This window comes from Micromonospora sp. ATLC16, from assembly GCF_057196645.1.
Genome location: NZ_JBXUOW010000028.1, coordinates 1 through 56,207, shown reverse-complemented (window position 1 = coordinate 56,207; position 56,207 = coordinate 1). Strand labels below are relative to the sequence as shown.

Below are 56,207 nucleotides of genomic sequence, written 5' to 3'. Positions count from 1 at the left end.
CTGTCGGCGCGACGCGACTTCGGCGCCGGCCTGGTGCCGCCCCGACCGGGTTCGCCACGGGCCGCGAGCTGGCTGGCCGGCCCGTTCGCGTTCGCGTTCCGGCTGCACCGGGCGAGCCTGATCGGCTGGAGCGTGGCGCTGTTGACCGCCGGCGTGGCCTACGGCTCCTTCACCCAGCCTCTGCTGGACGGCTTCGAGGACGCACCCGAGGACCTGGTGGAGGTCATGGGTGGTGGTTCTGGTGACCTGCTCGCCGGCTACCTCGGCATGATGGGCCTGACCATGGCACTCGTCGTCGGGGTCTACGCGGTGCTCGCCGTGCAGTCGCTGCGCGCCGAGGAGACCGAGGGACGGGCCGAGCCGGTGTTGGCGACATCGGTGAGCCGGACCGCCTGGCTCGGCAGTCACATCGCCGTCGTGGCGCTCGGCGTACCGTGGCTGCTGCTGGTCGCCGGCGGAGGCATGGGGGTCGGCGCGGCGGCTAGCACCGGCGACGCGGGTCTGCTCGGTGACCTGCTGGTCGGCCACCTCGCGCACACCCCGGCGGTCTGGCTGGTCCTCGCGTTAGCCGCCCTGCTCTACGCGGCTGCACCGAGGATGCTGCCGGTGATCTGGGTGGTGCTCGGCTACGGGTTGATCGCCGGCTACTTCGCGCCGACTCTGGAACTACCCGAGGGTGTGCTGCGGTTGTCGCCCTTCGAGCACGTGGGGGAGTACCCGCTGGAGGACGTCAACGTGGTCGCGGTGGTGGTGCTGACCGTGCTCGCGGCTGCCCTCGCTCAGGTTGCCATGGTCGCCTTCCGCAGGCGGGACCTGGCCGGCGGCGCCTGACCCGGTGCGAGCCTGCCGACGTGGCACGTGGCGCGTCGGCAGGCTCGGGCGCGGCGGGTGCGCGGTGCCGCAGGTGCGGACAGGTGACTGTCAGTCCCGGTGCGGCATCGGGAAGCCCGCCACCACGATGCCGTACAGCAGATGGTCGGCGACCAGAGCCAACTGTTCGTGCCAGTCGGCCAACCGTCGGTCGATGCCGAGGGCCGGCGCGATGGTGGTGTGGAAGCTGAGCAGCAGCGTCATGCCGTAGAGCGGGCCGACCCAGATCCGATGACGTAGGCGTTTGGGTAGCGCGCCGAAGGCCAGCCCGGCACCGAGCCCGTAGCTCCAGTGCGCCACCGCCAGAGCCGCCGGGTGCTGATCGCCGGACAACCGGTCGAGCAGTCCGGGCACCAGCTTCTCCATCACCGACTTCGGTGGCGAACTCTGCACGAGATTCAGGGAGGTGGTGGCCTGGCGTAGCCCGGACATCGCCATCGCGGCGATGACCCCTCGGATGCCACTCCGCATGATGATCGTCGCGCGTGCCGACAGCTCCATGCCCCGTTCCAATCCGTAGCCGCAGTAGCGCGGCTACCCGCGCCTCGCTGCGCCAAACGTCCCGCTCACCGCAGAACAGGCGCGGTGGACGCTCGGGGCACGACTGTCAGAGGTTGTCCCGCACCCAACCGGCGAGGACGCTGGCGCAGCCGTCCACCGACTCCTGCCAGCTGCGCTCAGCCCCGTCGCCGGCCTCGTCGCTCACCTGCTTCACCACGCGTACCGGTACCCCGAGGGCGTGCGCCGTCGACGCCACCGCGTACCCCTCCATGTCGACCAGGTGGGCGCGGCGGCTCAGGGCCGCGCGGGCCTCGTCGTCGGCGATGAACCGGTCGCCGGTGGCCAGCGTCGGGCCGTCGCCCAGGGCCAGCGGCGCGCCGACGGTCTGACCGGTGAGCCGGCGGATGAACTCGGTGTCCAGGTCGTGCTGGAGGACGCTGCCGACCTCGTGGGTGCCGGTCCAACCCGGGTGCAGGGCGCCGGCGGTACCGAGGTTGACAAGCACCGACGGCAGCGGGAAGCGGGCCAGCGTCGCCGCCACGGCGACCGCCGCGTTGATCTTTCCCATTCCGGTCAGCAGCACCGGAAACTTCGCGTCGAGGTACGCGGCCTCCTCGGCGATGGCCAGGACGAGCAGCGGACGGTCCGGGCTGATCGTGCCGCGAAGATCCATCGGGCGATGGTAGCCGTTGCCCGCGACGCTCCCGTTGCGGCGCGGTGCCACCGGCTGCCGGCCCGGTCCCGGCCGCACGACGTACGCTGCCCGGGTGGAGCATGAGGACCGGATCGCCCTGTTTCTGGACTACGAGAACCTGGCCCTGGGGGTGCGCGACCATCACGGCGGGGCAATGTTCGACTTCCGGCCGATCGCCGACGCGCTGGCCGAGCGCGGCCGGGTGGTGGTGCGTCGGGCGTACGCCGACTGGTCGTACTTCGACGAGGACCGGCGGATGTTGACCCGCTCGCACGTCGAGCTGATCGAGATTCCGCAGCGGATGGGTGCCACCCGCAAGAACGCCGCCGACATCAAGATGGCCGTCGACGCGATCGAGCTGGCCCTCGAACGCGGGTACATCTCGACCTTCGTCCTGTGCACCGGCGACAGCGACTTCACGCCGCTGGTGCACAAGCTCCGCGAACTCAACAAGCAGGTGATCGGTGTGGGGGTGGAGAAGTCCACCTCGGCCCTGCTGCCACCGGCCTGCGACGAGTTCCTCTACTACGACCGGTTGGAGGGTGTCGACATCCTGCCGACGCGGGGGCGACGGGGCCGTCCGGCCCGGCTGCCCGAGCCGGAGCCGCAGCCCGTCGAGCAGGTGGAGATCGAGGCGACACCGACCGAGGAGCCGGTACGCGACGCCAACGCGCTCGCCGTCCTCGTCGCGCAGACCGTCGCGGGTCTGCAGGGCAGCTCCGGCGGTGAGGTGACCGCCTCGCGGTTGAAGCGGACACTGTTGCGGAAGGATCCCACCTTCAGCGAGTCCGACCACGGGTTCCGCACCTTCGGCGAGCTGCTGCGCCACCTCGCCGAACTGCGGGTGATCGAGCTGGCGGAAGGCCCGGCCAAGGGCGACCCGGAGGTCTCCCTGCCGGAACACGGCGACCGGGAGACGGCGTTCGCGCTGCTCAGCTCCGTCGTCCGTGATCTCGGTGGGGAGACCGGGGAGGTGGCACTGTCCGGCCTGAAGAACCAGCTTCGGCGGGTGCGGCCGGACTTCAGCGAGAAGAAGCTGGGCTATCGGGGCTTTCTGCAGTTCTGCAAGGCCGCCGCCACGGAAGGGGCCGTGGACCTGCGGTGGAGCACCGAGGCGGACGACTACCTGCTCACCGCCGAGCCGTCCTGACCGACCGGCCCGGCATCCGGCTGTCCGATCCCGTCCGGCCGGTGTCGTGTTCCGAAGTCATCACCTGCCGGCATTACTTTCGGCACAGGTGGGCTCGCCACGGCCCGACCTAGAGTGGGGATCACGCGACGGGTCGGGACAGACGAGTGGTCCGGCCTCGCCATGCTCGTCTCGGCGGCCACCCGCGCATCCCGGCTGGCCAGGCCCGCGGCGTTCGCCGCGAGCGTCGTCGCCGTCGAGTGACCAGATCATCGCCCCTGCCCAGGCCGGCCCGGCGGATATAGAGCGTCTTCTGCAGCACCACCACCGGATCGTCGTACGTCCAGAAGGTCGTGCCGTCGAACAGCCAGGCGTGCCCGGCGCGCAGGTCGCGGTGGACGGTGAAGCCGTCCCGGGCCAGGTTCTTGAGCTGCTTGTAGTCCTCGAAGCCGGCGGCGTGGGTGGCCGGCGCGGGCCCGGTGGCCGGCTGGAACAACCTGTTGCCACCGCCGGTGACGCCGGTCCAACCCTGGCCGTAGTAGGGGATGCCGAGGACCAGCTTGTGCCGGGGTGCCCCTCGGGCGATCCAGCCGTCGATCGCCACCTCGACCGAGAAGTCCGGGTCGTCCGGCGCACCCTTGGGTACGCGCAGCGCCGACTGCTGATTGGTAACCGCTTCCCAGGTGCCGTGGAAGTCGTAGCCCTGCACGGTGGCGAAGTCGAGGTACTCGAAGATCTTGCGCCCCTGCCCGTCGGGTGCTGCTGCACATCATCGCGGAGACAGCCCAGCACGCCGGGCACGCCGACATCATCCGCGAGCCCATCGACGGCACCAAGTCGATGGGCTGACCTGCGGCGCGGGCGCAGACCTGATGCGACAAGCCGGGCTCGGGTGTCCGGACCCATCGCACGGCGGCGGTTGTATCGAGGGACGTCGACTGGGAGACTCGGGCTCATCGACCGCGTCCGGGGAGCCGATGCGGTCACGCGACGGGCGTGGGCGGGCCGTGGATGCCCCGCGTCCCCGGGCAGCCCTCTCGTGCGCGTACCGCCACCGTGACGTCTGCTGTCGACGCCTTCAGCGGTCCGTTGGCCGGTGCCCGACAACCTACCGGCCGTCGGCTGACTCAGCCGACCCGCCGGTCACCGTCTCCTGGAGGTAACGGATGCTTCGTACGTTCGGCGTGGTGCTGACCGCAGTGACCCTGGCCGCTGTCGCCGGGGTGACGGCGGCCGGCGCCGCCGACACTCCGGCCGCCCAGACCCCGGCTCCCCTGTGGACCCCGAGCCCGAGTCCGACACCGAGCCTGAGCCCGACCCCGACACCTACCCCGACGGTGACGTGCCCGCCGGCACTGCCGATCAGCGGCATGATCACCGGAGTCACCGCCACCACCGTCACGATCAGCTATTCCCTGCTGTTCAGTGGCCCACCCTGCGGCTATGACCTGCCGATGACAGTCCTGCTCTACACCAGCCGTGACGACGCGGCGAACTGGCGGAATCCGGTAGCCGAGGCGGTCACCGGGCTGGAGCGCAACGGGCAGGTGACGCTCGACGGGCTGACCCCCGACACCGAGTACTGGTTCCGGTTCAGCGACGTCGAGGCCCGGCGTGATCCGTATGTGATCGGTGGGCCGGCGCGAACGGAAGCGTTGTCCCGCTGCGGCGCGACGGCCACTATCGACGCCCGGTGGGGCAGTGGCTTCGTCGCCACGGTCACCGTACGCAACACCGGCAGCGAACCGCTGGACGGTTGGCTCGTCCGGTGGCGGTGGTCCGGTGACGAGCGGATCCAGTCGGTCTGGGGTGGCGTGCCCGACAGTTCGGCCGCTGACGTCACTGTCCGCAACGCCCCGTACAACGGCACCGTCGCGCCGGGCGGCACCACCACGTTCGGGCTGCTCGCCTCGGCCAGCACGGTGCCGCAGGGGATCACGTTGACCTGCGCAAGCTGACCGCAATCCCGTTGGTCTGCGGACCGCTCGCTCGGTCCGCAGACCAACGCGCGGGCGTACGGGCAAGTGACCGGGGAATCCGCCCGACGCGGCGGCTGGTACGGCTGGTCCGTACCCGGAGGCCATCCGGGCGCTGCTCGCATCCGCCGATGCCAAGGAGACATCATGATCCTCGCCCGGGCCGAGCAGGCCAGTTCACGCTGATGGGGCTGGCCATCGGGTACGCCCTGCCGAGCAAGGCATAGGGTCGGGGCATGCCGGAGATCGTCCAGCTGCTGGCCTCGCCCGTGCACCGGTTCGTCGGTCGGCCGGCGGACGGGCCGGGGCCGGCGGCTGCCGGCGAGCTGGTGGACGAGATCCAGGTCCGGGCCGAGCTGGGCATCGTGGGGGACCGGTACTTCGGCAAGGCCGCGCATCGGCAGGCGAGTGTCACCGTCATCGCGGCCGAGTCGCTGCCGGCCGGGACCGGCCTGGCTCAGGTCCGGCGCAACATCCTGACCCGGGGCATCGCCGTGGACGACCTGGTCGGTTCGGTGCTGGTGCTCGACTCGGGTCAGGGTCCGGTGCGGCTGCGGGCGAACCGGGCGGCGCACCCCTGCGCCTGGATGGACGTGACCATCGGCCCCGGCGCGTGGCGTGGCCTGCGCGGCAGGGGCGGCATCCGCTGCACCCCGTTTACCGACGGCATCCTTCGGGTCGGGCCGGTCGACGTGACCGTCGAGGACGACCCGGCGCGGCGAAGTTGAGCCCCTCAGCCGCGAGCGGACGCGTGGTGGACCCGGGCGCGGTCAGGGTCGCCAAGCGCGGCCGTGCACGTCGCCGTCGGTGGCCCGGTCGTACGCGGTAACCGGCTGCGGATGCCGGTTACCGTGCTCCAGCAGGACCGGAGTGCCGCTCTCGGGTATGACGCCGCCGGGTTGTGGCGCGGATGGGCACCGGACCTGGTGCACGAGACGGTCACCTGCGGCCATCTCATGGCCGAGGAGTCCCCGGCCGAAGTGGTCCGGGCGCTGCTGTCCCGGGAACCGGTCGACCCGCCGTGACGGCGTGGGCCCGGTCGGGGTCACCGGCCGGGCCCGCCACCGGCTACGGATACGTGGTCAGGTACGACACCTGGTTGCTGGCGTTGACCGTGCTGCCGACATTGTTGATCATCCGATTGATCGTGCCGACGCCGCCGAGAGACACGGTCACCATGTTGGTGAACCGCACGTTCGGATTGTTCGGCACCTCGAACGACCGCTCGGCGACCACCGACGGGTCGACGTTGAAGTAGGCGTAACTGCCCAGCCCCCACGCCTGGTGACTGGTCACCGAGTCGGCCACCTTGTACGCGGCGTAGCCCCGGGTCGAGCCGTTCATCCAGGCCGCCTGGTTGGGCGGGTCGTACGGCAGTTCGTTCTGGTAGAAGTACGTCCGCCCGCCGTTGCCGTTCCAGATGGTCTGGTACTTCTGGTAGTGCTCGACGAAGAGGCCGTACATGGTGACGTTGTCGCCGTTGACGATCAGCCCGGTGTCGGCGGTGTTGACCGTCCAGCCGACGCCGTCGCCGTGGTCGGCCCGCCACAGCCACATGTGGTCGCCGATGACGTTGTCGCTGTTGACGACCAGGCTGGTGGCGGCGCGGCCGACGCCCGGCCCGCCGATGCGGAAGAAGACGTCGTGCAGCGAGGTGGGATTGGCGGCGTGGCTGGCCGAGGAACCGGTCGGGCCCACCTCCATCAGCACCGGGGAGCTGACGGCACCGGCCTCGAACATGATGCCGGCGACCTTGACCCCGTCGACGTCGGCGACCCGCATCGCGACGGTGCCGTTGTCGGCCTGGATGGTGGCCAGCCCGAGGCCGAGGACGACGGTGTTGGCCCGGTTGACCTGGATCGGCTCGGTTACCCGGTGCACGCCCGGGGTGAACAGCAGGTGCCGACCCTGGGCCAGGGCGTTGTTGATGGTCGCTGCCGAGGTGCCCGGCCGGACGATGAAGAAGTCGGCCAGCGAGATGGACGAGCCGGCCGGGGTCTTGTTGTACCAGCTGGTGCCGGAGGAGTTGGCCCGCAGCGCCGGCACGAAGACCCGGTACGCGCCGGTGCCGTCGACGTAGAGGAACGGCTTCTCCCGGACCAGCGGGGTGGTGGGGATGACGGTGTGCGACGGGTTGGGGAAGTTCGGCGTCGGCGCACCGGCGACCCCCTGGAACACCATGTTCCACACCGAGCCGGTCCAGCCGTTGCCGAACTCGCTGTTGCGCGAGTACCACTGCTGCTGCGAGCCCGAGACCACCAGCCCGTCGATGCGGGTGTCGGCCATCAGCCCACCGCTGGCCCAACCGGTGTACCCGTCCCAGAGCTGGATCTGGTTCTGCGCGCCGCGCAGGTGCATCCGCCGGTACGGCGCGGCCTGGGACACCGCCCACCGCTCGACGGTCACCCCGGCGGGCAGGGTCACCGACAGGTTCTCGGCGGCCCGCCAGAAGTTCTGCGTGGCGTTGCCGTCGAACCAGGCCGCTTCGGCGCGGACGTGCCCGTTGAGGTTGACGTCGTCCGGGGACATGCCGAGCCCGGCGACCTGGGTGAAGAAGCCGAGGTTGACGTCGGCGGTGTAGTTGCCCGGCTTGAACAGCACGGCGTACCGCTGCGGGCCGAACTGGTTGGTCTCCTGCTGGCTGTAGATGGTGTTCAGCCGGCTCTGGATGGTGGCGGTGGGGGTGGCGGGATCGAAGACGTACGTGTTCGGGCCGAAGTTCGGGTTCCGTGGATCGGTCGGTTCGACCGGGTCGCCAGGTCCGCCACCGCCGAACTCGCCGAAGACCTGGAACTCCCACAGCGAGTAGCCGTAACCGGTGGCTCGTTGGGTGCCGTACATCCGGACGTAGCGACCACTGCCGGTGACGGTGAGCGTCTGGGTTCCGCCACCGCCGGTCGTGGTGCTGTGGATGGTCTTCCAGGCGGTGCCGTCGTCGGAGGTCTGGATCCGGAAGGCACGGGCGTACGCGGCCTCCCAGCTCAGGGTGACGCCGGTGATGGTGGCGCGGCTACCAAGGTCGACCTGGAGCCACTGCGGGTCGCTGAAGGCGCTGGACCAGCGGGTGCCGGTGGAGCCGTCAACGGCCGCCGATGCGGGGAAGGTGCCGCCTTCGGTGGAGGAGGCGGTGGCCGGCCGGCCCTGGGAGAGCAGAACCGGTGCGGCCTGGGCGGGGGCCGCGCCGACGGTCGGGACCAGCGCGGCCACCAGAGCCACCGCCAGGCCGGCGAGCAGGCTGCGGGTGCGTGGTCTGCGGCCGGGCGTGGTTGGTACGAGGGAAACGGGTGGTGTCATGACGTCGCCTGTCGGTCGAGGGCTGCTGACGACGGGCGCGACGGGGATTCGGGACGGGCTGACGCTTTCACACGATGCCGCCGGGTTGGCACCGCTGTGGAAAGCGCGCTTGCCGACGAGTGTTGCGGCGATGTTGCGCCGCCGTCAAGGCATCGATCCAAATTCACCCTATTGATGACCCTGGGTTAACCTCACTCAGCGGTGCGTGCCGCCGTTGGCGAGCAGGCGGGCGATCGGGAGGGTGGCGGCGCCGAGCGCGACGGCGTCGACGCCGAGCCGGCCCAGTTCGATGGTGGCCTGTGCGTACGGTGCGCGGAGCGCCTGGCGGCCGGCGGCCGCGCGGATGGCGGGTAGCAGGCCCCCCAGCGCCATCGCGGCCCAGCCGCCCAGCACCACCCGCTCCGGGTTGAACAGGTTGATCAGGTTGGCCACACCGGCGCCCAGGTAGTCGGCGGTCTCGTCGAGTACCCGCCGCGCGGTCTCCGACTTCTCCGCCGCCGCCACCAGCGCGCCGAGCTGGGACTCCTCGTCCTCGCCGGGCACCGGTCGGCCGCGCCGGGCCTCCCGGTAGCGGTCGATGACCGCCTCGGCGCCGACGTACGCCTCCAGACAGCCCCGAGCGCCGCAGCGGCACGACCGGCCGCCGTACACCAGGGTGGTGTGACCCCACTCGCCAGCGCTGCTGGACGTGCCCCGGTAGGTGACGCCGTTGGTCACCACGGCCGCGCCCACGCCGGAGCCGACCAGGGCGAACACGGCATGGCGGGCACCCCGTCCCGCACCGAACCACATCTCGGCCTGGCCGAGGGTCTTCGCCCCGTTGTCGAGGTGCAGGGGCAGATCGGTGCCCTCGGCGATCAGCCGTTCCAGCGGCACCCGGTGCCAGCCCAGGGTCTGCGCGTCCACGACCGCGTGGGTGCCCTGTTCGACCACCCCGGAGACGCCGATGCCGACGCCCAGCACCTCGGACCGGGCGACCCCGGAGTCGGCCAGCACCCGGTCGATGCCGGCCAGCACGTGCTCGGCCACCGTCGCCGGCTCGGTGCCGTTGTGCTCCAGCGGGTACTCGACGCTGCCCAGCACGGTCATCGTGAGGTCGAACAGTTCGACGCGTACCCGGGTCTCGCCCACGTCGACACCGACCACGACGGCGTGGCGCGGTGCCACCCGCAGCATCATGCTCGGCCGGCCACCGTCGGACTCGGCGGCGCCGGCCTCCATCACCAGGCCCTCGTCGATCAGGTCGCCGACCACGTTGCTGACCGCCGGCTGGCTGAGCCCGGTGCTCCGAACGAGATCCTGCCGGGTCAGCGGTCCGTCGAGGAAGATCCGAGACAGCAGGGCCGACCGGTTGCGCAACCGGACGCTGCGATTCGTCGCCCGCGCCAGCTCCACGTGTCACCTCATCCCGTCGGCCGCCCCGGGCGACTTTACGACCCCCGTGCTTGACGACCACCCGCCGAACCATTTTAATGACGACATTAATTAAGACGTGATGTAACTTCCTTCTCCACCACCACGACCCTGAGACCGAAGGGGCAGACCGTGTCGAGACGACACCTCGCGATGCTCACCGCGACCGTCCTGGCCGCCGCGTCGCTGACCGCCTGTGGCTCCGGCGACGAGCCGGGCGACGGCGGCAAGACCCTCACGTACTGGGCCAGCAACCAGGGCGCCAGTCTGGAGGCCGACAAGGAGATCCTCCAGCCCGAGCTGGACAAGTTCGAACAGCAGACCGGCATCAAGGTCAACGTCGAGGTCGTACCCTGGTCCGACCTGCTCAACCGACTGCTGGCCGCCGCCACCACCGGGCAGGGCCCGGACGTGGTGAACATCGGCAACACCTGGTCGGCCTCGCTGCAGGCCACCGGCGCGCTCGTCGAGTTCGACGACGCCACCCTCGACAAGGTCGGCGGTAAGGACCGCTTCGTCTCCGCCGCGCTCGCCGCCGCCGGAGCGCCCGACAAGCCGCCGGCCGCCGTACCGCTCTACAGCCTCGCCTACGCGCTCTACTACAACAAGCAGTCCTTCGCCGACGCCGGCATCACCGCCCCGCCGACGACCTGGGAGGAGGTGGCCGAGGTCGGCCGGAAGCTCACCGGCGACGGCAAATGGGGCCTCGCCGTGGAGGGTGCCAACCCTTCGGAGAACGCCCACCACGCCTTCACCTTCGCCCAGCAGCACGGCGGTGAGTGGTTCGACGCCGCCGGCACGCCGACCTTCGACACCCCGCAGAACGTCGCTGCCGTCAAGCGCTACGTCGACCTGATGGCCGTTGACAAGATCGTCAACCCGAGCAACGCCGAGTACGCGCAGAACCAGTCCGTCTCCGACCTCGCCAACGGCAAGGCCGCGATGCTGCTCTGGCAGGCCGCCGGCGCGAACCTCAAGTCACAGAACATGGCGGCCGACGCCTACGGAGTGGCTCCGGTGCCGTTCCTGGCCAGCCCGCCGGCCGGTGGCAAGCAGGTCAACAGCATGGTCGCCGGGATCAACATCGCGGTGTTCAAGCACACCAAGAACCTCGACGGGGCGTTGGAGTTCGTCAAGTTCATGACCAGCGACGCCGAGCAGGTCACGTTGAACAAGACGTACGGCTCACTGCCGGCGGTCGGCACCGTCGCGGCCGACCCGGCGTTCGCCGCCGACGAGCAGAAGGTCCTCGCGCAGACCCTGGCCACCACCGCGGCGCCGCTGCCGCAGGTGCCCGAGGAGAGCACCTTCGAGACGTTGGTCGGCACCGCCATCAAGGAACTCTTCGCTGACGCGGCCGGCGGCAGGCCGGTCACCGAGGACAGCGTCCGGGAGAAGCTGACCCGGGCCCAGCAGCAGATGCGCTGACCACGGACCGCTGGCCGTGGGAGGTGCCGCCGACCCTCCCACGGCCAGCCCGCGAAGGGACCTCGATGACCACCACCACCTCGCCACCCGCCGCCGATCGTGCCGTCGGCACCGGCCGGCCGGCCCGACCCGCAGCCCGCCGGCCCCGCCGGTCCCTGCTGCCGTACCTGCTGCTCGCCCCGGCCGTCGTGCTGGAGCTGGCGATCCACGTCGTCCCGATGCTCGTCGGTGCCTGGATGAGCCTGCTGGAACTGACCCAGTTCCACATTCGCGACTGGTCCGGCGCGCCCTTCGTCGGGCTGGACAACTACCGGGTGGTGTTCGACCTCAACTCCGCCGCCGGAGCCGAGCTGCTCCGCTCGTTCCGGGTCACCGTGCTCTACACGGTGCTGTCGGTGGGCCTGTCCTGGGTGCTCGGCACCACCGGTGCCGTGCTGCTGCAACGACCGTTCCGGGGCCGGGCCGTGCTGCGGGCGCTCTTCCTCACCCCGTACGCCCTGCCGGTCTACACCGCGGTGATCACCTGGACCTTCCTCTTCCAGCGCGACACCGGCCTGGTCAACCACGTTCTCGTCGACCAGCTGGGCCTGCTCGACGAGCCGCCGTTCTGGCTGATCGGCGACAACAGCTTCGTGGCTCTGCTGATCGTCTCGATCTGGCGGACCTGGCCGTTCGCCTTCCTCTGCGTGATGGCCGGTTTGCAGAACATTCCGGACGAGCTGTACGAGGCCGCCGCGATGGACGGCGCCGGGTTCTGGCGACGGCTGCGCTCGGTGACCCTGCCGATGCTGCGCCCGGTGAACCTGGTCCTGCTGCTGGTGCTCTTTCTCTGGACCTTCAACGACTTCAACACCCCGTACGTCCTCTTCGGTGGCTCCGCCCCGGCCGAGGCCGACCTCATCTCACTGCACATCTACCGCAGCTCGTTCCAGACCTGGGACTTCGGCACCGGCTCGGCCATGTCGGTGGTGCTGCTGCTGTTCCTGCTCCTGGTCACCGCCGGATACCTGCTGCTGACCAACCGACGGAGGAACGATGCGTGAGACCGCCGCGGAGCGCTGGTCGCGCCGGATCGTGCTGACCCTGCTCGCCGGCTTCGTCCTCGTCCCGCTCTACGTGATGATCAGCTCGGCGCTCAAACCGTTGCAGGACGTGCAGGGCGCCTTCACCTGGTGGCCCCGGCGTCCCACCGTGCAGGCGTTCGTGGACATGTGGTCGACGGTCCCGCTCGGCCGCTATCTGCTCAACAGCCTGCTGGTGGCCAGCGTCGCCGCCATCTTCTCGGTCAGCGTGGCGATCTTCGCCGCGTACGCGGTCAGCCGCTACCGGTTCCGGGGTCGGCAGGTCTTCTCGGTGACCGTGCTGTCGACCCAGATGTTCCCCGGCATCCTGTTCCTGTTGCCGCTGTTCCTGATCTACGTCAACCTCGGCAACGCCACCGGCATCGCGCTCTACGCCAGCCGTACCGGCCTGATCATCACGTACCTGACCTTCTCGCTGCCGTTCTCGATCTGGATGCTGGTCGGCTACTTCGACTCGATCCCGCGCGGCCTGGACGAGGCCGCCCAGGTCGACGGCGCCGGCCCGTTGCGCACCTTGTTCCAGGTGGTGCTGCCGGCCGCGGTGCCCGGCGTGGTCGCGGTGACCGTGTACGCCTTCATGACCGCCTGGGGTGAGGTGCTGTTCGCCTCGGTGCTGACGAACGAGGACAGCCGTACCCTCGCCGTCGGCCTGCAGGGCTACTCCACCCAGTTCAACGTCTACTGGAACCAGGTGATGGCCGCCTCGCTGGTGGTGAGCGTGCCGGTGGTCGCCGGGTTCCTGGCGTTGCAGCGGTACTTCGTCGCCGGTCTGACCGCAGGAGCGGTCAAGTGAGTCCGTCCACCACCAGAACCGAGGGGAAACCGCTCGTGCCGGATCTGTCCACGCTGCCGCCCGACTTTCACTGGGGTGTCGCCACCTCGGCCTACCAGATCGAGGGCGCCGTCACCGCCGACGGCCGTGAACCCTCCATCTGGGACACCTTCTGCACCCGGCCCGGCGCGATCGACAACGGCGACACCGGCGAGGTGGCCTGCGAGCACTACCACCGGTGGCCGCAGGACGTGGCGCTGATGCGGGGCCTCGGCGTCGGTGCGTACCGTTTCTCGGTGGCCTGGCCCCGGGTCCGACCCGACGGGGTCGGCCGGGTCAACGCCGCCGGCCTGGACTTCTACGACCGCCTGACCGACGGGCTGCTGGCCGCCGGCATCCGGCCGTACGTCACCCTCTACCACTGGGATCTGCCGCAGGCGTTGCAGGACCGGGGCGGCTGGCCGCGCCGGGAGACCGCCGAGGCGTTCGCCGACTACGCCGCCGTGGTCGCCGCCCGCCTCGGCGACCGGGTGACCGACTGGTGCACCGTCAACGAGCCGCTCTGCATCGCCTGGATCGGCCACCTGGAAGGCCGGATGGCTCCCGGCGAGCGGGACCTGGGCCGGGCCGTGTCCGCCGCCCACCACGTGCTGCTCGGGCACGGCCTGGCCACTGCCGCGATCCGTGCCCACGCGGACCGGCCGGCGTCGATCGGCCCGGTGCTGAACCTGAGCCCGATCGACGCGGCCAGCGACCGCCCCGCGGACGTGGCCGCCGCCCAACGGATGGATGGGCACGTCAACCGCTGGTGGCTGGACCCGCTGCACGGTCGCGGCTACCCGGCCGACATGGTCGACACCTACGGCGTCGAGCCGCCGGTACGCGGCGACGACCTCGCGGTTATCGCCGCACCGGCCGACTTCCTCGGCGTCAACTACTACTTCCGGCAGGTGGCAGCCGACGATCCGGACGGACCGGCGCCGTACGCCCGGCAGGTCCCGGTGCCCGGCGCGGCGCACACCGCGATGGACTGGGAGGTGCACCCCGAGAGCCTGGAACGGTTGCTTGTCGAGGTGAGCCAGGAGTACGGCCCGGCCCGGATCCTGGTCACCGAGAGCGGCTCGGCCTGGCCGGACGTGGTCACCGCCGGCGGCACGGTCGACGACACCGAGCGCACCGACCACCTGGAACGACACCTGGCCGCCTGCGCCGCGGCGGTCGGCCGGGGTGTGCCGCTGGCCGGCTACTTCGCCTGGTCGCTGCTGGACAACTTCGAATGGGCGTACGGCTACGACAAGCGGTTCGGTCTGGTGCACGTCGACTACGCCACCCAACGGCGGACGGTCAAGGCCAGCGGTCACCGCTACGCCGAGCTGATCCGCTCCCACCAGCGGCGCACCGCGACGGCCGACACCGTCGCGGTGCGCGGATAAGCGGGCCGACGGGGCCCGGGACGCCCCGGGTGCCGCGCCGGGCGGCACCCGGGGCACCCGTGCGTCGGCTGGGTGGTCAGGAGTCGGGCTCGTCGTGGCCCTTCGGCAGCGCCCAGGGGTCGGTCGGGACGGGCAGGACGATGATCTCGTCGGCTCGGGCGCGTAGCTTGCGGGCCAGGGCCTGACCGGCGAGGCTGAAGCCGATGGTGAAACTGTCGGTCATCCCGGCGTTCGGTGTCACCGAGTCGGCCTGCTGGCGCAACTCCCTGGCCAGCGCGTTGCGCCAGCGTATCTCGGGCTCGGTGAGCCCGCAGTTCGCCTGCTCCTCGGCAAGTCGCTGCCAGAGAGAGCGCAGCTCGTCCTCTCTGGCCCGCAGGCCGCCCAGGGCCTCCGGCAGGGTGTCGATCTCCGGTAGCGCGGCCAGCACGAGATCGGCGACGGTTGACGCCAGCTCGGTCGAGTCCACCCCGGTGTCGAGACCGTAGCGGACGAGTTCGTTGCCGACCAGGGTGCGCCGATGTCTCTCCCGCACCGCCGGATCGGCCGGCCACCCCGCGACGCGTAGCTCGACGGCGAGCCGCACACTGTTGGGGCGGTCGTCCGGCACCGAAGGTGCCGGACTGTTGCCGGCGGGGTCCGGGCGCGACTGCGAGGGCACGGTGGAGGCGCGTGCCTCCAGGGAGCGCACGAAGGCGTCACGTCCGGCGGCGAATCCGATGGCATTGGGGCCGGTCCTCGTCGCGGTGTCTCGCCGCAGCAGCCGGGCCTCGTCCCGCAACGCCTCGCTGAGATCGGTCCCCGGCGGCGGCAACTCGACCGTCCAGGGGCTGCGGTCCAGCTCCGCCTGTACTCGCTCGACCGTCTGCTCCAGCGTGGTCTGGGCAGCGCGGGCGTCGTCAAGCAGACGCAGGTCGGGCAGCACGTCGAGGATCTCGCGCGCCATCGCCAGCGGCACGTCCGCGGCGGTGTCGGGCAGCGCCCTGGCCAACACCGTCGCGATGGTGCTGCGGCGTTGCTGATCTACGTCGACCATTCCCGACCTCATCTCGGTGGCGGCCAGGCGGTTGACCCCCAGCGGTCACGACGCCCTTGGCGGATCCAAGGACTCTACAGAAGACGGTAGCCAACCACCGTCGGCGCTCAGTCGCTGAACTCGGCGCGGTCGACGGTGAAGAGGACGCCGCCGGCCTTCGGAGCCACGGTGACGTGCAGGCGCAGCTGGCCCTCCTGATCGGCGAAGTCCGCCGCCGAGCCGTCCGCGAAGTTGACGTTCGCCCAGCGCAGGTGGCTGCCGTCGGGTACGCCCGTGACGACGTTGCCGTGCTCGGGTGTCCTGATCACCCCGCAGCCCGGCGGACTGTCCGTCGTTCTGCTCGGCCAGGTAGGTGGAGAAGACGTCCGTGCGGATCAGTGACCGGACGGTGAGGTCCTACCTCCGGGCTACTGTCACCGCGATTCGTTCACGGGAGGAGTCCGGATGGTGCAGGAGTTCGTCGACCGGGACCTGGAGGGGGCACGGTTCACCAGGTCGACGTCGGCCGGGGCGGTGATGCGCGGCGTCGAGGTGCGTGAGGCAGGCCGAGGATCGGGAGGGACTGCGGCCGACGTGCTCGACCTGCGGGCCGAGCGGCAGGCCATGGTCCGCGAGTTCCTCGCCACCGTCACCCCGGAACTGCTCGCCGAGCCTCGACGCAACCCGTGGTCAGCCGAGACCTAGGTGTCGGTCCGGCGCTGCCTGCACGTGATCCTCGGCGAGGAGTGGGAGCACCTGCGCTTCGCCCTACGCGACCTCGCGACTGTCGGCAACGCGCGGGCCGACGGCTGAACACCTACACTGCGCCTGACGAGATCGGCCTGGCGACTATCTGCCTTTGTCTTTGTCGCCCGTCGCGTTGCTCCACGGCCGATCGGACGGGGGGAGGCCGCCATGGATGTCACCTCGCGTCGCGAGCCGGCCCGGATCGGTCTGGACGGGCCGTTGGGCGGCAATGCCGCATCGATGCAGGCCACCGCCCGGGCTCTGGCGCAGGCCGAGTCGGCCGTGGCCGCGGTGCTCGTGGAGGGCATCAGCGACCAGATCGCCCTGGAGACGCTGGCGGCCGGTCGTGGCCGCGATCTCGCCGCCGAACGGATCGTCATCGTTCCGATCGGCGGTGCCCACGCGATCGGTCGCTTCCTGACCAGGCTGGGTCCACCCGGGACCGATTTGCGCCTCGCCGGCCTCTGCGACCTGCGGGAGGAGGAGATCTTCCGGCGTGGGCTGACCGAGGCGGGTGTCGGTACGCCTCGCAGTCGAGCCGAAATGGCGCAACTCGGGTTCCAGGTCTGCGTCGACGACCTGGAGGACGAGCTGATCCGTGCCGTCGGCAGCGCGGATGTCGAAGCCCTCTTCGAGGCCCAGGGCGAGCTGCGGCTGTTCCGTGGGTTCCAGAGCCAGCCCGCCTGGCGCGGTCGGGATCCCGACGCGCAGCTGTGGCGGTTCCTGCGCAGCAGTTCGCGCCGCAACCTGCGCTACGCCCGCCTGCTCGTCGAGGCCGCTGTCGCCCGGGACACCGTGCCCCAGCCACTCGACGTGCTGCTCGCCAACATCTGACCAGCGCGGCGGCGTCTCCGGCCGCTCCGGGTCTTCGGGAGGTTGCCGAGGAGACCGGCGTCGATGGGGTGGTCGAACGCCTGCTGGGTGTGGACTCCCGGGTGATTCCCGCCGCCCAGGCCCGGTCCACGTCGGCCTCGCCCTGGCACGGACTCGTCCGGCGACCGGGCACGTCCCGCCGGTCCCGGTCGGTGGGACCATCGGAACGGCGACCAGTGACATGACGACTCCAAGCGGTACTGCCTCACCGGGTCATGACCGAACGGGCACAGGATCTGGCGGGCCAGGTCTGAAGCCGGAATCTCCGGCGGGCGCGGACGGGATTCAACGTTCCCGGACGCGTTCTGCGATTGCGTGGCCGGATTTCGGCCTCCCTCGGCCCGAGTGCCAGGACGTCCTCGGCGGCACCGAGGAGGTGGGCGGCCGCCTCGGTCGGACCTGCGTCTGACCGAGGCGGCCGGGCGTGCCGGGGGAGATGCCGCCGTCTCCGCTGACTGACCGTCAGCCCTTCACGGCTCCGGTCAGACCGCCGACGATCCGGCGTTGGAACAGGCTGAAGAAGACCAGCGCCGGGATCATCGACAGGGAGGTGAACGCCAGAACCTTGGCCGTGTCGACCGAGTACTCCGAGGCGAAGGCCTGCACGCCGAGGGGCAGCGTGAAGGTCTCCTCCCGGTTCAGGATGAACAGCGGCAGGAGGTACCCGTTCCAACTCTGGATGAAGGTCAGGATGGCCACGGTGATGACGCCGGGCATGGCCAGCGGAAACATCATCCGCCAGAAGAAGCCGAGTCGGCTGCAACCGTCGATCGACGCGGCCTCCTGGATCTCGTCGGGGATCGCCCGTACGAACGGGACCAGGATGATGATGGTCAGCGGGATGCCGAACCCGATCTGCGGCAGGATCACCCCGGGCAGCGTGTTCATCAGCCCGAGGTTCTTGACCAGGATGTACAGCGGGGTGATCGCCACGGTCAGCGGGAACATCAGACCGGCGGCGAACAGCGCGTACATCGCCCCCCGTCCCCAGAAGCGGTAACGCGCGATGATGAAGCTGGTCATCAGACCGAGCGTGACCACCCCGACCGTGGTGGCCAAGGCCACGATCGTGGAGTTGGCGACCTGCTGCCAGAAGGTGCTGCCGGTCAGCACGTCCAGGTAGTTCTGGGTCTGCCAGGTGGTGGGCAGCCCGGCCGGGTCGGTGGTGATCTCCGCGTTGGTGCGGAAGCCGCCCAGGATGATGTAGACGACCGGGGCCAGCATCGTCGCGATGAGCAGCAGCGCGACGAAGTACACCGACGGGTCCGTCCAGCTGAACGGCTTTTTGGACCGGGACGACCTGCGCGGCGCCCCGCGTCCGGCTACGGCGGTCACGGCCATCAGCGCCTCCCTCCGGTGATCGCGCCCTCGGTATCCCGGCGCAGGATGAATCGCTGGTACAGCAGGGCGGCGAAGAGCGAGATGAAGAACAGGACCACGGCGACCGCGTTGCCGTACCCGTACTCGCCCGCGTTTCGTCCGTTGGCCACCATGTAGGTGGCCATCGTCGACGTCCCGGCGGTCGCCGCCACGTACTGGCCCCAGATGATGTAGACCAGGTCGAACAGTTGCAGGGCGCCGATCATCGACAGGAAGGCCCAGATGCGGATCGTCGGCCCGAGCAGCGGCAGCGTGATGCGTCGCTGGATCTGCCAGAACGACGCGCCGTCGATCGCTGCGGCCTCCGTCAGCTCCTCCGGGATGCCCTGTAGCCCGGCGAGGAAGAGGATGACGGCGAAGCCGATGTACTTCCAGGTGAGGATGCCCATCAGCGTCCACATGGCGATCTTCGGATCGGAGAGCCAGTCGTTCTGCAGCCAGCCGAGACCGATCTTCTCGAGGACGGCGTTGACCACGCCCTCCCCGTGCAACATCAGGCTCCAGCCGGTGCCGACGACCACCTCGGCGATGACGTAGGGGATGAAGACCAGCACCCGGATCAGCGTCTGCCCCCGCATCTGCCGGTTGAGCAGCAGGGCGAGCAGGATGGCCGCCGGCCCCTGGAGCAGCAGGGACAGCACCACGATGATGCCGTTGTGCCGCAGGGCGTCGATGAAGGTGCCGTCTTCGAAGATCAGCAGGTAGTTGCGGAGGCCGACGAAGGTCTCGGCCGGTCCGTAGCCCTGCCAGCTGAAGAAGCCGTAGTAGGCGGCCATGGCCACGGGCAGGATGACGAACGACAGGAACACGACAAGTGTCGGCCCTGTCATCAGCGCGATTTCCAGCCGGGCCGGCCAACCGATGCCCTTGCGGCGGCGGCGCCGGGCCGGGGGCGACACGCCAGGCGTGTCACCCCCGACCTTCGTCAGACCCGGTGCCGGGTCCGGCGCGAGCCGTACGCTCTCGTGTTGCGTTTCAGACATGGCGTTCGGACTACTGCGCCCTCTTGGCGGCGGCCTTGACCGCGTCGACGATGCTCGGCGGGTCCCCCTTGCCGGCCAGCATGTTCACCACGGCGGTGTTCAGGGCGTTGCCGACGTTCTGCCCGTAGACCGTGTCGAGCCACTGCGAGACGAACGGCGCCTGGTTGTAGGCGGTGAGGATGGACTGCAGGTGCGACTCGGTGACCGCGGCCTGCGCCTCGCTGTTGACCGGCGGCGCGTTGAACGCCTCGTAGTAGGCCTTCTGCACATCGGTCTTCGCCATGTAGTTCAGGAAGGCGGTGCACTCGGCCTTGGGGGCCTGGGCCGAGCAGGAGTAGCCGTCGACACCACCGAGGATCGCGCCGGGTTGACCGGCGCCGCCCTCGATGCTGGGGAAGGGGAACCAGCCCAGGTCGGGCAGTGGCTTCTGGTCGGGGGTCAGGGAGGCGATGACGCCGGGGTTCCAGGCGCCCATCAGCTCCATCGCCGCCTTCTTGTTGGCGAGCAGACCGGCGGAGCTGCCGGCACCCTGCTGGGCGGAGGTGGTCAGGAAGCCGTTGTTGAACGGCTCGGACGTGGCGAAGTTCTGCACGTCCTGACCGGCCTTGAGCCAGCAGGGGTCGTCGAAGGTCATCGTCTGACCGGCCTGGGTGATGGTCTCCGAGCTGCACTCACGCAGCGCGAAGAAGTAGTAGTAGAAGGCGGCCGGCCAGGCGTCCTTGGCACCGAGTGCGATCGGCTGGACGTCTGCCGCCTTCAGCTTGGTCACGGCGTCCTGGAGCTCGGTGAGGGTGGCCGGTGGCTGGGCGATGCCCGCCTTGGCGAACAGGTCCTTGCTGTAGAAGAAGCCGCCGGGCAGGACCGCCACCGGCATCGCGTAGACCTTGCCCTCGATCGTCTGCGCCGTGAACGATCCCTCGGAGATCACCTTTTTGGTGTCGTCGGTGATCGAGTCGGTGAGGTCCATCAGCTGGCCGGCCTTGACCATCGCGGCCATCTTGCCGCCGCCGCGCTGCATGAACACGTCGGGGGCGTCGCCGGAGTTGAGGGCGGTCTGGAGCTTGCCGTCCAGGTCCTCGTTCTGGATCGACTGAATCTCGATCTTCACGTTCTGGTTGGCGGCCTCGAAGTCCGCGACCGTCTTCTCCCAGAACGCCTTACCCGGCCCGGTGCTGGCGTTGTGCCAGAAGCTCATCGTGACCGAGCCGTCGCTGTTGCGGCCGTCCGAGTCGTCGCCGCCACAGGCCGCCGTCGCCAGGACGCCCGTTGCCAGGGCTACCGAAACAGCCAGTAGTTTTCTCGCCCTCATCAATCTTCCTCTCTGCCAAGTCCGCCAACCTGAAAAACCCCTGCGAACGAGCCGCCGGCCAGTAGGTGCACCGTGGCGGCGCCGAAGGGGTGTCTCCTGTCGACAGGCACCGGTCCGGGCTTGCCTCGCGATCAACCTCGGAGTGACCCAGGCCACCGACGGCCAAAACGGTCGCAGACTTGTCCGAAAAAAACAAGACACGTTTCCGAAACTTCCGTGACCTAGCGCCGGGTTGAAGATCCCGCTGGTCAGCCTGACTCATCGGCGGCGGTAGCAGGGTGGCCGCGAACGTGGCTCTGCGTGACAGGGTGTTCGCGCTAACAAGCACTGGTCTGTAATGAGGTCCGAATCGTCCGGAAGCTGGACCGGGAGTTCCGCCGAGTCGCTTCGGCGACCTGATCGCTCGCATCCCGGTCCCGGAAAAATCCCGGTAGGACTCAGGGTGGCGTTCATCCGGCTCGTCCGGGAGGAATCGTTGTGGGCCCGTTACGAAGGCGATACCGAACCACGGGCGGGCGGAGGAGCCGGGCGACTCCGGCGGCGCTTGTTGATCACGCTTACAGGCGTGATTGCCCGGAATTGTCACCGACACCGCACGACCGCGACGGGATGCGGCGATTTGGTACTGCGGTGTCACCCCAGGGTGGTGGCGATGGCGACCGCCTCGGCCATGGTCAGATCGCCTTCCAATCGATACGTCACCCCGGAGTCCGCCCAGATCAGGGTCGCGGCGGCGAGGCGGGCGCCCGCCTGGCGGACGGCCCCGTCGCGGTCGACGTAGGAGACCGGGTGCGGGCCACCGAGCCAGATCGCCTCGGCGGCACCCACCTGCGTCCACTCGGCGTCCGACCCGCCGGCCTGCTTGAAGAAGACCGGATCGAGGCGGCCGTCGAAGGTGTCCAGGCGTAGGGTGCCGGCCCGGTAGAGCAGGCTCGCCACCCGGTACCCGCCGGTGCCGTCCGGGTCGGCCAGCAGGGTCTGCTCGGGTGGACCCAGCACGGTCGGTGTCCGGATCGGGAAGCGCACCAACCGGCGCGCCTCGTCGAGGGTGGCGGTGCGCTGCCCCGGCGGCGGCGACGGAACGCCGGTCGGCGGCGTCCGGTCGGGCGAGGTGCTGATGGTGACGCCGGCGAAGCGCAGCAGGCCCGCCATCGCGTCGGCGAGCGCGGCCCGCCCCGGCGGCAGCGCCGCCACCAGTAGCGCGGCCAGGGCCGCCGCCAGCGAGTACCGCCAGCGTCGGCGGCCCGTGTCGCGGCGGGCGGCTGGTGCGGCGCCCAGCCGGGCACGGACCCGGGCCGTGACGTCCGGTGGTTCGGGGGTCGCCAACCAGCCGGACAGGTCACGCAGCTCCCGCTCCAGGTCATCCATGGCTGACCTCCTCGACGGCGAGCAGGCCGCGCAGTTTCACAAGTGCCCGTGAGGTACGCGACTTCACGGTGCCCCGGGGCCAGCCCAGCATGGTGACCGTCTCGTCCTCGGTCAGGTCCAGCAGAAACCGACAGACGATCACCTCGCGGTCCCGCGACGGCAGCGACCGCAGGGCCCGCACGAGGGCGGCTCGGCGCTCCCCGGCGAGGACCGCGCCGACGGCGTCGTCCTCGACGATCTCCGAGCCCGACGCCACCCGCGCCGCACGCAGCACCAGGCCGTTGCGCCGCTCCCGGGTGCGGTGCAGGTTGCGTGTCTCGTTCGCCACGATGGCCAGCAACCAGGAGCGGAACGACGAGTCGCCTCGGTAACGGTCGAGCTTGCGGTACCCCTTCACGAACGCCTCCTGGATGACGTCCTCGGCATCGGAGCCCGCGCCGAGCAGCACCGCGGTCCGGTACGCGGCCGCGGTGTGCCGAGCGACCAGGGACTCGTACGCCGCCAGGTCACCTGCCTGCGCGCGGGTGACGAACTGCTCGTCGTCCAGGGCTACCTCCGGTGGGATCACCCCTACTGACACCGCCCGTGCCGATGAGGTTCCATCGCGCCGAGTGGGAACCCGAAACGGCCCGCCGGTGTCACCCGGTCATGATGGCGAACACGACGTTTCCGCGGCGTACCCTGCTGACCGCCCTGGCCGGTGCCGGCGCCGCCACCCTGGTCGGCTGCGAGCCGACCCCGGCCGCCGCCGACCCGCTACCGGACCCACTGCTCGTCACCCTCGACGGCGGCCTGACCGTGCTGCGTGGTGCCGACCGGCAGAGGATCGGCGCCGGAGTGGCCACCGCCGATGGACGGCTGGTGTGGACGGCCGCCGCCAACGACGCCGACACCGACCTGTGGCGCGTCGACGCCAGCCGGGGCAACGTTTCCGAGCGGGTACGGCTGCCGGGCCGGTGGGTGCCGCAGACCGCCTCCACCGACGGCACCCGGCTAGCGCTGACCACCGAACGCCTCAGCGCCACCGGGGACCGGCCCGCCGGACGCGCCGAGACGCCTGTGCTGATCGCCGACACCGCCGGTGTGCGGCAACGGCTGCGGCTGCCGGGCAACGTGGTGCCGGAGGCGTTCACCCACGACCTGGCCGGGCTGTTCGTGCTGGAGTGGCTGCCGCCGGCCGCGCCGGACCGCTACCGGGTGCGCCTGGTCGACCTCGCGACCGGAGTCACCGGGCCGCTGCTCACCCGGGCCAAGACACCTGTGCCGGAGGGCGCGGAGGAGGAGATGCGTGGTGACGGACGGCAGGCGGTGCTGGCCCCGAACCGCGCCGTGCTCTACACGCTCTACACCCACCAGCCCGACCATCAGCACACCCGCGACCGGATCAGCGGCCGGCCAGGCAGCGACGTGCACGCCTTCGTGCACACGCTGCACCTGGAACAGCGGTGGGCGTACTGCGTGGATCTGCCGCACCCGTTCGGGGAGGGCCGCGCCGACGGCCACACCATGGCGATCACGCCGGACGGCGCCCGGCTCTACGTCGCCGACGTCGGCTCCGGTGCCGTCGCGGAGATATCCACCGAGGAGCTGACCGTACGCCGCGTCGCCGCCCTCGGCGCTGGCAGTGGTCCGGCGTTCGCGGCGGCCTCCGCCGACCGGCTGTTCATCGGTGCCGGCACCGCCGTGCGGGCCGTGGAGCTGGCCGGGCTCGCCGTCACCGCCGAGCGGACCACCGCCGATCCGGTCACCGGCGTCCTGCTCAGCCCGGACGACACTCGCCTCTATCTGGGCCAGCGGGCAGCGGTGTGCTGGAAGGATCCGGTCACCGGCGCGCAACTCGGCCGCGCCACCGTGCCCGGCCTGGTGGGTCTGCACGCTCCGGCGCGGCCTGCCTGACCAGGCTCCGATCCCCGACGTGGCCGGTGCCCGAGGCCCGCCGAGACCGGCCAGGGACTACCGTCCTAGCGGGCGTGGGCGGCGGCCAGCTCGGCGAGCAGACCCTCGCAGCTGCGGGCCACCACCTGCGCGCCCCGCCGCTGCGGCAACGCGAGTACGGGATCCTCGGCACGTTTCCGCCACCGCCAGCGTGCCTCGGCGGCGGTCTCCCACAGCCACGCCAGTGTCGCGTCGGGCGCGATGCCCAGCCGGGCGGCCGGTTCGTCACCGTCCCCACCGACCAGCCGCCGCGCCTCGGCGGCCAGCTCGGCGTCGAACCCGAGGCGGCCGTCGCGCAGCGCGGCCAGCAGCCGCGACTCGGCGAACTCGTGCGCGCCGGCGAGCAGCCGCTCCAACGCGGCGAACAGGTCGCCGGTGGCCGGTCCCGGTTCGTCCCGCAGCACCGCCTCCACCGCCGCCAGCGCCGACCGTGCCTTGAGCACGTGCCGGCGGTCGACGAAGAGGCGGTTGAGGGACTCGCGTAGCTCACCGAGGCCGCTGCGGCGAACCAGCTCGGCGGCCAGAGCCCCCCGGTTGTCGCAGCCGGTGCGCACGAGAGTGGTCGCCAGGCGGATCCCGACCACGCCGAGCCGCTCCAGCAGCGCGCCACGGGTGGCCGCGTCCAACCCGCCCGGAGGCTCGCCCCGGGCGAACCGCTCGGCGGAGAGGAGGTACGGCTCAAGCTCGGCTCGCGGCACCCGGGCCAGGGCCGCCAGCGCGGCGAACTCGGTCTCACCGAGCACCCGGCCGGCCAGACCGAGCAGCCCGCTGCACGGCACCACCGTCACGCACAGCGCGTCCACGTGCGGGTCCCGGAGCGCCCGTCGGGCGAGCTGACGAGCGCCGAGCAGCGCGTCGACCCGACCGCCACCGGATTCGTCCACCCGCGCCAGCACCATGATCGTGTGGACCGGCGCGGCCTGCCCGACGACGCCTACCCGGGTCGCCCCCAGGATCCGCAGGTCGGCCCCCCGGGCGTCGCGGGTCAGGTAGAGCAGCGCGTCGGCCTCCCGCAGCACCCGCACCAGCACCGGATCCGCCGCCTGCTCCTCGGCCGCGCCGAGCGCCGGGGTGTCGAGCAACGTCACCTGTCGCAGCGAGCGTGCCGGCCACCGCACCACGATGTCGCGTAGTTCCCCGGCGCGCCAACCGGTGAGGTCGACCCGCATCCCGGTGCCGGCGCGCAGCACCGCCAGCCGCTGCGGCGGGTGACTCGTGGAGTACCCGGTGGCGTCCGGCTCCGGCCCGTCCTCGTACCAGGTGAAGGCGCTCCCGTCGACCGGGGCCACCTCCTCACCCATCAGGGCGTTGAGCAGGGTCGACTTGCCGCTACGCCACCCGCCGACGACGGCGACCCGCAGCGGCTGGTCGTAGCGGGCCAACTGGTGCCGCAGCAGCTCGGTGGCCCGGGGGTTGTCACGGTAGCCGTGCAGCGCCCGGTGCAGCAGTTCCCGCACCGCCGCGTCCAGTCGCGCACCGGTCATGCCAGTGACGCCGGGCGGGCGGCGGTGACCTGCTGCGCCTGCTCGTACAGCTCGGCCAGCCGGATCATCCGCTGCTGGATCTCGCGCTGGCGTCGCTCCCGGGCCGCCGCGTCGGTGTCGGCGGCCTCCTTGGCGCTGCGCAACGACTCGATGATGGCGGTCTGCAACTCGTCGGTAAGGGCGGCGAAGTGATCCCGCAGCACCCGCTGTGCCCGGCGGGCCGCGTCCCGGCTGTCCTTGCTGACCTGGATGAAGAAGTCGTCGACGTGCCGTTGCACCGCCGCCTTGACCGTGGCCTGCCGGCGACGCAGCAACTGCTTGCCCTCGTCGCGGATGCTCTTGCCGCCGAACAGGGCGCCGGCGCCGATCGAGATCGGGTTGATCATCGGCATGCCGGCCAGGGTGAGCGCCAGGCCGAACATCAGCAGCCCACCGTAGGAGCCCTTCATGCCGGTGAACATCTTCTGGCCGACGGTGAACCGGTCGACGTGCGGACGTTCCAGCTCCGGCACGGGTGCGCCGTACTCCGCCGAGGCGGTCAACGGCCACGGTGGCAGCGACCCGTGGCCGTAGCGGGCGAACGACCCGGCTACCCGCCGGGCGATCCAGTCGCACCGCTGCACCAGCCATCGCCGGTTCGCCGCGGCTGCCTCGACGAGGCTCTCCTCCAGCCACTGCGCGACGGCGTCCCACGCCACCAGCGGGTCGGCGGTCTCGAACGCCTCGTCGACCATCCGCAGGATCTGCCGGGTGCGGTCGCGTAGATCGTGCTCGATGTCGGAGATCAGATCGGCCATCTCGTCGGTCAACGTGTTCTGCCATCGGGTGGCGCACCGCCGCAGCTCGTCGACCTCCCGCTGCGCCGCGTGCAGCCGGGCCATCGGCGCGGAGTCCTCGGCCGAGCGCTGATCGGTCAGTTCCGCCCGCAGCGGCGCGGCGAGCTGCTCCACCACGGTGCGGGCGGTCAGCACCACGGCTGCCCGGGCCAGGGTGTCGGGCTTCGCCGTCAGGTGTCGCCGGAGCAGGGCGATCAGCGCCGGGAAGCCGGACTCCGCGTTGAGCGCGTGGTCGTCGGTGGCGGCGGCGTGCAATCGCAGCGCGGCAGACACCGGGATCAAGGGGGCCGGCACCCCGGCGTCGGCCAGGTGCCGCCGGTTCCGGTCGGCCACGGCCCGCCAGTCCGGCACCAGATCCGTCTTGGTCTGTACCACTGCCACATTGGAGTGCGACCGGGTGAGGTGCAGCAGCATGTTCAGCTCGTTGACCGACAGGTCCCGGGTGGAGTCGGTGACCAGCAGCACGGTGTCCGCGCGGGCCAGGGCGGCGACCGGGGCGCCGGCGCCGACTGCGGCGACATCACCGCCGCCCGGCATGTCGACCAGCACCACGCCTGCCCCGAGCAGCGCTCGGGGCAGGCCGATCTCGATGTACGCGGGGCCGCCGCCGGGCAGCCGGCCGGTGCTGCCGCCGACCCCGGCGGCGATCTGGTCGGTCGGCACCGGGGTCCGTTGCACGGCTGGCGGATCGGCGGCCGGTGGCGTTCCCGGCCGCGTCAGTGGTGTCTGCACCACCGTCGCCGAGGCGACCTCGGCGTGCCGCAGCACCGTCGGCAGGACGGTCGTGGTCCCGTCACCGACCGGGCAGACCGGTGCGTTGACGATCGCGTTGGCCAGCTGACTCTTGCCCTGGTTCGGCTCGCCGACCACCAGCACGGTCAACGTCGGATCGAGCAGGTGGGCGCGCTTGAGGCGGACCGCCTGAAGCAGATCCCCCCGACCGTGTTCCTGGCACGTGCGGGCGATGTCGTCGAGCGCGTCGAGCCAGATTCCCGCCATCACCGCACCAAGTGTGCTGAATTCGGCTCAATTATCAAGTGCGAAGAGCGGGCGGGTGTCAGAGCAGACCGTCGGTGAGGCCCAGCACCCCGCCGGTCGAGGTGGAGGCCTCGCCATGGGTTGCCGTGTCCCCGCTCACCGAACCACTGACCCCGCCGTCCAGCAGCCCCACCTTGCCGCCGGTGACGCCGCCGGTGACACCGCCCAACAGGCCGTCGACCTGCCCGGTCAGACCGCCCACAGTGGAATCCAGGTCCAGCGACGGCACCACGCCGCCGGTGTCGCCGGTCAGGCCGAGCCCGCCCAGGGTGTCGCCGACACCGAGCGAACCGACCAGATCGCCGACCTGACTGGTGGTGCCGGGAAGCAGACCGGACGTGGTGTCCAGCAGCCCGGAGGTGGTGCCGTTCACCGCGGACACGGGGTCACCCACCGCGCCGGTGACGTTACCGAGCGCCGGCTCCGTGGCGCGGTCGAGCGGGGCTACCACGTCCGCGTCGAGGGTGTCGGCCACATCGTGTACGTCGGACAGGTCCACGCCCACCCCGGTGGGGGTCACGCCGACGCCGACTCCCGGGAAGACGCTCGCCCCCGCGGTCACCGTCGACGGGTCGACCGCGATGGTGCCGAGCACCCCGGCCTTGACGTCCACTCCGGAGTGGGCGCTGCCGACGCTGATCTGCTGCGCCACGCTCTGCAACTGGCTGATCGCATCGGTGGCGTCACCGACCAGCGGGTCGAGGCCGAGCTGCCCGGTAACCGGGGCGACGGGGGCGAGCCCCTGCACCGGCGCGTAGTCCACCACCAGCGGCACCACGTCCTGGACGTCGGCGGCCGTGATGTCACCGAGGCCGGCGGCCCGCAGCGCGCCCTCCGGGTCGAGGTCGAACGCGGACCGGGCGTCCGCGTCGGTCAGCAGGTTGAGCACGAAGTCGTGCAGGGTCTGGTCCATGTTGGGGGTTCTCTCCTCGGCGAAACGTCAACGACCGGTGATCGCCGATGACGCTACGGGCGGCGTCCGGGGCCGGGCATCGGGGACGATCCCGCAATCCGACCCGTTCGATTAGGGGCATCCGGGCTCTCGTACGTTAGGGGGAGTGGGGGACCGGCGCCCGCCGAAGTTGGGGCTCCTGATGCCGGAGTGATCTCTGGTACGAACGTAGGAGCCCACGGGGTCCCCCGGGGCGGCCCGCAACGGCGGGCCTGTCCGGCCCACCCCAAGGCCGACGCGGTCAAGGAAGAAAGCAGATGGCCTACGTGCTCGGGATCGACATCGGCAACACCAGCACCGTCGCCGCGGTCGCCCGGCACCGGGACGGGCACTGGGGTCACCCGGAGCCCGTCGCCCTGCACTCCGGGCCGGGGTCGCTGCCGTCGACGCTGCTGCTCTCCACCGACGGCACGTTCGCTCTCGGTGAGGGTGACGAATCGGAGCGTACCGCCCGGGGGGTGCTGAGCCGGGTCGGCGACGACGTCCCGCTGCTGCTCGCCGGTGAGCGGTACCGGCCGGAGACCCTTGTCGCGTTGCTCGCCGCGCACGTGGTCGATCAGGTCCACGGCGCCCGCGGCGCGCCGGCCGAGATGGTTGTGCTCAGTCACCCCGCCTCCTGGGGGAGGTACCGCTGCGACCTGCTGCACAACGCGTTGTGGGACTACGGCCTGGGTGCGGTGACGCTGCTGCCCCGCACGGTCACCGTGGCGGAGGGACACGCCGCCCGGGGCTTCGCCGGTGGGATCGCCGCCGTGTACGCGCTGGGCGGCGGCACCTTCGAGACCGCGCTGGTCCGGCGCAACACCCGGGACCGGTACGAGACCGTCGGCGTCCCCACGGCGCTCACCCGGCTCGGCGGCGCCGACTTCGACGATGCGCTGGCCGCGCACGTTTGCGCCGTGCTCGCCCGGGAGTTGGCCGCCGCCGGCCCCGGTGCCCGTGGCGCCCTGGTTCAGCTGCCCGTCGAGTGTGAACGGGCCAAACGGGAGCTGACCGTCGGGTCGCAGACCGACGTGGCGATGTCGCTGCCGACCGGACCCGTCCGGGTGCCGGTGACCAGGCTGGCGTTCGAGGAACTGATCCGGCCGACGGTCCAGGCCACAGTGGAGCTGCTGGCACAGGCCGTCCGCGCCGCCGACCTGGCACCCGCACAGCTCGACGGCGTGCTGCTGGCCGGCGGCGCCAGCCGGGTGCCGCTGGTCGCCGAGCTGCTCGCCACGGCCGGTTTTCCGGTCGAGACCGCACCCGATCCGCAGAACACGGCGGCGGCGGGTGCCGCCGCAGCCGGCACCCGGATCCTGTCCCCACGCCCGCTGCCGGCCGGCCCGACGCCACCGGCCGGTCCACCCGCGACCGTCGGAGCCCCCGGGACCGTCGCCACCGCGTCCGTTGCTTCGATGGCGCGCACCGCCGGCCCACCCGTGGACCCGGCCGACGACCTGGCCCCCCGCGACGAGCCACCGCCCCGCCCGCCGATCCGCTACCCACCCCTCGACCTGCCGAAGCGATCTCGCCGAAAGCTCGCCCGCAGCCGGGAACACGAAGGATGACCGCCATGATGACGAGCGCCGTGGCGGACAGCCCGCTGGTCCTCGACGCCGAACCGACCGACCTGCTCGACACGATCACCGCCGACCCGGCCGCGCCGCTCGCCCTCGCGGTGACCGGACCGGGCGGCCACGGCCGCACCACCTACCTCCAGGAACTGGCCGCCCGGTACACCCGGGCCGGCGTCACCGTCCACACCGATGTACCGGCCACCGAGGAGGCGTACGTCCCCGACACGGTGCTGCTGATCGACGACGCGCACCTGCTCGACGAGGCCCGGCTGCGTACGCTGCGGCGGCTGGTGTCCGACCGTCGGCACCGTGTCGCGATCAGCTACCGACCGTGGCCCCGACCGGCGGCTCTGATCGACCTGACCGACACGCTGCGCCGGGAGGGACGCCAACTACTGCTCACCCCGTTCACCCGGGCGCGCACCACCGCGTACCTCGCCGCCGTGCCCCGCCTCGGCCGCCGCCCGGACCTGGTCGACTTCGTGCACAGCCAGAGCGGCGGGGTGCCTCGGCATGTGGGATGGCTGGTCGACGGGCTGCGCGAGCAGGAGGCGGCGACCGGCGTACCTACCGAACCGCCCCGCCAGGTGGTGCTGCACCTCGGTCCGGACCTGGACCACCTCTCCGCCGACGTGCGCCGGCTGCTGATCGCCTTGGCTGCCGGCGTTCCGCTGCCGGCCGGGGCGCTGCGCCCACTGCTCGACCGCGAACCGGCGGAGATCGACGACCTCGTCGCCGAAGCCCGCGCCGCCGGGCTGCTGGGCGCCGACGGCCAACCCTCCCCGCTCGTCCGGCGGGCGGTGACCACGCTGAGCCCGGCCGCCGACCGCACCGCCGTCTGGCACCTGCTCAGCGACCTCGCGCTCAGCCACGGCGCACCGGTGCTGCCGCTGGTGCGCTCGCTGCTGGCGGCCGGTGTCGCCGGTGACTGCCCGGCCGCCACCCTGGAGGCGGCGGCCGAGGAGGCCCTTGGTGGCGAACCGGCGTTGGCGGCCCGACTGTTCGCCGCTGCGGGCACCGCCGGCCGACCCACCGGCGTCCGGCAGGCCGTTGCCGCCGCCCTCGCCGCTGACCTCGATCTCGCGCTGCGACTGGCCGACCGGCTGCTCACCTCCGCGCCGCCGGACGCCCGCGCGGAGGCCGCCCTCGTCGCCGCCACCGCACTGGCCCACCGTGGACAGACCGATCGCAGCGTGGAGTTGTACCGCTGGTCCGGCGGGGTCAGCGCGCACGCCTTCGCCGCGGTCGGCGCGCTCGCCACCGCCCGTCCCACTGAACATCCCGAACCCGTCGCGGACAGCCCGCCGACGCTGCAGGCCAGTGCCGCCCGGCTGATGGCCGACGGGGTACGCGAAAGTGTCCACGGCACCCCGTCGGCGGCCCTGTCCACCCTGGTGCAGGCCGCGGCTCTGCTGGAACCCGACGGGCGGGCGGTGCTGCTGCCGGACAGTCCCGCCGCTCTGGCGGCGCTGACCGCCGTGCACTGTGGTGAGCTGGACATCGCCGAGCGGGTTCTCGACCGGGCTCTGGCCAGCGGTATCGGCGGGCCGCTGCTGACCGGTCGGCACCGGCTGCTGCGTGCCTGGATCCTGATGGCGCGGGGGCGGATCGCCGCCGCCGGTGAGCAACTCGCCGAGGCGACCGCCGGCGCCGAGCTGGAATCCCGCGACCTGCTCTTCGCCGCCGGGTTGACCATGGGCATCGCCCGGCGTGCCAGCGACCTCGGCGCGTTGCAGCGCGGCTGGGTGCCCGCGCTGGAGGCGGTGGTCCGCCACCCGGTCGACCTGTTCACCCTGCTGCCGCTGGGCGAGCTGGCGATCGCCGGTGCCCGCCTGGGCGACCTGGGTCGCCTCCAGCCCTACCTGCGGGCCGCCCACGAGCTGCTCGGCCGTCTGGCCGATCCGCCGCTGTGGCGTACGCCGCTGCACTGGAGTGGACTGCACGCGGCGATCCTCACCGACGACCCGGTCGCCGCCGACGAGCACGTCAGCGCCCTGCTCGCCACCGCCGACCACAGCCGGTACGCCGCTGTGGTGGCCGCCGCGGCCGAGTGTTGGCTGGAGGTGCTGCGCGGCACCGTCGACCCGGTCCGGGTCGAGGCCGCCGCCCGGGGCCTGCACGAAACCGGCCTGTGCTGGGACGGTGCCCGGCTGGCCGGGCAGGCCGCCATCCGCACCGCCGACCGGCGGGCGATGACGGCGCTGCTGGACTGCGCACGGGCGCTTCAGGGCCGGTCCGCCGCCGAGGACCGCAAGCCGGCGGCCGGCACCGTCTCGCACCGGCTCAGCGACCGGGAGCGGGAAGTGGCCGAGCTTGTCGTCGCCGGTCTCACCTATCGGGAGATCGGCGACCGGTTGTTCATCTCCGCCAAGACTGTGGAGCACCACGTGGCTCGGATGCGGTCGCGGCTCAACTGTGCCAACCGCACCGACCTGTTGGCCCTGCTTCGAACCATTCTGGCTGACCCGTCGTACACCACGAACGGACAGCCGTGGCCCCGACGGGCCGCGAACTGAGCCTCGGACCCGGCCCTCATCCGCCGGTTCCGTAAACGAGAGGACCTGCCATGACTTCTGCGGTGGCCACCGCCGACAACCTCGGCCGCGCGCTCGACAACATCGTCGACCGCGTGCCGGGTGCCCAGTTCGCGGTGGTGCTCTCCCCGGACGGGCTCCTGCTGGGTGCCTCCCGGGGCATCGACGACGAACTCGCCAGCCAACTGTCCAGCATGGTCTGTGGGCTCCAGGCGCTGGGTCTGGCCGCCGCGCGGGTCTGTGGTGACGGCGAGCTGCACCAGGTGGTGGTGCAGATGTCCCGGGCGTTCCTGTTCCACGCCACCACCGGAAACGGGGCCGTCCTCGCCGTCGGTATCGACGGCGACGCGGAGGTCGGCGACATGGCGTACGAGGTGGCCATGTTCGTCGCGCAGGCCGGTGACCACCTCCCGGTGTACCTGAAACCGGTAAGCGAGCGCGTCGCGCTGCACTGACCTGCGGCGATGGCCGCTTCGGGTGCCGGTGTGTCGAGCCTCGCCACCCGCCGCCGGTGATCGGATCGGACCAGGACGATCGGGCGCGGCCGGGGGCGGACGGGCCAGGCTGGATCTCGAAGGGAGGTCCCATGATCTCGGCACTCAACCGGCTCGTCGATCTCGTCGAGGAGCACCTCACCGAGGAACTCGACGTTCCCGGGTCGGCTCGTGCGCTCGGCACGACCGAGTACCACCTGCGCCGGATGTTCTCGTCACTTGCCGGTATGCCGCTGTCGGAGTACGTACGCCGGCGGCGGATGACCGTCGCCGCCGCCGACGTCGTGCGCGGCGAGGACGACCTGCTCGGCATCGCGGTGCGGTACGGGTACGGCTCCACGGAGGCGTTCGGCACGTCACCGCCCTGCCGGCCGAGGAACACCAGCGGCTCAAGAAACTCAGTGACACCGAGCCGGCCGGTCTGCTCCAGGTCACCGACGGCGTCGACCCCGACGCCGTGGAGGGCACCGAGCTGACCTACCTGCACGGGGTCGCCGTCGCCGGCGACGCCACGGTCCCCGACGACCTGGACAGCGTCGCGGCGCCGGCCGGCACGTGGGCGGTCTTCCGGACCGCCGGAGCGTACCCGCAGCAGTTGCAACAGACCTGGGCCGCGACCGCGTCCGAATGGTTCCCGTCGAACCCGTGGCGGCTGCGGCCGGGCCCGTCGATCGTCGCGATCCTCGATCGCGCGGCCGACTTCAGCACCGCCACGTGCGAGCTGTGGCTGCCCGTCGAACCGGCCTGACGGGGGTAGGTCCAACGGTCGGTGGCCCGCCCGCCCGGCGTACCACCGGCCACCGGAACTTCCGGAAGTATCTTGACGCGTTTGGTGGCAACGTTACGATCTGCGCGATGACCGCCCCTGCTCCGACCGACGTCCACCCCGCCTGGTTGCCGCCCGAGGCATTTCGCGCGATCGGCTCCCGGCACTGCCTCGTACTCGGCGGCGGAGGGCTCGTCGACACGGTCGTCACGGAGGTCGAGCGGGCCTGCGCCGAGCACGGCGGCACCGTCCGGCGAGAAGCAGAGGGGCCACCGCCGAGCCTGGTGCTCGCCCTCGTCCCGGCCGTCGACGACGGCGGCCCAGCCGAACTCGACGCCGCCCTGGTCGAGGTCGAGTCGGCCGGTGCTGGACCGCTCGGCGCGGAGGGCTACGCCGTCGCTCGCCGCAACGAGGTCACGGTGCTGCTCGCCGACCAACCGGCCGGGCTGCTCTACGGGCTGTTCCACCTGACCCGCCTCGGCGAGTCGGCGTTCGGCGCACCGCACGCGGCCCGGCCGTACCGTCCCGCGATGCGCCGTCGCATGCTCGACCACTGGGACAACGTCGACGTGCACCCGGTGATGGGACAGGTCGAACGCGGCTACGCCGGTGGGTCGATCTTCTGGCGGGCCGGCCAGCCCCGCCGCGATCGGGCGCGGGTGCGGGCGTACGCGCGACTGCTGGCCGCCTGTGGGATCAACGCGGTGGCGGTGAACAACGTGAACGTCCACGCCACCGAGGCGCGGCTGCTCACCGAGCGGCTCGACGACGTCGCCGAGATCGCCGACGAGTTCCGCCCGTACGGCATCCGGGTGCACCTGTCGGTCACCTTCGCCGCGCCCGTCGTCCTCGCCGGCCTGCCCACCGCCGATCCGCTCGACGACGCGGTGCGGGCCTGGTGGGCCGGGACCACGGCAGCGGTGTACGCCCGCATCCCCGACTTCGGCGGCTACGTGGTCAAGGCCGACTCGGAGGGACAACCGGGCCCGTTCAGCTACGGCCGCGACCACGCCGACGGAGCGAACCTGCTCGCCGAGGCGCTGGCCCCGCACGGCGGGGTGGTGCACTGGCGGGCCTTCGTCTACAACCACCGCCAGGACTGGCGGGACCGCTCCACCGACCGGGCCCGGGCCGCGTCCGACCACTTCGCCCCGCTCGACGGCCGCTTCCGGGACAACGTCATCGTCCAGGTCAAGCACGGCCCGATGGACTTCCAGACCCGGGAGCCCGTCTCCCCGGTGATCACCGCGATGCCCGGCACCCGGCTGGCGGTGGAGTTCCAGGTCACCCAGGAGTACACCGGCCAGCAGCGGCACGTGTGCTACCTCGCTCCCTGGTGGAGCGAGGTGCTGCGGTTCGGCTGGGGCGACGACGGATGTACCGTCGCCGGTGTGGCCGCCGACGGCGGCGGCCTGGTCGCCGTGTCGAACGTGGGCGACGACCGCTTCTGGACCGGACATCCGCTGGCCCAGGCCAACCTGTACGCCTTCGGCCGGCTGGCCTGGGATCCACGACTGCGACCGGCGGAGCTGCTCGACGAGTGGATCGAGCTGACCTTCCACCCGGACACCACCGCCGACCCGGACCTGCTCCGCCGTACCCTGCACGAGATCATGGACGACTCGTGGCGCACCTACGAGCGTTACACCGCTCCGCTGGGCGTCGGATTCATGGTGCGACCGGGACACCACTACGGCCCCGACGTCGACGGATACGAGTACACCCGGTGGGGCACGTACCACTTCGCCGATCGCGACGGCGTCGGCGTGGACCGCACCCGGGCCACCGGCACCGGTTTCACCGGCCAGTACCCCCGGCCGTGGTCCCGGGTGTACGAATCCCCGGAGACCTGCCCCGACGAACTGCTGCTCTTCTTCCACCACGTGCCGTACGTGCACGTGCTGCACAGCGGTCGCACCGTCATCCAGCACATTTACGACACCCACTTCGACGGTGTGGCCGAGGTGGAGGCGGCGTGCCTGCGATGGCAGTCACTGGCCGGCCTGGTGGACGCGGCGGTGCACGCCCGGGTGACCGAACGGCTCGACGAGCAGTTGCGCTGCGCACGGGAGTGGCGCGACCAGATCAACGCCTACTTCCACCGCAAGTCCGGGGTACCCGACGCGCACGCCCGGCCCCTGCACTGATCCGTTGTCGCAAGTGGACGGTGACCGACGGGAGTCGGTTCGTCATCGCACCCACCGCGCCCGACGGCAGCGCATCCCGCCGTCCGACCGGGCGGGACGGGTCGAGCGCTTCGTCTCGCTCGACACCGAGTTGCGCGCCCGGCGCGGCGGTCACCAGGAGCCCGTCTCGCTCGCCGCCACCGCCGCCGCAGCGGGCACCCCGACGTCAGCTACTTCATCGAACGCTTCCGAGCCGAACACGGGGTGACCCCGTCCCAGTGGCGCCACGCCGCCCCCGGCACCTCCTGACCGGCGGTCGGGTTGTGCCGCCCGCCACCCGAGCGATTGCGCAGGTCACGGGCGGGGTAGTGCTCGTCCTCGCAGAAGATCAAACGGCGGCCGTCCCCGGTCCGCTGGGCGGAAGGGGTACCACCGGTGCGGACGTGGGGGCGCGACGCCGTCGCGCGGTTGCGGGGCGACGGGATGACCGTGGTTGAGCTGACCACCGCCTCGGTGGTCGCCTGGATCGTGGCGGCGGTGGTGATCCGTCACCCGGACCCGTTCTACGCCCCGACCGTCGCGCTCGTCGTACTCGGTGAGTCCCGCGGGCGACGGCTACGGCAGACCGTCGAGATCCTGCTCGCCGTGGCCGCCGCCGTGCTCGTCGCGGAGCTGTTGGTGTACTCGCTGGGCCCGGGCACCGGCACGGTCCTGCTGGTGCTGGTGTTGACCACCACGACGCTTGTGGTTATCGGGGCCCGCCGGGCCCTGGTCGTGCAGGCCACCGTCTCGGCCATGTACCTGATGCTGATCGCCGCGCCGCACGGCACGCTGATGCCGTTCCGCTTCGTCGACGCGCTCATCGGCGGCGCGGTGGCGTTGGCCGCCAGCCAGTTGATGGCCGCCCGCGACCCGCTGGCACCGCTGGTGGCGCAGGCCCGGCGCAGCTACACCGACCTGGCCGACCTGCTCGACGAGGTGAGCGCGGCGCTTGAGAGCTGCGACGAGGACGCCGCCCGCGACGCGCTGGACCAGGCCCGACAGGTGGACGACTGCGTCACCCAGTTGCAGACCGCCGTGCTCGCCGCGGGTGAGACGCTGCGGCTGGGACTGCGCCGCCGGCACCTGGGCAAGCTCGCCGACGTCGAGGCGACGCTGCGGCAGCTCGACTACGCCGCCCGCAACATCCGGGTGCTGGCCCGGGCCGGTGTGACCCTGACCCGCCGGCACACCGCCACCCCGCTGGAGCTGGCCGCCGCGATCGGCGCGCTGACCGCCGCCGTACGGTCAGCCGGGGAGGCGCTGGCCAGCGACCTCAGCGGTGCCGACGCCGACCGGCACGCGCAGCGGGCCGACGCGGCGGCCCTGGAGGCGGTCCGGATCGCCGCGGGCCTGCTCCGGTCCGACCCGCCGCTGCCGGTCACCATGATCGTCGGCCAGATCCGGGCGACCGCCATCGACCTGCTGCGCGGCGTCGGCCACGACGACGTGACGGTGCTGGACCGGGTGGACGAGGCGCTCGGCCTGAGCCGGGCGTGACGCTTGCGCACATGTTGTTCCTCGACGCCGCTCGGATCGTCAACGGCCGCACCGGTCCGGGCGATCCCATGGCCAGTCGGTGGCGATCCAGTTCCCGACGGCGCTGGCGAGCGGCACGTCCAGGTCTGCCCGGTCGGCCCGCACCCAGGACTGGACGGTCACGTCGTACTCCACCGAGCCTGACGGGTAGAAATAGACACACCCGATGACGTCGTCGTCGACCGGGTCGAGGACGGTGAAGGTGAAGCCGGTGCCTCTGGTGAAGTCGTCGGCATGACGGCGCAGGTCTGAGAGGTTCTCCTCCAACGACATGCCGCTCGGCGGGGGCCAGTTGCCGTCCGGGTAACCAGGTGTGGCGCGGATGTGCTCGATGCTCGTCGTCCACGCGGCGTGATCCGCCACGTTGTGCCGCGGACCCAGCGGTTCGAGGCGGAACCGGTCGGTGGTCAGCGACGTCGGTGGGGTGAAGCCGGGTGGTACGAAGGCGTCCGAGGTCATGGGTCGAGACGCTAATGCGCTTGCCGGTCTGCACGCACCCGCGTTTACTCGTCGGAACATGACACCGCTGGGACGGTGCCGGCGATGTGGAAGGCGAACAGCCATTGGGTCCGTCTGATGCCTCGTCACTGGGATCTCCTGCATCTCGTCGTGCTGGTGCCGAGGATGCGCGGGCAGTTGCGGACCTGCTCATCGTCGCCCGCCGTGCTGCGGTCGGCGCGATTCCGCCGGCCGTTCATTCGGACGGGGAGATCCGCGAATGGGTCAGGGGCGTCGTCATCGCTGAACGGGAAGTGTGGCTGACGGAGGATGGCCACCAACTGCCGTTGGCCGTGCTGGTTCTGGACGGCCACTGGATCGACCAGCTCTATGTCGATCCCGCCTGGACCGGTCGTGGGTTGGGCTCACAACTGATCGAGCTTGCCAAGTCCCGTCGGCCGGAGGGCCTTCAGCTGTGGACGTTCGCGGCCAACACCGGCGCGCAGCGGTTCTACCGTCGGCACGGCTTCGTACCGGTTGAGGCGACCGACGGGTCGCATAACGAGGAGAAGGCCCCGGACATCCGCTTCGCCTGGCTGCCCTCGTAGCTTTCGAAAGCTGCCGCGAGCGGGTCGGGCCGGCTTCGGGGTGTCAACGCAGGCGAGGGTCGTTTCCGGCCCGGGCGTCGACGGTCAGCGACAGCGCCCGCGCGACGTCGCCCCAGGAGACGTACGAGAAGTTGGTGGCGTCGCGTTCGGCGTCCACGTCGGGGCCGGTCTCGGGCTCGTCGTGGGTGACGAGCAGACCCTGCGCGTACGCGCCGACAGGGCGGTTGGTCACTGCCAGGCCGTCGGAGCCGTTGATGTCGTCGACGCCACCGACCCCGGCGACCCGGAAGCTGCCAACCGCCCGGTTCGTACCTTGGCGTTGGTAGACCGCGAACGAGTCGTCGCCCTGGCTGGAGACGATCACATACCCGGTGGAGCCACGCCCGTAGTAGATGTCGACGCCCTCGGCATCCGCACTGAGCAGGTTCCCGCCATAGCCCTTCGCGTTCGGGTCGATCGGCTGGCACTCCTCGGTCTCGCTGTCGTAGACATCGTGGATGCCGAAATCCCTGACCCGGTCGATGAGCGTAGGTCGGCTCCGCGGCCCGAGCGGCAGTTGTAGCCGCCACAGGCCGACGTCCTCCTGCGCGGCGTAGAGCACGCCCGATGCCTGGTCCACCGCGACGCCTTCGAGCTGCGGCAGTACGCCCGGCTCCTCGCAGGGCAGCCAGGTCGTGCCGTCCGGCAGCCGGAATTGGCTCGGCATGGCATGTCGCCGGATATCCCGGTAACCGAGCCTGCCACCGATGGCCGCGATGCGGACGGTGGCGATGGTCGTCGTGCCCTCCTGGGTGACGACGGCGTACGTCTCGCCGGGCCGTGGCTGCCAGACGGCGAGGCCGTAGACGGCCTGCTCCTGCTCGACCGCCTCCCGGTCGGGGTTGAACAGGAAGCTCTGCTCCGCCGCGGTGACCTCGGTCAGCGGGGTACGCGCCACCGCGCCGGCCGGGTCGATGGCGAAGAACCGGAGCTGATCGTTGTAGCGGTCCGAGACAACGGCGACGTCGACCCGGCGACCGGCCAGGCGCAGGCCGTACGCGATGTCCACATTGTTGTAGCGGCCCGGGACAGCGTCGCTCCGTGGTGCCTTCGTGGCGGGCAACGACTGAAGCTCACGAGAGCCCATGTCGTAGACGCGGAGGCCGCCCTCCTTGGCGGTCACGATCACCACGGATTTCCGTGAGTCCGCCGGATGGACCCAGATCGCCGGATCGTCACCGGAGGCGTTCCCACCCGTCATGTCGTCGTACAACACGGGGGTCTCGTTGTTGGTGGTCACGACCGGCGGCCGGGCGGTGGCGGCAGCGGTCACCTGCACCGGGGCGAGAAGCGCAGCAGCGGCGACGACGCCTACCGTCAGCGCGGCGCTCAATGTGTGCGTCATGTGCCGGACCCTTCGGCACGGAGATTGCCGCCGATCCGGCCGGCGGGTTGCGGGAAGGGGAAATCATCGACACGTTCGGGCATCGGTGGTTCGTGCCGGCGTCACCCGCGTACGAGTTCCCGACCACCGGCCAGCGACACCGTCTGGCCGTTGACGTGCCCGTTTGCCGCCGAGGCCAGGTAGGTGACGGCGGTGGCGACGTCCTCGGGGGTGCAGATGCGACCGGTGGGGGTCTTCGCCGACTCGGCCGCGACCGCCTCCGGTCCCAGGAACGGGGCGTTCAGTGCCTTGTCGGTGAGGGTGAAGCCGGGACGCACGATGTTTGTCAGGATCCCGTGGCGGGCCTCCCGGACGGCGAGCACCCGCGCGGCGGTCTCGAGCGCGCCCTTCGCGGTGGCGTAGGCGAGTGGCCCCGCCATGGGTTGCGCGACGATGTCGGTCGACACGACGACGATGCGTCCCCAGCCGGCGGCGCGCATGGCCGGCAGCGCCGCATCGACGAGCGCCACCGGACCGACGGTGTTGACGGCCAGCGACGTGGTGAGGCCCTCGATCTCGTCGGTGTCGAAGGAGGGCCACTGCACGGCGTTGGCGATCAGCGCGGCGACCGGCCCGAGGCGTTCGTCGATCTCCTCGATGACGCCGGGCATGCTGATGGGGCTGCGGTGATCCAGGTGGACGGCGCAGGCCCGACCGCCGGCTCGCGTGATGACGTCGACCACGTCCAGGGCGCCGTCGTGGTTGGTGTACCAGGACACGGCGACGGCGGCGCCCTCGGCCGCCAGGTGCAGGGCGGTGGCGCGGCCGATGGCCCCGGAGGCCCCGGTGACGAGGGCGACCTTGTTCGACAAACCGGTTTCCATGACAACTCCATAGTCGGCTATAGGTTAGCCGACTATGGACCACTTGGCGCCGGCCCGTCAACTCGTACACTGCCCGGGTGGAACTCACGGATGTCCTGGCCACCAACAAAGCCCTGGTCAAAGTGGCCAAGCTGTACCGCAGCGCGCAGGCCGACGTACTCGGCGCGCTCGCCCTGCACCCAGGGCAGGACGTGCTGCTGTGGCTGCTCGGCCAGGAGCCCGACGGTATGACGATCTCTGAGATCGCCGCCCGGCTCGGCGTGGAACAGCCCACCGTGACCCGCAGCCTCAGTCGCCTCGATCAGGGTGGTTGGTTCGTCAGGGAGCCCGTACCGGGCGATCGGCGCGCCACCCGGATCCAGTTGACCCACAAGGGCCGGGCCGCCATCCCGGAGATCGAGGCGGCCTGGCACACGCTCGCCGAGACCGCGACCGCCGGCATGGCCGCCGATCAACGAGCCACGTTTGTCGAACTACTCGAAAAGGTACGCGGAAACCTCCGTACCCTCACCACCGAAACCGAGTGAGCGAGATGTCCACGATGGATCCCACGCTCGGCAGCGGGGGTACCTTGGTCGTGACGGGCGGGATCACTCGACGAACTCCTCGGCGATGATGCCGGTCATCGGTGCGCCACCACGGACCAGGGCGAGCGCCAGCGCCGAGCCGAGGGCGGCGAGCGCCGCCTCCGAGGCGACAATGGTGAGCGCGGTCGCTGCCACCAGCAGCAACGCGGTGCCGACGGCGACCACCGGGGTGCGCAGCACGAAGTATCCGGCCAGCCGGAACACGTCGCGCAGCCGGAACGTGAACAGCGACGTGACCACCAGCGCGTTGATCCCGACCACCGACACCCCGGCACCGACCAGCGCCAGCGGCACCGCCCACCAGCCGGGCACCCCCGCCGCCGGCAGGTTGACCAGGTTGACCGCGATGACGGTCAGCCATACCAGCGTCGGCGCCCAGACCAGCAGCGAGCCGGTCAGGTTGGCCCGGTAGCCGCGCCAGAACAGCCGCCACGGGTGCAGCTCGGTCAGGTCGAGACGCTGCCGGTGCAGGGCGTACAGTGCGGCGGAGATGGCCGGGCCGAGCGGTACCGCACAGACCGCGACCAGCGGCAGGTTGCTCACGTGCCGCTCCAGCGCGAACAGCGCCACCAGGCCGGGCGCCGCGCAGACCAGCAGCAGCAACTCCACCACGAGCAGCGTGTAGATCAGCGCCGCCCCCCGGGACAGCGGGCCGGCACCGAACTCACGACGGGTCGCGGTGCTCACGACGGTTCACCGCCGAGCAGTCGCCTCTCGTCCCACCGTTGTGGCGTCTCGTCGGTCACCGGGCTCACCTCGGCCAGGGTCACCTCGTGCCGGGCCAGGTGCAGGTCCAGCTCGACGCGGCCGGCCAGCACCGGCAGCGAGCCGTGCCGTCGGGCCGGCTCGGCGGCCTGTCGCAGAACGTCGAGTTGGCGGGCGGTGGGGGAGGGCGGTCGGCCAAGTTCGCACCAGGCCCGCCAGGCGTTGCCGGACTCGTCGCTGACCGAGGAGCGCAGCAGGAACGCGGTGCGGGCGGCCGGGTCGGCGATCGGCAGCGACAGGCGTACGGTGTGGCCGTCCACCGGTTCACCGCCGCCGGCCAGCCCGCAGGGCATGAAACCCAGCTCGACGAACGGCCGGACGCGCAGCTCGAGGTAGGCGTCGACGACCTGGTCGAGGTAGCCGAAGGCGTGCCGGACGCGGCGTTGGCCCTGGTGTTCGTACGGTCGGGGTACCCCGACGCCGTCGCTGAGCAGGCCGCGCCCGCGGATGTGCCGGAAACCGATCTCGCGTTGTACCAGGGCCAGGTCGAGCCGGCCGGTGCCGACGGCGAGGCGCCACGCGTCGCTCAGCCGGCCGACGGGTTGCTCCGCAACGGTGATCCGCATCGTCGTCCCTGTGCTCGGGGTGTAGGGTGCCCGGTCCGGTCGCGCCGACACGACCGGACCGGACAGGTCCGCTAGTTCTTCTCCTGGTAGCGCTTGTGCGCCTCGTTGACCATCTCCAGGTAGGCGTCCATGTTCTTGCTCTTCAGCTCCGCCACGTAGGCGTCCCACTCGGCGAAGTCACGCTGCCCGAGCACGAACTGGAGCGTGGCCTGGTAGACGTGGTCCTTCAGCGGGGTCTCCCACAGCGAGGCCTGCTCGCGCTCCTCGTCGTTGAGCGGGTACGGCGGCGGCGGCGACTTCGGCGCGCGGGCGTTCATCACCTGCTGGAACTCCTGCTCCTCGGGCGAGGAGAACGCCTGTACCAGCTCGGGCTTGCCGCCGTAGGCGAACACGCCGTTGCCGAAGCCGAAGTCCTTCCGGAGGTGCTTGGGCGCGCCGGGGTTGAGGCCGATCATGTCGACGTCCGGAGCGAGGGTCTTCTTGCCGGTGGCGTCCTTGACGAAGGTGGTGCCCTCGACGCCCCACTTGGCGAACTCCTGCCCCTCGTCGGAGTACCAGAGCCAGTCGACGAACTGCATCATGGCCACGAAATTCTTGCTGTCGCGGGCCTTCGAGGAGATCATCATGCCGTTCTCCAGCCGGCTGGCCGGGTTGATCTCGCCGGCCGGGCCGATCGGCAGCGGAATCTTGGTGATCTTCGCCTTCGGGTTGGTGGCGGCCAGGTCCGGCCGGTAGTCGTTCACCAACGTCTGCGCATTGCTGCTGATCACGAAGGACTTGCTGTTGGCGAGCTTCTGCCGGGCCAGGTCGTCGGTCTGGGTGAAGCTCTCCGGGTCGAGCAGCTTCTCCGACACCAGCTTGTTGAGGTACTGCAACATCTGCTTGTACTGCTCGGTGGCGCCGGTGTACTCGAACTGCTGCGCCTGGGCGTTCCAGCTGACGTGCTGGAAGTTCCAGCCCGCGCCTTCCAGACCGTAGGACACGGCCAGCATGTTGAGCAGGTTGCCGGCCGGGTTGGGCTGGCTGAACCGGTCGGAGAACGGGTAGACGTCCGGGTACGCCGCCTTCATCGCCTTGAGCATCGTGTAGACCTCGTCCCAGGTCTTCGGGATCTCGAGGTTCAGCTCTTCGAGGATGTCGGTGCGGACCGCCAGGGAGTATTCGTGCCAGGGCTTCTCGTGCAGACCCGGCAGCAGGTAGAACTTGCCGTCCAGCTGGCGCAGGGTGTCGAGCTCAGGCTTCAGGTTCCACTTCTCGATCTTGTCCTTGAGGTTCGGCATCAGATCGAGGTAGTCGCTGACCGGCAGGATCGCCCCCGAGGAGACGTACGCGTGCACGTCCGGCGGATAGGTCTTCGGAATCAGCATCGGGGCGTCGCCGGCACCGATGAGCAGGCTGCGCTTCTGGTTGTAGTCGCTCAGCGGCACCGCGACCTTGTCGAGGCTGACGTTCGTCCGGGACGTCAACTCCGTCCAGAACAGCCAGTCCTCCTTGAGCGGATAGTTCGGGTGGTTGTTGTAGAGGATGGAGAAGGAGAGCGGCTCGGTGGCCTTGAACTGGGTACCGGCGGCGTAGTTCTCCATCGCGCCGGCCCGGTTCTCCGACAGGTCCTCGCTGTCGGACGAGTCGTCGCCACAGGCGGTGACGCTGCCGAGGGCTAACAGCACGGCGGCAGCCGCCGCCGCGTGACGCCACGATCTGCGGAACATGGCGGGATCCTTTCAACTCGGTGGTGGGAGGGTGTTCGCTACTGGTCAGCCCTTGACCGCGCCGAGCATGATGCCCCGGACGAAGTACCGCTGGACGAAGGGATAGACCAGGAAGATCGGCAGAGTGGTGAGCACGATGGTCACGGCCTTCAGCGTCGCCTCGGCCTGTACCTCGTTCGCCTCGCTGATCGCCCCGACGTTCTCCGCGCCGGTGGCGCCGGCGATCAGGTTGCGCAGGTACACGGTGACCGGCCACAGCTCCTGCCGGTCCATGTAGAGGAAGGCTGCGAACCAGGAGTTCCAGAAGGCCACCGCGTAGAAGAGCACCATCGTGGCGACGATGGCCTTCGACAGCGGCAGCACGATTCGTAGCAGGATGCCGTACGTGTTGAGCCCGTCGACGGCGGCGGCCTCCTCCAACTCCGTCGGCAGGCTCTCGAAGAACGCCTTCATCACCAACAGGTTGAACACGTTTATCGCGTTGGGCAGGGCGATCGCCCAGACGCTGTTCTTCAGGCCCAGGCTGGTGACCAGGACGTAGTTGGGAATGAGGCCGCCGGTGAAGAACATGGTGAAGACCGCGATGCCGACGAGCGCCCCGCGACCCTTGAGCTGCTTCTTCGACAGCACGTACGCGTAGCAGGTGGTCATCACGATCGAGATGACCGTGGCGGTGACCGTGTAGAACACCGTGTTGCGGTAGTTCGTCCAGAACAACGGGTCGGACATCAGCAGCTGGTACGTGTCCAGGGTGAACCCGCGCGGCACGAGATTCACCTGGCCGGCGATGATGTACGCCTCGTCGCTCAACGAGCGGGCCACGATGTTGACGAACGGGTAGAGCGTCACCACCACCACGAGGGTCAGGACGATCCCGTTGACCACCCGGAACACCCGGTAGCCCCGGGTCTCCTGGATGCCGCGGCGGCGGGGACGGGGCGCGGCCTCGGTGGGCCGCTCGACGGTGTCGACGGTCACCACAGGCTCGTCCCCACCGTGCGACGGGCGATCAGGTTCGCCGAGACGACCAGGATCAACCCGATCACCGCCTCGAACAGCCCGATCGCGGCGGCATAGCTGAAGTTGCTGGACTGGAAGCCCATCCGGAACAGGTAGGTGGAGATCACGTCCGCGGTCGGATAGGTAAGCGGGTTGTACAGCAGCAGGATCTTCTCGAAGCCGACCGCCATGAAGGCGCCGATGTTGAGGATCAGCAACGTCACCATCGTCGGCCGGATGCCCGGCAGGGTGACGTGCCAGGTCTGCCGCCACCGGTTGGCTCCGTCGATGCGGGCCGCCTCGTAGAGGTCGTCGTCGATGGTGGTGAGCGCCGCCAGGTACAGGATGGTGCCCCACCCGACGGTCTGCCAGACCTCCGAGGAGACGTAGATGGTGCGGAACCACTCCGGCCGTTGCAGGAACGGGATGGCGTCACCGCCACCGGCGCGGACGAGCTGATTGACCGTCCCGTCCATGGACAGCAGCTGCATGACGATGGCCGCCACGATCACGATGGACAGGAAGTGCGGCAGGTAGGACACGGACTGCACGAGGCGCTTGAGCTTGCGGGCCCGTACCTCGTTGAGCAGCAGCGCCAGCACGATGGGCAGCGGGAAGCAGAACAGCAGGGTCAGCGCACCGAGCATCAGCGTGTTGGTGAAGACGTTCCAGAACGTCGGATCGTTCAGGAACATCTTGAAGTACCGCAGCCCGACCCAGTACTCGCCGAAGATGTTGCCGCCGGGCTGGAATCGGCGGAAAGCGATGATGTTGCCCAGCATCGGCAGGTACCGGAAGATCAGGAAGAACAGCAGCGGCAGTATCGCCAGCGAGTACAGCTGCCAGTCGCGCCGCACCGCGCGTCGCCAGGTCCGCCGGGCGGCGCGTGGCGGCGGGTTCGGCGTCGTCATGTCGGGGCTGGGCGCCGACGAGGTCAGGGTGGTCACGCTGCTCATGGCCGGTCCTCCGGCGCGGGCCCGGCGACCGGTTCGACGCGTGCCCGGGACACCAGTTCGCGATGGTGCCCGACCTCGCGCTCGTCGCCCTCCAGCCGCAGTGCCAGGCCCGCCACCGCGCCACCGCTGGACCGGCTGAGCCGCAGCTGTACCTCGCCGGGCTCGACCACTCGCCGGCCGTGCAGCCCGGTGAACGAGGTGACGTCGGCGGGGACCGTGAAGCTGACCCGCGCCGCCCCGCCGGGCTCCACCGGAACCCGCGCGTAACCGATCAGGCGAACCACCGGCCGGGTGGTCTGCGCCACCGGGTCGTGCAGGTAGAGCTGGACCACCTCGGTGCCGGCGCGGGCACCGGTGTTGCGGACGGTGACGCCGACGGTCACCTCCCCGTCGACCGGCCAGGCCGTCAGCTGCCCGGTGACCCCGCCCGGCGCGCCGCTCACTGCGGCGTCGCTCCACTCGAAGGTGGTGTAGCTGAGACCGTGTCCGAACGGGAACGCCGGCGTCGGGTCCACCGACGACACCTTCGAGCGTCGGCCCAGGATGGGGGTGAGGTAGGTGCCGGGCAGCCCACCGGCGTGCCGGGGCACGCTGACCGGCAGCCGCCCGGACGGATCCACCTCGCCGGTGAGGATCTCGGCCACCGCCTGACCGCCGAGCTGACCGGGAAAGAACGCCTGCACAATGGCGCTCGCGCTGTCCACCGCGTCGCCCAGGGCGTACGGACGGCCGGAGAGCACCACCAGGACGACCGGCGTGCCGGTGGCCAGCACCGCGCGTACCAGTTCGGCCTGCACTCCGGGCAACTGGAGGTCCACCGCGTCGCAGCCCTCGCCGGAGGTGCCCCGGCCGAACATGCCGGCCCGGTCACCGACGGTCAGGACGCAGATGTCGGCGTCGGTGGCCGCCTCGACCGCTGCGGCGATGCCCGAGGTGTCGTCGCCGGTGATGTCGGTACCCGGTACGTGGGTGAGCAGCGGATGCCGCTGCTGAAGCGCCTCGCGCAGGGACGGGATCTCGACCCCGGTGCCGTGCTCGGGGTGATGCACGCCGACGTGCAGCGGGAACGTGTAGCAGCCGAGCATCGCCATCGCGTCGTCCGCGACCGGCCCGATCAGGGCGACCCGCTGGTGATCGGCGAGGGGCAGCAGCCCACGCTGGTTGCGGAGCAGGATGACGGACTGGCGGGCCAGGCGCAGGGCGACGGCCTGACTGGCCTCGTCGTCGAAGCGCAGCGCCTCGACATCCGCCGGCAACTCCTGCCAGCCCTCGTCGAGCAGCCCCAGCTCGATCTTCTGAATCAGCACCCGCCGCAGCGCCCGGTCGACCAGACCCTCGCCGACCTCGCCGGAGCGTACCGCCGCCGCCAGGGGCGCGCCGTAGGCATCCACGGTGGGCAACTCGACATCGATGCCGGCCCGCAGCGCCAGCCGCGCCGCCGCGGCGGCGTCGGCGGCGACGCCGTGCAGGGTCTGTAGGAACCGGACGGCGAAGTAGTCGGCGACGAGCACCCCGTCGAAGCCCCACTGATCACGCAACGTCCGGGTGAGCAGGTCCTCGTCGGCCGCCGCCGGCACACCATCGACCTCGGCGTACGAGTTCATCACCGATCGCGCCCCACCGAGCCGCAGAGCCATCTCGAAGGGCGGCAGGATCACGTCGGCCAGTTCCCGGCGGCCCATCGCCGTCGGTGCCAGGTTCCGGCCACCGCGCGACGCCGAGTAGCCGGCGAAGTGCTTCAACGTCGACACCACACCGGCCCGCTCCAAGCCACGCACGTACGCCGCGCCGACCGTGCCGACCAGGTAGGGGTCCTCGCCGATCGTCTCCTCGGTGCGCCCCCAGCGGTAGTCGCGGGTGACGTCCAGTACCGGGGCGAGTCCCTGATGGACACCAGCGGCGCGCATCGACCGGCCGATCACCCCGGCCATCTCCTCGACCAGCTCCGGATCGAAGGCCGCGCCCCAGCTCAGCGGGGTCGGGTAGACGGTCGCCCGCCAGGCGGCGAAACCGGTGAGGCACTCCTCGTGCACCTGCGCCGGGATACCGAACCGGTTTGCCGCGACGATCTGCGCCTGGGACGCGGCCAGGGAACGTGCGCCGAGGACCGGATCGACCGGCGCGGTGCCGAACGGCCGGGTCAGCTGCCCCAGGCCGTGCCGGATCGCCTCCGACCACGGCGGAGTGTGCTCGACCATGTCGGTCTGATGGGGAGCGACACCCTCACCGGAGGCGTCCGCACCGACCCAGAGGCCGACCAGCTGAGCGAGCTTCTCCTCAAGCGACATCAGCGGGATGAGCGCGTCGGCCCGTTCGTCCGGTCGCAGTCTCGGATCACGCCACCGATCGGCGTGAGTGGACGCCAATCGGTCGTCGACGGGCAGCTGACTTGTCATGCGAACCCCTCCGGCCGGAGCCGGGAGGTCTCCCGGCAGGCCACGCCGACCGCCGTGGAGCACGGCGATTGTCGAAATTTTCGGAAACCAGTCGGACACCTGTGTCGGGGAACCTAAGGGCGTCGACAGGGCCTGTCAAGGGGCGCGGAAAAGACTGTTCAGGCCGTACTTGTCATGCTGGTAAGCGATTGCCGGCATTCATCCCCACGATTACGTGGCATCGACTCGGGTCACCCTCCGTCGGTCCGCTGCGTGTTACAGTCTCCGAAAATTTCGGACTCGTTGCAGAGGATCGGATGGCAGAGAAGCGTTCGCCGACGGCCCTCGGCTCCGCGACCATCGCGACCATCGCGCGGGAGGTCGGGGTCTCCTCGGCCACGGTCTCCAAGGTCCTTAACGGACGGTCGGACGTCGCCGCCGTGACCCGGGCACGGGTCGAGGCCAGCCTGCAACGGCACCGCTACCGCAGGCGTGCCCGTCGGGCACCCGGCGAGGGCCAGATCGACCTGGTGTTCCACGAGTTCGGCTCCGACTGGGCCTTGGAGATCATCAGGGGAGTCGAGGCGGTCGCCGCCCTCACCGGGGTGAACGTGGTGCTGTCTCAGCTCAGTGCCGCCCGTCGGCCGCCGCAGTCCTGGGTCGACGGGGCGGTCGCCCGGCGTCCCCTCGGGGTGCTGCTGGTCATGTGCAACCTCACCGACCAGCAGCGGCAACAGTTGCAGCGCCAGTCGATTCCCGTGGTCGTCATCGACACCGACAGTGCCAGTGTGGCCTCCGTGCCCACCGTCGGCTCGAACAACTGGAACGGCGGGCTGATCGCCACCCGACACCTGTTGGATCTCGGGCACCGCCGCATCGCGCTCATCTCCGGCCCACGGGACGTGCTCTGCGCCCGGGCCCGCACCGCCGGCTTCCGCTGTGCCCACGAGGAACTCGGCGTGCCGATCGACACCACGCTGATTCGTCATGGCAACTTCCACCTCGACGCCGGTTACACCCACGGCATCGAGCTGCTCAGTCGGCCCGACCGGCCCTCGGCGATTTTCGCCGGCTCCGACCTGCAGGCGCTGGGCGTGTTACGGGCGGCCCGGCAGCTCGGCCTCGACGTCCCCGGCGACGTGTCGGTGGTCGGCTACGACAACCTGCCGCTTTCGGCCTGGATCGGTCCGGCCCTGACCACGGTCCACCAGCCGCTGCGCGACATGGCCGGCACGGCCACCCAGATGCTGCTCGATATCGCCCGTGGCAACGCCCTGCCCACCAGCCGGATAGACCTGGTCGCGGAGCTGGTGATCCGGGAGAGCACCGCGCCGCCCCCACACTCGTGAACGAGCCCGCTGCGAGGAGCCATGCCCCTGTTCGACCTCCCACTGGACCAGTTGCGGCAGTACGCCCCGGCCGTGGCCGAACCCGCCGACTTCGACGCGTTCTGGCAGTCGACGCTGGACGCGGCGACGCAGTCGCCGGTGCTGCTCGACCTCCGGCCCGAACCGACCGACCTGCGCCTGGTGGACAGTTGGGACGTCACCTTCACGGGCTTCGGCGGCGATCCGGTCCGAGCCTGGTACAACCGTCCGGCCGGGATCGACGAGGCGCTGCCGGTGATCGTGGAGTACGTCGGCTACGGCCGTGGCCGAGGGCTGCCACACGAACGCCTGATCTGGCCGGTCGCCGGCTACGCCCACCTGTTGATGGACGCCAGGGGACAGTCCGGCCAGTACGGCACGGGGGACACGCCGGACCCGCACGGTGAAGCGCCCGGCGGGCCGTCGCCGGTGACCCGCGGCATCATGACTCCGGAGGGTTACTACTACCGCCGGCTGATCACCGATGCGGTGCGGGCGGTGCAGGCGGCGCGGGCGCTGCCGGGAGTCGACCCGCACCGGGTGGTGGTAGCCGGCAACAGCCAGGGCGGCGGACTGTCCCTCGCGGTCGCCGGGCTGGTCAGTGATCTCGCCGCCGTGCTCACCACCGCGCCGTTTCTCTGCCACCCGCAGCGGGCGCTGGAGATCACCGAGGTCGGCGTGTACGGCGAGATCGTCAACTACCTCGCGGTCAACCGCGACGCGGAGCCGGCGGTACGGCGCACGCTGTCCTACGTCGACGGGGTCAGCTTCGCCCGTCGGGCCAACGCGCCGGTCCACTTCGGTGTCGGGCTGCGGGACATGGTGTGCCCCCCGAGCACCGGGTTCGCCGCCTACAACCACTACGGCGCCGTCGTCGGTGGTCCGCCTTTCGAGCGTACGATGCATGTCTATCCGTTCAACGGTCACGAACACGGCGACGCCACCCAGGTGCGGCGGCAGCTGCGCTGGCTGGCCGATGTGCTCGATGCCGGGACCGCGGATCGGCTGGACGGTCCGAAACTTTCGAGTGCCCTGATCTCGCCGGCCTGACCACATTTCCTGTGGCACACCGAGGACAGCGGAGTCGGATCGTGACCGGACGAACGGTCAAAGAGTGCTGCGGCGCGTTGAGCTTACGGACCTGTTTCGATAAGGTTTTCGATATAACAGCCTCGATCTACTCATGATGGCCGGCTGAGTGCACCGGCCGACGCGGCATCCGGGCGACCGCGTCGGCGACGGGGCCATCGTGTTGGGCAGTAGTCGGGGCCGGCTTCTCATCAGCACGGCTTCGTCGAAAGGCTCATGCCATGAACAACGCCCACGCCCGCGCGAGCGGGCGGCCAGCTACCCGACTGCGACCGCGCGCCGCGCTGGTCTCGGCCGCGGTCGGTCTCGCCCTCGTCGCCACCAGCATGGTGGTGGCCTCCAGCGCCCAGGCTGCCGAGAGCACCCTCGGTGCGGCCGCCGCCCAGTCCGGGCGGTACTTCGGGACCGCGGTGGCCGCGAACAGGCTCTCCGACTCCACCTACGTCAACATCCTGAACCGTGAGTTCAACTCGGTCACGGCCGAGAACGAGATGAAGATCGACGCGACCGAGCCGCAGCAGAACAACTTCACGTTCGGCAACGCGGACCGGATCGTCAACCACGCCCTGTCCCGGGGCTGGAAGGTGCGGGGTCACACCCTGGCCTGGCACTCGCAGCAGCCTGGCTGGATGCAGCAGATGGAAGGCTCGGCGCTGCGTAACGCGATGCTGAACCACGTCACCCGGGTCGCGACCTACTACCGCGGCAAGATCGACTCGTGGGACGTGGTGAACGAGGCGTTCGACGACGGCAACAACGGCGCGCGCCGTAACTCGAACCTGCAACGCACCGGCAACGACTGGATCGAGGCCGCGTTCCGGGCCGCCCGGGCCGCCGACCCGGGCGCCAAGCTCTGCTACAACGACTACAACACCGACAACTGGACCTGGGCCAAGACCCAGGCCGTCTACCGGATGGTGCAGGACTTCAAGCAGCGTGGCGTGCCGATCGACTGCGTCGGGTTCCAGTCGCACTTCAACGCCCAGTCTGCGTACAACAGCAACTACCGCACCACGCTGTCCAGCTTCGCCGCCCTCGGCGTGGACGTGCAGATCACCGAGCTGGACATCGAAGGCTCCGGCAGCAGCCAGGCCAACACCTACCGCAACGTGGTCAACGACTGCCTCGCGGTGCCCCGCTGCAACGGCATCACCGTATGGGGCATCCGCGACAGCGACTCGTGGCGCTCGTACGGCACCCCGCTGCTGTTCGACAACAACGGCAACAAGAAGCAGGCGTACACGGCCACCCTGGACGCGTTGAACTCGGGCGGCACCACCCCGCCGCCGACCACCCCGCCGCCCACGACCCCGCCGCCCACGACCCCGCCGCCGACCACCCCGCCGCCGACCACGACCCCGCCGCCCGGCGGATCCGGCTGCACGGCGACGGTGTCACTGAACCAGTGGAACGGTGGCTTCGTCGCCACGATCCGCGTCACCGCCGGTTCCGCGAGACTGAACGGCTGGTCGGTGGGCATCGCAGTTCCGGGCGGTAGCTCGGTGACCAACACCTGGAACGCCCAGGCCAGCGGCAACAGCGGAAACGTGACGTTCCGCAACGTCAGCTACAACGGCACCGTGAACGCCGGTGCCACCACGGAGTTCGGCTTCCAGGGCACCGGTACCGGACCATCGGGTACCCCCACCTGCACCGGCAGCTGATCCACCGGCACCCAACCGGGCCCGGCGCGGACCTTCCGCGCCGGGCCTCGGCGCGGTCACCAGTTGTGCAGGGTGCCGTCCTCCAGCCGGTTCACCGGCAGCGAAGCCGGGCGGTACGGATGCCGCGCCGCCAACTCCTCGTCGATGTCGACGCCGAGCCCTGGTTCCTCCGACGGGTGCAGGAAACCGTCGGCGAAGCGGTACGAGTGCGGGAAGACCGCGTCGGTCGCCTCGCTGTGCGGCAGGTACTCCTGCAGCCCGAAGTTGGGGATGCTGATGTCGAGATGCAGGGCCGCGGCCAGGCACACCGGGGACAGCGTGGTGGTGCCGTGCGATCCACTGCGTACGTGGTACAGGTGGGCGAGATCGAAGATCCGGCGTAGGTGGGTGATGCCTCCCGCGTGCACGACGGTGGCCCGTACGTAGTCGATGAGTTGCTCGGTGATGAGCTGCTGACAGTCCCAGATGGTGTTGAAGACCTCGCCGACGGCGATCGGCGTGGTGGTGTGCTGGCGGATCAGCCGGAAGCCCTCCTGCAACTCCGCTGGTACCGGGTCCTCCAGCCAGGTCAGCGCGTACGGCTCCAGGGCTTTGCCCAGCCGGGCGGCCTCGATCGGGGTGAGCCGATGGTGCACGTCGTGCAGTAGCTTCACCTCCGGCCCGAATTCGCTGCGTACCTGGGCGAAAACCGACGGCACATGGGTGAGATAACGTTCGCTGCTCCACCCGGTCTCGGTCGGCACGGCCGAGGCTGGCCGTTGGTGGAACGTGCCGTCCTGCGCCACGCCGTAGGTGTCGGCCAGCCCGGGCACGCCGCACTGCACCCGGATCGCCCGGTACCCGAGATCGAGATGGCGGGCCATCTCGGCGAGCAGGCTGTCCACCGTGGGCGCGTTCGCGTGGCCGTAGACGGTGACCGCGTCGCGGCTGCGGCCGCCCAGCAGTTGATAGACCGGCAGCCCGGCCACTTTGCCCTTGATGTCCCAGAGTGCGGTGTCCACCGCCGCGATGGCGCTCATCGTGACCGGGCCGCGTCGCCAGTACGCGCCCCGGTACAGGTACTGCCACGTGTCCTCGATCCGGTCGGCTTCCCGACCGATCAGCAGCGGCACGACGTGCTCGGTCAGATAGCTCGCGACCGCGATCTCCCGGCCGGTGAGGGTGGCGTCGCCGACCCCGGTCACCCCGTCGTCCGTCACGAGCTTCAACGTGACGAAGTTCCGGCCGGGGCAGGTGACGATGACCCGGGCATCGGCGATCTTCATCCAGACTCCCCACCGGTGGCCGACGGCTCGACGCGAGCCAGTCTGAAATCACCCCCAAGATCTGTCAACCGACTCCGGCAGGGCGGCAGTTCTGCCCGACACACCCCGGGAAACCCGCGCGCTGGGCCGTCCGGTGACGGGCCGCCGGAGACCGGGGCCACCCGGGACGGTGCGGGTGGCCCCGGCATGGTCAGCAGCGGTTGATGCTCGAATTGCTGAGGGCGATGTTGCTGATGGTCAGGTTGGCCGTGCAGGGGCTCTCCAGGATCCGGCTGTTGACCAGGGTGAAGTTTCGCAGGGTGATGTCCCGGTTGCCGGGAAACTCCGTCCGCGCCGCCAGTCGAACCTCCCCGCCACCGCTGATGGTGCCGCCGCCGGCCGCGATGTCCACGCCGTAGCAGTTCTCGATCAGGATCGCGTTGTTCCCGGTGTTGGCGATGTCGACCCGGTTGACCGCCACGCCGCCGGACTCGGAGACGCAGAAGATGCCCCGGCCGCCGCCGCGCGCCCGTACGGTGTCGACCCGGATGTTGATCGGGTAACCGGCGCCGATCCGCCCGGCGCGGTTGGCGGTGCGGAATGCCGCATAGCCGGTGCCGGTGCCGGCGTTCTCCGCGTCGACGGTGGTCACGGTGGCGTTGACGGTCTCGTTGAGCAGCAGGCCGGAGCCACCGACGTTACGGGCGGTCACGGTGCCGACGGTCAGTCCGTCCACGCCGTACGTCTCGACGCCGTGGGTGCCGGTGCCGGAGACGTACACGTTGTCGATGCGTACGTTGCGCGTCCACTGGCTGGTGTCGCCCCGGTTGTCGATACGTACCCCCAGGCCGCTCGACAGGCGCAGGTCGATCTGGCCGAGGATCACGTTCGTCACGTTGCGCATGAAGATGCCGTAGAGCGGCGTGCCGGTGACGGTGAGGTTCTGCACCTCGACCTGCGTTGTACCGCGCGAGTAGATCGGCGCCTGGTCACCGGAGCCGGAACCGGTCACGTTGATCGTGCCGCAGACGTCGATCGTCGTGTAGCTGGGCAGGGAGATGCGCGAACCGGCGCTGATCGAGCCGGAGCCGCGTACCACGACACGCTGCTTGCTGGTCCGGCCGGCGCTGAGGCTGTTCACCGCCGCCTGCACGGCGGACCGCATGTCGCCGCCGGTGTAGACCGTGCTGCCGCCGTTGCGGGCGGTCCAGGTGCCGCCGTTCAGTGTCGCCTCGGCCTGGAACGAGCCGCTGCCGCAGCCGTCGCCGTTGCCGCCGCCCAGGCTGACCAGCTGCCACTGCTGGTTGGCGCCGTCGTGGTCCTGGTACTGCGAGATCATGCCGCCGTCGGCGGTGGACCAGCCCCACACGTCGAGGACCTTGTTGGAGTGCCGATTGAGGAACCGCACGTACCCGCCGGCGGAGTCGGCGAGGCGGAAGTGCTGGCGGGTGTTGCCGCTGGCTGCGGCGTTCTGCACGAGTTGGACACCGTCGATGGCGTTGGGCAGTTCGAGGACCTTGCCGCTGTGCACGGAGCGGATCTGGTAGTAGCCGCTGCCGACGTCGACGAACCGCCACTGCTGCACGGCGGCGTCGTTGCGGGCGTACTGGTTGATCGGGGCGTTGTCGGCGGTGGACCAGTTCCACACATCCATCGCCTTGCCGCTGTGCCGATTGACGAACACGTAGGTGGCGTTGGGATCGACCGTCGCGGCCTGGGCGCTCGGCGAGGCCACCACCACGGTGACGCCGACCAGCGCCATCGTGCTGACGGCGACCAGCCAGTGCCGAACGGATAGTCCTGGTCTGAACAGCATGCGGGTTCCTCCGGGTGCGAGTGCGGTGGTGGAGCGCGTGCCGGAGTGGTGAACGACGCAGAGCAAGCGCCTTCCTGGCATCGACAGCAATATATCTTTCGGTCTGGCCTGGACCAAGTGAGCGGTGGCGGCGCCGGGGGGGGGGGGGGGGGGGGGGGGGGGGGGCGCGGGGCGGCGGCGCCCGCCGCGGGGGGGGGTGGGGGCGTTGTGG

Annotated in this window: 50 protein-coding genes and 2 pseudogenes (1 of these 52 running past the window's edge); 26 read left to right on the top strand and 26 right to left on the bottom strand. The window is 70.7% G+C overall.

Annotated features, from left to right (window positions below):
* On the top strand, window positions 1–831 hold the 3' end of the coding sequence (locus AC2CHE_RS14310) for an ABC transporter permease (protein ID WP_484505388.1). It extends 831 nt beyond the left edge of the window; the window shows 831 of its 1,662 coding nt (coding positions 832–1,662); its start codon lies off the left edge, out of view; the stop codon is at window positions 829–831.
* A 90-nt stretch (window positions 832–921) separates the two neighbouring features.
* Here the strand turns inward: AC2CHE_RS14310 and AC2CHE_RS14305 are convergent, their stop codons facing one another.
* Complete coding sequence (locus AC2CHE_RS14305) at window positions 922–1,371, bottom strand: hypothetical protein (protein WP_484505387.1); 450 nt, start codon at window positions 1,369–1,371, stop codon at window positions 922–924.
* Between the two features lie 106 nt (window positions 1,372–1,477).
* A complete protein-coding gene (locus AC2CHE_RS14300; protein WP_484505386.1) occupies window positions 1,478–2,044 on the bottom strand; it encodes a nucleosidase in 567 nt (188 codons plus the stop codon).
* Between the two features lie 94 nt (window positions 2,045–2,138).
* On the opposite strand from AC2CHE_RS14300, the gene AC2CHE_RS14295 reads away from it, so the two are divergent.
* A complete protein-coding gene (locus AC2CHE_RS14295; protein WP_484505385.1) occupies window positions 2,139–3,215 on the top strand; it encodes an NYN domain-containing protein in 1,077 nt (358 codons plus the stop codon).
* A 121-nt stretch (window positions 3,216–3,336) separates the two neighbouring features.
* Here the strand turns inward: AC2CHE_RS14295 and AC2CHE_RS14290 are convergent, their stop codons facing one another.
* Window positions 3,337–3,903 (bottom strand): glycosyl hydrolase family 18 protein, encoded by a 567-nt coding sequence (locus tag AC2CHE_RS14290; RefSeq protein ID WP_484505384.1) that lies wholly within the window; start codon window positions 3,901–3,903, stop codon window positions 3,337–3,339.
* A 38-nt stretch (window positions 3,904–3,941) separates the two neighbouring features.
* On the opposite strand from AC2CHE_RS14290, the pseudogene AC2CHE_RS14285 reads away from it, so the two are divergent.
* The 4 genes and pseudogenes from AC2CHE_RS14285 to AC2CHE_RS14270 all read left to right on the top strand — a co-directional run.
* Window positions 3,942–4,043, top strand: a pseudogene (locus AC2CHE_RS14285) (mycothiol transferase); the annotation flags it as partial.
* Between the two features lie 317 nt (window positions 4,044–4,360).
* Entirely contained in the window at window positions 4,361–5,152 is a 792-nt protein-coding gene (locus AC2CHE_RS14280) for a cellulose binding domain-containing protein (protein WP_484505383.1), read from the top strand.
* A gap of 254 nt (window positions 5,153–5,406) precedes the next feature.
* On the top strand, window positions 5,407–5,898 hold the full coding sequence (locus tag AC2CHE_RS14275; RefSeq protein WP_484505382.1) for a molybdenum cofactor biosysynthesis protein: 492 nt from the start codon (window positions 5,407–5,409) through the stop codon (window positions 5,896–5,898).
* 63 nt (window positions 5,899–5,961) lie between these two features.
* Complete coding sequence (locus tag AC2CHE_RS14270; RefSeq protein WP_484505381.1) at window positions 5,962–6,195, top strand: hypothetical protein; 234 nt, start codon at window positions 5,962–5,964, stop codon at window positions 6,193–6,195.
* Window positions 6,196–6,238: 43 nt separating this feature from the next.
* Here the strand turns inward: AC2CHE_RS14270 and AC2CHE_RS14265 are convergent, their stop codons facing one another.
* Together AC2CHE_RS14265 and AC2CHE_RS14260 are read right to left on the bottom strand one after the other, a co-directional pair.
* Window positions 6,239–8,464 carry a discoidin domain-containing protein gene (locus AC2CHE_RS14265; RefSeq protein ID WP_484505380.1) on the bottom strand — a complete coding sequence of 742 codons (2,226 nt, stop codon included), beginning with the start codon at window positions 8,462–8,464 and terminating at the stop codon, window positions 6,239–6,241.
* Window positions 8,465–8,659: 195 nt separating this feature from the next.
* Entirely contained in the window at window positions 8,660–9,859 is a 1,200-nt protein-coding gene (locus tag AC2CHE_RS14260; RefSeq protein ID WP_484505379.1) for an ROK family transcriptional regulator, read from the bottom strand.
* A gap of 150 nt (window positions 9,860–10,009) precedes the next feature.
* On the opposite strand from AC2CHE_RS14260, the gene AC2CHE_RS14255 reads away from it, so the two are divergent.
* The 4 genes from AC2CHE_RS14255 (at window position 10,010) to AC2CHE_RS14240 (ending at window position 14,592) form a co-directional block, all read left to right on the top strand.
* Window positions 10,010–11,305, top strand: a complete 1,296-nt coding sequence (locus AC2CHE_RS14255; RefSeq protein WP_484505378.1) for an ABC transporter substrate-binding protein — start codon at window positions 10,010–10,012, stop codon at window positions 11,303–11,305.
* Window positions 11,306–11,370: 65 nt separating this feature from the next.
* Window positions 11,371–12,348 carry a carbohydrate ABC transporter permease gene (locus AC2CHE_RS14250; RefSeq protein ID WP_484505377.1) on the top strand — a complete coding sequence of 326 codons (978 nt, stop codon included), beginning with the start codon at window positions 11,371–11,373 and terminating at the stop codon, window positions 12,346–12,348.
* Window positions 12,341–13,180, top strand: a complete 840-nt coding sequence (locus AC2CHE_RS14245; protein WP_484505376.1) for a carbohydrate ABC transporter permease — start codon at window positions 12,341–12,343, stop codon at window positions 13,178–13,180. Before AC2CHE_RS14250 ends, AC2CHE_RS14245 begins: the two co-directional genes overlap by 8 nt.
* Window positions 13,177–14,592: a GH1 family beta-glucosidase gene (locus AC2CHE_RS14240; RefSeq protein WP_484505375.1), complete on the top strand. Its 1,416-nt coding sequence runs from the start codon at window positions 13,177–13,179 to the stop codon at window positions 14,590–14,592. The genes AC2CHE_RS14245 and AC2CHE_RS14240 overlap by 4 nt, the downstream gene beginning before the upstream one ends.
* A 76-nt stretch (window positions 14,593–14,668) precedes the next feature.
* On the opposite strand, the gene AC2CHE_RS14235 is transcribed toward AC2CHE_RS14240, so the two are convergent.
* Entirely contained in the window at window positions 14,669–15,625 is a 957-nt protein-coding gene (locus AC2CHE_RS14235; protein ID WP_484505374.1) for a hypothetical protein, read from the bottom strand.
* A 107-nt stretch (window positions 15,626–15,732) separates the two neighbouring features.
* Entirely contained in the window at window positions 15,733–15,933 is a 201-nt protein-coding gene (locus AC2CHE_RS14230; protein WP_484505373.1) for a hypothetical protein, read from the bottom strand.
* 136 nt (window positions 15,934–16,069) lie between these two features.
* Here AC2CHE_RS14230 and AC2CHE_RS14225 point away from each other — a divergent pair, with 136 nt between their 5' ends.
* A complete protein-coding gene (locus tag AC2CHE_RS14225; protein WP_484505372.1) occupies window positions 16,070–16,309 on the top strand; it encodes a hypothetical protein in 240 nt (79 codons plus the stop codon).
* A 210-nt stretch (window positions 16,310–16,519) separates the two neighbouring features.
* Window positions 16,520–17,185, top strand: a complete 666-nt coding sequence (locus AC2CHE_RS14220) for a TOPRIM nucleotidyl transferase/hydrolase domain-containing protein (RefSeq protein WP_484505371.1) — start codon at window positions 16,520–16,522, stop codon at window positions 17,183–17,185.
* Window positions 17,186–17,686: 501 nt separating this feature from the next.
* On the opposite strand, the gene AC2CHE_RS14215 is transcribed toward AC2CHE_RS14220, so the two are convergent.
* The 5 genes from AC2CHE_RS14215 to AC2CHE_RS14195 form a co-directional block, all read right to left on the bottom strand.
* Complete coding sequence (locus tag AC2CHE_RS14215) at window positions 17,687–18,565, bottom strand: carbohydrate ABC transporter permease (protein ID WP_484505370.1); 879 nt, start codon at window positions 18,563–18,565, stop codon at window positions 17,687–17,689.
* Entirely contained in the window at window positions 18,565–19,587 is a 1,023-nt protein-coding gene (locus AC2CHE_RS14210; protein WP_484505369.1) for a carbohydrate ABC transporter permease, read from the bottom strand. Before AC2CHE_RS14210 ends, AC2CHE_RS14215 begins: the two co-directional genes overlap by 1 nt.
* A gap of 10 nt (window positions 19,588–19,597) precedes the next feature.
* Complete coding sequence (locus AC2CHE_RS14205; RefSeq protein WP_484505368.1) at window positions 19,598–20,896, bottom strand: ABC transporter substrate-binding protein; 1,299 nt, start codon at window positions 20,894–20,896, stop codon at window positions 19,598–19,600.
* A 633-nt stretch (window positions 20,897–21,529) separates the two neighbouring features.
* Window positions 21,530–22,264: a hypothetical protein gene (locus AC2CHE_RS14200; protein ID WP_484505367.1), complete on the bottom strand. Its 735-nt coding sequence runs from the start codon at window positions 22,262–22,264 to the stop codon at window positions 21,530–21,532.
* The gene (locus AC2CHE_RS14195; RefSeq protein ID WP_374224559.1) at window positions 22,257–22,832 is read right to left on the bottom strand and encodes an RNA polymerase sigma factor; all 576 of its coding nucleotides are present in this window, start codon (window positions 22,830–22,832) and stop codon (window positions 22,257–22,259) included. Before AC2CHE_RS14195 ends, AC2CHE_RS14200 begins: the two co-directional genes overlap by 8 nt.
* 83 nt (window positions 22,833–22,915) lie before the next feature.
* Between AC2CHE_RS14195 and AC2CHE_RS14190 the strand changes: the two genes are divergently transcribed.
* On the top strand, window positions 22,916–24,160 hold the full coding sequence (locus AC2CHE_RS14190; RefSeq protein WP_484505366.1) for a YncE family protein: 1,245 nt from the start codon (window positions 22,916–22,918) through the stop codon (window positions 24,158–24,160).
* A gap of 65 nt (window positions 24,161–24,225) precedes the next feature.
* Here AC2CHE_RS14190 and AC2CHE_RS14185 read toward each other — a convergent pair whose 3' ends face one another.
* From AC2CHE_RS14185 to AC2CHE_RS14175, 3 genes are read right to left on the bottom strand one after another with little or no spacing between them, the layout of a single operon-like run.
* Window positions 24,226–25,683, bottom strand: a complete 1,458-nt coding sequence (locus tag AC2CHE_RS14185) for a hypothetical protein (protein ID WP_484505365.1) — start codon at window positions 25,681–25,683, stop codon at window positions 24,226–24,228.
* Window positions 25,680–27,518, bottom strand: a complete 1,839-nt coding sequence (locus tag AC2CHE_RS14180; protein ID WP_484505364.1) for a dynamin family protein — start codon at window positions 27,516–27,518, stop codon at window positions 25,680–25,682. Before AC2CHE_RS14180 ends, AC2CHE_RS14185 begins: the two co-directional genes overlap by 4 nt.
* 58 nt (window positions 27,519–27,576) lie before the next feature.
* Window positions 27,577–28,470 (bottom strand): IniB N-terminal domain-containing protein, encoded by an 894-nt coding sequence (locus AC2CHE_RS14175; RefSeq protein ID WP_484505363.1) that lies wholly within the window; start codon window positions 28,468–28,470, stop codon window positions 27,577–27,579.
* Between the two features lie 296 nt (window positions 28,471–28,766).
* Here AC2CHE_RS14175 and AC2CHE_RS14170 point away from each other — a divergent pair, with 296 nt between their 5' ends.
* From AC2CHE_RS14170 to AC2CHE_RS14135, 8 genes and pseudogenes are all read left to right on the top strand, one after another.
* On the top strand, window positions 28,767–30,059 hold the full coding sequence (locus AC2CHE_RS14170) for an Hsp70 family protein (protein WP_484505362.1): 1,293 nt from the start codon (window positions 28,767–28,769) through the stop codon (window positions 30,057–30,059).
* 5 nt (window positions 30,060–30,064) lie between these two features.
* The gene (locus AC2CHE_RS14165) at window positions 30,065–32,584 is read left to right on the top strand and encodes a helix-turn-helix transcriptional regulator (protein WP_484505361.1); all 2,520 of its coding nucleotides are present in this window, start codon (window positions 30,065–30,067) and stop codon (window positions 32,582–32,584) included.
* Between the two features lie 50 nt (window positions 32,585–32,634).
* Window positions 32,635–33,057 carry a roadblock/LC7 domain-containing protein gene (locus AC2CHE_RS14160; RefSeq protein ID WP_484505360.1) on the top strand — a complete coding sequence of 141 codons (423 nt, stop codon included), beginning with the start codon at window positions 32,635–32,637 and terminating at the stop codon, window positions 33,055–33,057.
* A gap of 131 nt (window positions 33,058–33,188) precedes the next feature.
* Entirely contained in the window at window positions 33,189–33,572 is a 384-nt protein-coding gene (locus AC2CHE_RS14155; protein WP_484505359.1) for a helix-turn-helix transcriptional regulator, read from the top strand.
* Window positions 33,554–33,844 (top strand): GyrI-like domain-containing protein, encoded by a 291-nt coding sequence (locus AC2CHE_RS14150; protein WP_484505358.1) that lies wholly within the window; start codon window positions 33,554–33,556, stop codon window positions 33,842–33,844. The genes AC2CHE_RS14155 and AC2CHE_RS14150 overlap by 19 nt, the downstream gene beginning before the upstream one ends.
* A 107-nt stretch (window positions 33,845–33,951) precedes the next feature.
* Window positions 33,952–36,009, top strand: a complete 2,058-nt coding sequence (locus AC2CHE_RS14145; RefSeq protein ID WP_484505357.1) for an alpha-glucuronidase — start codon at window positions 33,952–33,954, stop codon at window positions 36,007–36,009.
* Between the two features lie 183 nt (window positions 36,010–36,192).
* A pseudogene (locus AC2CHE_RS14140) lies at window positions 36,193–36,297 on the top strand (helix-turn-helix transcriptional regulator); the annotation flags it as partial.
* A gap of 126 nt (window positions 36,298–36,423) precedes the next feature.
* Window positions 36,424–37,527 carry an FUSC family protein gene (locus tag AC2CHE_RS14135; protein WP_484505356.1) on the top strand — a complete coding sequence of 368 codons (1,104 nt, stop codon included), beginning with the start codon at window positions 36,424–36,426 and terminating at the stop codon, window positions 37,525–37,527.
* A gap of 39 nt (window positions 37,528–37,566) precedes the next feature.
* Here the strand turns inward: AC2CHE_RS14135 and AC2CHE_RS14130 are convergent, their stop codons facing one another.
* Window positions 37,567–38,025, bottom strand: a complete 459-nt coding sequence (locus AC2CHE_RS14130; RefSeq protein ID WP_484505355.1) for a GNAT family N-acetyltransferase — start codon at window positions 38,023–38,025, stop codon at window positions 37,567–37,569.
* An 86-nt stretch (window positions 38,026–38,111) separates the two neighbouring features.
* Between AC2CHE_RS14130 and AC2CHE_RS14125 the strand changes: the two genes are divergently transcribed.
* On the top strand, window positions 38,112–38,612 hold the full coding sequence (locus AC2CHE_RS14125) for a GNAT family N-acetyltransferase (protein WP_484505354.1): 501 nt from the start codon (window positions 38,112–38,114) through the stop codon (window positions 38,610–38,612).
* A gap of 43 nt (window positions 38,613–38,655) precedes the next feature.
* Here the strand turns inward: AC2CHE_RS14125 and AC2CHE_RS14120 are convergent, their stop codons facing one another.
* Both AC2CHE_RS14120 and AC2CHE_RS14115 read right to left on the bottom strand, forming a co-directional pair.
* Window positions 38,656–39,996 (bottom strand): phytase, encoded by a 1,341-nt coding sequence (locus AC2CHE_RS14120; RefSeq protein ID WP_484505353.1) that lies wholly within the window; start codon window positions 39,994–39,996, stop codon window positions 38,656–38,658.
* 101 nt (window positions 39,997–40,097) lie between these two features.
* Window positions 40,098–40,859, bottom strand: coding sequence for an SDR family NAD(P)-dependent oxidoreductase (locus AC2CHE_RS14115; protein ID WP_484505352.1), 762 nt, complete (start codon window positions 40,857–40,859; stop codon window positions 40,098–40,100).
* A gap of 77 nt (window positions 40,860–40,936) precedes the next feature.
* On the opposite strand from AC2CHE_RS14115, the gene AC2CHE_RS14110 reads away from it, so the two are divergent.
* On the top strand, window positions 40,937–41,386 hold the full coding sequence (locus AC2CHE_RS14110; protein WP_484505351.1) for a MarR family winged helix-turn-helix transcriptional regulator: 450 nt from the start codon (window positions 40,937–40,939) through the stop codon (window positions 41,384–41,386).
* Window positions 41,387–41,449: 63 nt separating this feature from the next.
* Here the strand turns inward: AC2CHE_RS14110 and AC2CHE_RS14105 are convergent, their stop codons facing one another.
* The 6 genes from AC2CHE_RS14105 to AC2CHE_RS14080 all read right to left on the bottom strand — a co-directional run bounded on the left by AC2CHE_RS14105 (window position 41,450) and on the right by AC2CHE_RS14080 (window position 48,837).
* Window positions 41,450–42,133, bottom strand: a complete 684-nt coding sequence (locus AC2CHE_RS14105) for a DUF624 domain-containing protein (RefSeq protein ID WP_484505350.1) — start codon at window positions 42,131–42,133, stop codon at window positions 41,450–41,452.
* Window positions 42,130–42,777 carry a GH39 family glycosyl hydrolase gene (locus AC2CHE_RS14100; protein ID WP_484505349.1) on the bottom strand — a complete coding sequence of 216 codons (648 nt, stop codon included), beginning with the start codon at window positions 42,775–42,777 and terminating at the stop codon, window positions 42,130–42,132. The genes AC2CHE_RS14105 and AC2CHE_RS14100 overlap by 4 nt, the downstream gene beginning before the upstream one ends.
* 71 nt (window positions 42,778–42,848) lie before the next feature.
* Entirely contained in the window at window positions 42,849–44,486 is a 1,638-nt protein-coding gene (locus AC2CHE_RS14095) for an ABC transporter substrate-binding protein (RefSeq protein ID WP_484505348.1), read from the bottom strand.
* Between the two features lie 45 nt (window positions 44,487–44,531).
* Window positions 44,532–45,464: a carbohydrate ABC transporter permease gene (locus AC2CHE_RS14090; protein WP_484505347.1), complete on the bottom strand. Its 933-nt coding sequence runs from the start codon at window positions 45,462–45,464 to the stop codon at window positions 44,532–44,534.
* Complete coding sequence (locus AC2CHE_RS14085; protein WP_484505346.1) at window positions 45,461–46,441, bottom strand: ABC transporter permease; 981 nt, start codon at window positions 46,439–46,441, stop codon at window positions 45,461–45,463. Before AC2CHE_RS14085 ends, AC2CHE_RS14090 begins: the two co-directional genes overlap by 4 nt.
* Complete coding sequence (locus AC2CHE_RS14080; protein ID WP_484505345.1) at window positions 46,438–48,837, bottom strand: beta-xylosidase/alpha-l-arabinosidase; 2,400 nt, start codon at window positions 48,835–48,837, stop codon at window positions 46,438–46,440. Before AC2CHE_RS14080 ends, AC2CHE_RS14085 begins: the two co-directional genes overlap by 4 nt.
* A 296-nt stretch (window positions 48,838–49,133) precedes the next feature.
* Here AC2CHE_RS14080 and AC2CHE_RS14075 point away from each other — a divergent pair, with 296 nt between their 5' ends.
* From AC2CHE_RS14075 to AC2CHE_RS14065, 3 genes are all read left to right on the top strand, one after another.
* The gene (locus AC2CHE_RS14075; protein WP_484505344.1) at window positions 49,134–50,165 is read left to right on the top strand and encodes a substrate-binding domain-containing protein; all 1,032 of its coding nucleotides are present in this window, start codon (window positions 49,134–49,136) and stop codon (window positions 50,163–50,165) included.
* Between the two features lie 21 nt (window positions 50,166–50,186).
* Window positions 50,187–51,233 carry an acetylxylan esterase gene (locus tag AC2CHE_RS14070; RefSeq protein WP_484505343.1) on the top strand — a complete coding sequence of 349 codons (1,047 nt, stop codon included), beginning with the start codon at window positions 50,187–50,189 and terminating at the stop codon, window positions 51,231–51,233.
* A gap of 260 nt (window positions 51,234–51,493) precedes the next feature.
* Window positions 51,494–52,936: an endo-1,4-beta-xylanase gene (locus AC2CHE_RS14065; protein WP_484505342.1), complete on the top strand. Its 1,443-nt coding sequence runs from the start codon at window positions 51,494–51,496 to the stop codon at window positions 52,934–52,936.
* Between the two features lie 56 nt (window positions 52,937–52,992).
* On the opposite strand, the gene manD is transcribed toward AC2CHE_RS14065, so the two are convergent.
* The gene (gene manD, locus AC2CHE_RS14060) at window positions 52,993–54,201 is read right to left on the bottom strand and encodes a D-mannonate dehydratase ManD (RefSeq protein ID WP_484505341.1); all 1,209 of its coding nucleotides are present in this window, start codon (window positions 54,199–54,201) and stop codon (window positions 52,993–52,995) included.
* A 190-nt stretch (window positions 54,202–54,391) separates the two neighbouring features.
* Entirely contained in the window at window positions 54,392–55,996 is a 1,605-nt protein-coding gene (locus AC2CHE_RS14055; protein ID WP_484505340.1) for an RICIN domain-containing protein, read from the bottom strand.
* Window positions 55,997–56,207 lie beyond the last annotated feature (211 nt).

What these genes read in the sequence shown, in the direction of transcription:
- AC2CHE_RS14235 (WP_484505374.1), bottom strand. Translation starts at nt 15,625, where the DNA reads ATGGTCGACGTAGATCAGCAACGCCGCAGCACCATCGCGACGGTGTTG.
- AC2CHE_RS14160 (WP_484505360.1), top strand. Translation starts at nt 32,635, where the DNA reads ATGACTTCTGCGGTGGCCACCGCCGACAACCTCGGCCGCGCGCTCGAC.
- AC2CHE_RS14225 (WP_484505372.1), top strand. Translation starts at nt 16,070, where the DNA reads ATGGTGCAGGAGTTCGTCGACCGGGACCTGGAGGGGGCACGGTTCACC.
- AC2CHE_RS14115 (WP_484505352.1), bottom strand. Translation starts at nt 40,859, where the DNA reads ATGGAAACCGGTTTGTCGAACAAGGTCGCCCTCGTCACCGGGGCCTCC.
- AC2CHE_RS14185 (WP_484505365.1), bottom strand. Translation starts at nt 25,683, where the DNA reads ATGACCGGTGCGCGACTGGACGCGGCGGTGCGGGAACTGCTGCACCGG.
- AC2CHE_RS14165 (WP_484505361.1), top strand. Translation starts at nt 30,065, where the DNA reads ATGATGACGAGCGCCGTGGCGGACAGCCCGCTGGTCCTCGACGCCGAA.
- AC2CHE_RS14265 (WP_484505380.1), bottom strand. Translation starts at nt 8,464, where the DNA reads ATGACACCACCCGTTTCCCTCGTACCAACCACGCCCGGCCGCAGACCA.
- AC2CHE_RS14095 (WP_484505348.1), bottom strand. Translation starts at nt 44,486, where the DNA reads ATGTTCCGCAGATCGTGGCGTCACGCGGCGGCGGCTGCCGCCGTGCTG.
- AC2CHE_RS14245 (WP_484505376.1), top strand. Translation starts at nt 12,341, where the DNA reads ATGCGTGAGACCGCCGCGGAGCGCTGGTCGCGCCGGATCGTGCTGACC.
- AC2CHE_RS14085 (WP_484505346.1), bottom strand. Translation starts at nt 46,441, where the DNA reads ATGAGCAGCGTGACCACCCTGACCTCGTCGGCGCCCAGCCCCGACATG.
- AC2CHE_RS14100 (WP_484505349.1), bottom strand. Translation starts at nt 42,777, where the DNA reads ATGCGGATCACCGTTGCGGAGCAACCCGTCGGCCGGCTGAGCGACGCG.
- AC2CHE_RS14210 (WP_484505369.1), bottom strand. Translation starts at nt 19,587, where the DNA reads ATGTCTGAAACGCAACACGAGAGCGTACGGCTCGCGCCGGACCCGGCA.
- AC2CHE_RS14220 (WP_484505371.1), top strand. Translation starts at nt 16,520, where the DNA reads ATGGATGTCACCTCGCGTCGCGAGCCGGCCCGGATCGGTCTGGACGGG.
- AC2CHE_RS14190 (WP_484505366.1), top strand. Translation starts at nt 22,916, where the DNA reads ATGGCGAACACGACGTTTCCGCGGCGTACCCTGCTGACCGCCCTGGCC.
- AC2CHE_RS14250 (WP_484505377.1), top strand. Translation starts at nt 11,371, where the DNA reads ATGACCACCACCACCTCGCCACCCGCCGCCGATCGTGCCGTCGGCACC.
- AC2CHE_RS14205 (WP_484505368.1), bottom strand. Translation starts at nt 20,896, where the DNA reads ATGAGGGCGAGAAAACTACTGGCTGTTTCGGTAGCCCTGGCAACGGGC.
- AC2CHE_RS14055 (WP_484505340.1), bottom strand. Translation starts at nt 55,996, where the DNA reads ATGCTGTTCAGACCAGGACTATCCGTTCGGCACTGGCTGGTCGCCGTC.
- AC2CHE_RS14065 (WP_484505342.1), top strand. Translation starts at nt 51,494, where the DNA reads ATGAACAACGCCCACGCCCGCGCGAGCGGGCGGCCAGCTACCCGACTG.
- manD (WP_484505341.1), bottom strand. Translation starts at nt 54,201, where the DNA reads ATGAAGATCGCCGATGCCCGGGTCATCGTCACCTGCCCCGGCCGGAAC.
- AC2CHE_RS14130 (WP_484505355.1), bottom strand. Translation starts at nt 38,025, where the DNA reads ATGACCTCGGACGCCTTCGTACCACCCGGCTTCACCCCACCGACGTCG.
- AC2CHE_RS14075 (WP_484505344.1), top strand. Translation starts at nt 49,134, where the DNA reads ATGGCAGAGAAGCGTTCGCCGACGGCCCTCGGCTCCGCGACCATCGCG.
- AC2CHE_RS14170 (WP_484505362.1), top strand. Translation starts at nt 28,767, where the DNA reads ATGGCCTACGTGCTCGGGATCGACATCGGCAACACCAGCACCGTCGCC.
- AC2CHE_RS14175 (WP_484505363.1), bottom strand. Translation starts at nt 28,470, where the DNA reads ATGGACCAGACCCTGCACGACTTCGTGCTCAACCTGCTGACCGACGCG.
- AC2CHE_RS14080 (WP_484505345.1), bottom strand. Translation starts at nt 48,837, where the DNA reads ATGACAAGTCAGCTGCCCGTCGACGACCGATTGGCGTCCACTCACGCC.
- AC2CHE_RS14155 (WP_484505359.1), top strand. Translation starts at nt 33,189, where the DNA reads ATGATCTCGGCACTCAACCGGCTCGTCGATCTCGTCGAGGAGCACCTC.
- AC2CHE_RS14180 (WP_484505364.1), bottom strand. Translation starts at nt 27,518, where the DNA reads ATGGCGGGAATCTGGCTCGACGCGCTCGACGACATCGCCCGCACGTGC.
- AC2CHE_RS14275 (WP_484505382.1), top strand. Translation starts at nt 5,407, where the DNA reads ATGCCGGAGATCGTCCAGCTGCTGGCCTCGCCCGTGCACCGGTTCGTC.
- AC2CHE_RS14280 (WP_484505383.1), top strand. Translation starts at nt 4,361, where the DNA reads ATGCTTCGTACGTTCGGCGTGGTGCTGACCGCAGTGACCCTGGCCGCT.
- AC2CHE_RS14145 (WP_484505357.1), top strand. Translation starts at nt 33,952, where the DNA reads ATGACCGCCCCTGCTCCGACCGACGTCCACCCCGCCTGGTTGCCGCCC.
- AC2CHE_RS14070 (WP_484505343.1), top strand. Translation starts at nt 50,187, where the DNA reads ATGCCCCTGTTCGACCTCCCACTGGACCAGTTGCGGCAGTACGCCCCG.
- AC2CHE_RS14300 (WP_484505386.1), bottom strand. Translation starts at nt 2,044, where the DNA reads ATGGATCTTCGCGGCACGATCAGCCCGGACCGTCCGCTGCTCGTCCTG.
- AC2CHE_RS14120 (WP_484505353.1), bottom strand. Translation starts at nt 39,996, where the DNA reads ATGACGCACACATTGAGCGCCGCGCTGACGGTAGGCGTCGTCGCCGCT.
- AC2CHE_RS14215 (WP_484505370.1), bottom strand. Translation starts at nt 18,565, where the DNA reads ATGGCCGTGACCGCCGTAGCCGGACGCGGGGCGCCGCGCAGGTCGTCC.
- AC2CHE_RS14200 (WP_484505367.1), bottom strand. Translation starts at nt 22,264, where the DNA reads ATGGATGACCTGGAGCGGGAGCTGCGTGACCTGTCCGGCTGGTTGGCG.
- AC2CHE_RS14305 (WP_484505387.1), bottom strand. Translation starts at nt 1,371, where the DNA reads ATGGAGCTGTCGGCACGCGCGACGATCATCATGCGGAGTGGCATCCGA.